This is a genomic window from Marivita sp. NO-S04 (genome assembly GCF_059070475.1).
Genome location: NZ_CM180980.1, coordinates 1277179 through 1332323 on the forward strand (window position 1 = coordinate 1277179; position 55145 = coordinate 1332323).

Consider the following 55145-nt stretch of genomic DNA (forward strand, 5'->3'; position numbering starts at 1 on the left):
CTGGCGCGCGCGACAATCTGGTTGCCACGCCCAAGCTGAACCTTCTGCTCGATACCGAGGGCAGTGTCCGCGTCGCTGAGGCTATCCGGCGGGCGTTCCCGACCGAGCCGGTGGACATCATCTGCATTGATCCGATCCGGAACCTTTTCGACGGCGGTCCTGAGGGCGGTGGTGAAAACGACAACAGCGCGATGATGTTCTTCCTGAAGGATCGAGTCGAGGTTCTGCGTGACCACATCAACCCCGACTGCGGCGTCATTCTCGCCCACCACACCAAGAAGCTTAGCAAGCAGCAGGTCAAGGATGACCCATTTCTGGCCTTGTCAGGTGCCAGTGCGCTGCGGGGCTTCTACACCTCTGGCCTGATCCTGCACCGCCCCGACGAGGACGCGTCAGAGCGCAAGCTGGAGATCGAGTTGCGCAACGGACTGGCATTAGCCGCCAAGCTGATCGACAAGGTCAAGGGCGAATGGGTCGAGATCAACCCGATGAACCAGCGGCTCGTCCGTCAGGAGGTCGGGGCGAAGCACGATGCCGAGCGCGATCGCAAAGGCGATGTGATTTGCAGCCTTCTGCAGGAGGAGGCCCTGCAGGGCCGGATGTATACCATGACCTTGTTTGCCGAGACCTTCGAGAACACCGCAGGGCTGGGCGGGCAATCAATCATTCGCGAGCGGCTAAACGTGCTGACCACGAAAGGCTACGTAAAGTTCGTCCGTGGAGCGGCTGCGACGGCGCTGGATCTCGCCGCCGAACGCAGCAAGTACGGCTATCTCTGCGTCGAGGCCATGCGTCTTGCGACCAGTCGTGAGCATGTCGCTGCCGATACTGGTGAGATCACATCGGAGCTGATTGATGTGCTCCCCAGCCATTACAAATGCCCCCAGTCTGGCGCCGTTCTGCCCGTCGAAAACCCGTCCGTGTGGGTCTATCGCGATACGGAGGAAGCACGATGAAACACGCAGTTCTGCCTTCCAAAATCTGGGGTCCATGTTCCGAAATCTGGCCAGATTTTGCAAAATCTGGCTTCTGCGCAAAATCTGGAATCTGGCTTTTCTTATTATCTTTCAATGGGTTGAGGCGCTGTTGCCAGATTTCGGACGGGGGTTTGCAAAATCTGCTCCGAAATCTGGAAATTCTCAATGAAATCAGTGACCTGTGCCAGATTTCAGATTTCAGAAAAAGTACCCCTAAAGGGGTAGGTGACCTCCCCGCTGTAGGCGGGGAAGGCCACCACCTACCCCTGGGCAATCTTCTCGGGCCGAAGTTTTGGCCTGAAAGCAATCCGACGACGGCGGCCCACACCGCCAAGTACATGACCGCCGTCGTCTTCCACCCGAGCAGCCAACCAGAAGGGGAGACCACTCATGGCTGACACGACTCTCGCCGAGACCAATCTCGGTGCAACCCCGAAAACGCCCATGCCGCCTGCGCAGGGCCATCGCACAATTCTGGCGCTGGACCTCGGCACCATCACCGGCTGGGCGCTGCGCGGCTTTGACGGGCTGATCACCAGCGGCACCGTCAGCTTCAAGCCCGGCCGCTACGACGGTGGCGGCATGCGTTACCTGCGCTTCACCAACTGGCTGTCCGAGATCAACCGGCTGTCTGGGCCAATCGAAGCGATCTATTTCGAAGAAGTCCGCCGGCATGCTGGCACTGACGCGGCTCATGTCCACGGCGGCCTGCTGGCTGTTCTGACCAGCTGGGGCGAATTGCGCGGTGTTCCATACCAGGGCGTCCCGGTCGGCACGATCAAGCGCCACGCCACCGGCCACGGCAATGCGAACAAGCAGGCCATGATCGATGCTGCCCGCAAGCGTGGCTTCAGCCCCGCCGATGACAACGAGGCGGACGCCATCGCGATCCTGCTCTGGGCGATCGAGACGCAGGGAGGGCTGGCGTGATGGGCATGCGGTTCACTCCGAAGGGCTACGGCGGTCATCGCCGTGACCCTGATCAGGTCAAGCGCGATGGCTGGCAAGAGCAGGGTCTGCTCGCGGTCAGCGTGGATGATCACCGACTGACATGGCCCGAGCGCGCATTGGTCGAGCAGCTTGGTACGAAACTCTACGGCAAACGCCCGCAGGGCAGGGAGGTGCGTCATGGACGGTGACTGGACCCGGGCCATGGTGGCCGATCGGTTGGACCTTGCAGCAGACGTGATGCACAGCCTGCCACCGGTGGGCCCGCAGGGCTATGTAAGCGCGTGGCCCGAATACGTCTCGAGCTTCGCCGATCAGGTGGAGCAAGAGCCGCGGATGAAAAAGCCGCTGCCATCGCCGCGGATGATCACGCAGGCCGATGAGGCGATGCTCTGGCTTCGCTGGCTGGACAAGGACATCGGCGAGATCCTGTGGGCGCGGGCCAACCGCAAACCGTGGAAGCGGATCACCTGGCGTCACGGCATCAGCCGGGCGACCGCGCATCGGCGGTACGAGTACGGGCTTGCGGTCATTGTCTGGCGGCTCAATGGCCGTCAGGTGCCGCGCAAGCGCTCGATGGAGTTTGTGATCGGGCAGACGGCTTGATTGTGTCAGGGGCGCGTGCAACCGTTCCCCTGACCTATCCCATTGATTCAAGGGCAGATACATGACGCGCGCAGAGCTGATCGAAAAACTTGTCGTGGATTACCCGGGCCTGACAAAGAAGGACCTCAAGCGCGTCGTCGAGGCCATTTTTGAAGCCATCATGGCTGGTTTGGAGAACGGTGATCGTGTGGAGCTGCGTGGGTTTGGCAGTTTTGAGATTCGTGCGCGGGAGGGACGCATTGGGCGTAACCCGCGCACTGGCGGCATCGTGCCCGTTGCACCAAAGCGGCATGTTCGCTTCCGCGGCAGCAAACAATTGCAGCAGAGGATGACTGCGGCGCGGCTTGAGCAAACGTAGAGCCTGTCAAGTTGTTTTGTTGCGCTGAGACAGTTTTCGGTGAGACACAGCAGGCTGTGACATTCAAAGACCGAGAGGCTAAATAAACGATATGCTCGGTGTCGTGCGCGCCGCCGGTGTTACCCCATCAGCCCTCCCGCAACTTTAGTCGCCACAGGCCCCCCGATGGCCTCCAACACGCCCAGAACGGTCGGGGTCCAGTCAGGGTGCTGACGCGCAATCTGACCGAGCCTGATGACAACATCTTCATTGGCGACAAACGCCAAGGCTTCCAGTCCTTCTTGGTCTGGCTGCTGGCGCATCTCGTAAATCAGCAGGTCCCGCGCTGTCGAATCGCCCGTCGATGCGATTTCGATGGCGGCGGTTCGGCGCACATCGTGGGATGCGTCTGACAAACAAGACAGCAGTTCCGAGCTTTCCACGCCGGACTGCACGGCGATAGTAATCGCAGCGTGCCGAACCTTTGCTGACGGATGCGAGAGGCCGCGCATCACCACGTCTTGCGCGAGGGGCTCTTGACAAGCCGCGGCGGCACAGAGCAGCTCCGCATCTAGGCTTTCGCCAATGGGCCCGCGGGCGACAACCTCTTTGAACAAGGTCCTGCTTTGTGTCTGACAGACCAGGTCCAGAACGGCGATTTGCTCCAGCATGGGTTTCTGAAAGCCAAAGCCGAGGTATCTGACCCACAGCCGTAACGCCGCGCCTTCCCATCCGCGAGGGCGTCTGGCAACAACCTGCGCAGCAATTGCCTGCACATCCTGTAAAGACGCGGCGGCCAAGGCCTCCACCAATCTGGCGTCGTCAAACGAGGCAGGATCAATGGGTCGCGCTTTGACCGGCGCCTGCACGTTATCGCTGGGGGCGGGCATCACGACAGGTGCGTCGAACAGGTCAAGCTGTCGGTCGTCTTTTCTTCGGGAGCCTTTTGCCATTTGCAGTCAGCCTCGGGTCCAGCGTCATGACGAGATGTGTTGCAACGCGGCGCGACGTCCATGCGGACATTCTGCCTCGCGCCTGAAGGTCGGGGAGCGTCGTTGATGTGGCGCACATACAAGCTTGTCACAACAGGCTACGGCAGATGAAGCGCAGGCGACAAAATGAACAAGTATGAGTCTTGTCGAGCAGCAACAAGGAATACCGGTTGGCGACAAGATCAATGGGTTTTTCTGTAGCCTGGCGGGGCCGCTGGGGTGCCATATTGCCAAGCATCCTGAAGCTTCAATGGTTGCGTGTTCCACTGGAATATCGGTGGTCTTGGAAAGCTGTATCTCGGTGGGTGCGCCGTGACCTTGGTGGCGGTGAAGCCGTGTTCCCTGGCGAACTCGCGAGCCTCCTGAACAGTTTTCCACTCGATGGCAGCAAAGAAATAGTCAGTTCCGTCTGTCAACGCGTCGATGCACAGATCGTTCACATCAAGCTGGTCATCTTGTGAGAGGTACGAAATCGCTGATTCCATTGGCGTTTTGGCTTTCTCCCACGATAGGGTCCGAAACATGACGTGCTCTGACGGTACAATAACCGTGGTAAGGTAAGGCTCACTGGAAAGCCGATGCGCCAGTTCACGCAAGCGTGCCATTTTGTCCTGCTCGATCCTGTCGGCGATCGTAACGTCTCCGATGACCGTCGGCGCTCCATGCAAATCGTAGAGCAGGCGAATCGTAGGGTTCGAAAGGTCTAGAGTGAAAGGGGCAACCGGGTGGATATTCTTGCGCATGCCGCAGTCCTTCAGTGCGTGGATCCCAAGTAATCCCTTGGCGCGTTTCGTGGTCAATGGCTTTGTCGGGAAGTGGAAGTGATTTTTGCGATGAATATCATCCTGCGGGATCTCGATCAGACCCGCATGCATTTCGAGGTCGCAGTCCAGAGCGTTGGGGAACAAGATGCCGTGCGGCATTTGTTCGGTCTGAGCCGAGGCACACCATCAACTTTCGCGCGTTTATGGGAATGAATTGCGATAAAGCCATGCCTGTGACATTGCATCGCTTAATCATCCAACATTGGACAAAACAGGACCAAACCCATGAAAATCGTCCACCTTCTTTGCGCAGCTTCCGTTGCGAGCATGAGCCTTGGCGCCGGCACGGGTCTTGCGGAAACTACTGGCCATGCCAGCCACGTCGAAAACGTATCGGACGACGTGATAGCGGCGCAGCGTGCAGCCCTCGCAGCCGCTACGGACGGCGCAGGATACGGCCCCCAGTCACCGCGTGATATCGATTCCGTTGAGGGCTCGAATGACCGCGCCTTTGGGGCTGCTCCCGACCGCAGCGTGATGAACCTGTGCAATATCCACTTTCATGAAAACGCTGAACACCGCGGTGGTGACTTCACGACATATGCCGGAAACGGAGATGGCTATGGCTACGGCACCGGGTTCCGGTATGACGGCGAACTGACCGAGGCAGAACTGGCATCTTTTGGTCAGCCCGTTGGCGTCTCCGAACATGGTGACCTTGTTCCCGGCGACACGATCGAAATCCATTTCGTACACAGCACTGCGCAGGTCGTGCCCGGCCCGACGCTCGCGGCTTGTGTAACCGAGGCAATAGGAAACCCGCAACTCCGGGTGGAAACGGTCGTTGCGGTCCTTGTGAATGACGAAACCGCTACCGACCTGACCGACATTGGCCATATCGAAGAGGTGGACGGTTACTATCAGGTGCCGAACCTGCCGGAAGACCTCGGAGATGCAGTGACTTACGCTGGCTCGACGACGGGACCGAGCTACAACCAAACTGCTTCACCGTTTCAGGTCACCTGGAGCGTACGCCCGGAAGTGCTGAAGCTTGATATCGGGTCTGTTGCGTCATGGCTCGAAAACAACCCCTTCGAGGAGGATCACGCTCACGGGGTGCGCAACCTCATTCTGAACCTCGATCTCCTGTCACCTATCCAGTGAATTCAACGTGTTGCAACACTGTTCCTTGAGACAGCTGCAACAAATCCGTGCTATTTGAAAGACATGATGGGGAGGGTGCGTCGCCGAGCACACTACACGACTCTGGGCCGCGGACGTTTGCGGATGGCGAGTTTGGTGCCGAAGATCGGTATGCCGTCATCGGCTCTGAGGCGGCGGCGAAGCTCGTCGAGGCCGGTCCTGAACCACGACTTGGAACAATAGCCGTGGTTTTTTCGGGCGGGGTATTTTGACCCCATGAGCTTGGATGCCGTGTAGCAGGCCATGGCTATGGCGATTGCCAATACGCCAATGAGTACACTCAACCTTTCGGAGAGTGTCATCCTCGTATCCTCAAGGTTCAAGCCCTTCGTCTTGGCGTCGGAGAACATGCATTCGATGAACCAGCGCCACCGATAGTATCGCAGGATGCGCGATCCACGGAGAGGCTCGGAACAGGCCACGATCAGCAGCTCACCACCCTTGATGCGTCGAGCCCCAAAATGCAGCTCTAGGGCTGGCTGACCAGCCTTGGCGGGTAAAGTGGCGATGAAGCCGCGCTCCCCCTTGCAACGCGACAAGTAGGATCGCAGTGCGTATTCGCGCCCCTCGACGACAATGAGCTGATCTTCCTTCACGCGGATCGCGAACGGAATGTTCTTGTCCTTGAGAAATTTGAACCATTCCTGCCCGATGAACTCCCGGTCAGCCAAGAGCATCCGGACTGTAGATGCATCGAAGCGCGCGAGAAAACGTTCCATCAAGGCGATGCGCTGCCGCGTGGTGCTGTTGCCCGAGTGGTCCAGAAAGGTCCACATCAGCGGAGCGCGGTAGCGCTCGGTCACCACGGCCAGGACGAGAACATTGACGTTGGACTGGCCGATTTTCCAGTTCGTGCGATCGAGGCACAAGTACCATCGATCCGGGTTGCCGATCAGGGACATCACAATGCTGACGCTCCAGTCCTCCGGCAGCGCCACCTGTTGAAAAAACCGCTGCAGGCGGCGGTAAGTCGACGCAACTTTTGCGCGAGTGGGGCGCTCGGCAGCAATGTGTGTCAGGTTGACGGTACGTGCGCTGATCACGCCGAGCACGAGCAAGCAGAGGGTCTCTAGGCGTGACTTGCCCAGTGGCACATGCGGCGCTAGTAGGTTGGACAGGCCGGCGAGAGCGACACGGGTCATGGACGAACTCCTTGGAGGGAAAGAGTCCGTGCTCAGAATCTATGTCGCCGGTCTGCACCAGCCCCAAAATCGCCGTCATCCGCCAGTGTCGTGTAGTGTGGTCGCCGAGACGGCTCTCCCCATTGGCGTTCTGGCTTCGCTATCCATGCTGCGGGGCAAATGCGTGCAGAAGGGCAGGGCCCGTGAACATCATCCTGCGTGACCTCGACCAGACCCGCGTGCATTTCGAGGTCGCAGTCCAGAGCGTTGGGGAACAAGCTGCCGTGCGCGCCTTCAGCCGGGCGCTGAACTCGGAGGGCAACAAGGTCCGCACACAAGTGCGGCGGGCGCTGAGACAGCAGACCGGCGCAAAGGCCGGGCTGATCAACAGCGAGACGCGCACGATCCGATCCAGCTTAGCGAACCTGTCCTACATGATCGAGGCCCGTGGCGACTACCTTGGCTTGTCGCATTTCAGCCCCCGGCAGTTTGGCTACGGTGTGCGCGCCAAGCCCTGGGGGCGGTGGCAGCGGTTCGAGGGTGCGTTCCTCGTTGGGTCGCTGGCGAACAACGCCTTCGTGCGTGAGGGCAGGTCGCGACTGCCGATCAAGAAGATGTTCGGCCCGGCGATCCCGAAGGAGATGGTGCGAGACGCAACCCGCGACGCGTTCGAGGCCGCGCAGCCGGAAGTGTTGGCCGAGGCGACGCGGCAGATTGGGAGGATGCTGAATTTGTGAGTGTGCTGGTGCGCGTGGCGGTTTCCAAAGCGAGGCTTGCGGAGGATCATGTTGCCGGGATAGTTGGAACGCCCTGACGTCCCTGATCCCGCCGAGACCCGTATGATTAATCTGATATGGCGCAACAAAATCGGTCGTGCCACGAAGTTTTACCGGCTGGACATTGTGCCGGGCCTCTTTGGCGATTGGTCTCTGGTCCACGAATGGGGAACGATCGGGGAAGAGGCGCTGACTCGCGTGGATTGGTTTCAAACGGAAGCGGAAGCCAAGGATGCACGGTTTGCCGTCCATATGGAAAAGGCCATGGCGGGGTACGAATAACCACTTTGCTGCGCCACAAATCCGCGCGTGATCAATCGGGTGAAAGAAAAATCACATTGGGCGATTTTTTTGTTGGACAGCGATTCGCGAGGTGTGTAGACATCTTGCAATAGGGCAAATCACCGCATCGAGGCGCCCACGCAGAAACCAACAGGGGACCCCTTGGGTCCCTTCTGATGCGCTGTCTTACGCGGGGCCGCCGCCTCGCAAAATACGCGCGTTTTTTCTTTTCTCAAAAACCCGATAGAGTTGGCTGGGAACGGCTTTTGGCGCTCGGCGCGAAATTGCTGGAAGCCCCCTAAATCACTGTAATTGCGCGATAATCCTGCGTTGCACCAGTCAGTCGATTTGCGCAGAAATACCGCTTCCACTCTATTGGACCCCCATTGGGCTCGATAGAGTGGGGCTGGGCTTGCAGGTCTTGCGGGTCGGCGCGTAACTTCCGCTAAGTCTCTGTGAGTGAACAAAAAACCAACCCACCGGCGTCCAGCCTCATGGTTCAAAATGCCATTTCCACTCCATTGGCCCCCCGCTGGGGTCAATGGAGTGGGGCGGGCCTTGCGGCTCACGCCGCTTGGTTGGGCTGGGGGTGTCATCGTCAGTGCAAACAGCACTTTTTGTACTTTTTGCCACTTCCGCAGGGGCAGGGATCGTTTCGTCCAACTTTTGGTCCATCATTCAAAAAGGGTTCGCCGAAAGAGTCGAGAAATGGGTTATTGGAGGCGCGTTTTGCCTCCCGGCCGTTAAGATAGTCGTCGGAAAAACAGTACCACTGCGAAAGTTCCTCAACAGCACTGTCGATGGGCTTGGTTGTTCGGCTTCTATGGTACCAAGTGGATTGACCGGTTTCGATGGCGCTGGTCAGGTCCCGCTGAAAATGTTCAAACGTGGTGGACATCGGATCGATATAGCCGCGTTCAAATGCCTCGCGCACTTTAGGTTCGAGATGCGCAAGCGCAAGTTCTGCGACCGCAAAGGACCAACTGTCCCAAAGCACATCGGGCTTGTCGAAGTCAGCGTCGAAAAAGCGTTCAAGCCAAGCTTTGACTTGGGTTGAACAATCGGGATATGTCCCGGCGATGGTGACAAGCGCGTCAATCATCTGTGAGCGGGCGAACATATCGGCTTCGGGATCTTCAAGCACCTCGAAGATCGGTTGAAGGTCGCCGTCGAAAACTGCGGCGATGACGCGGGCTGCTCCCTCCGTGACCGCATCACCGATCAAGTAATCCAGTTCCTTTTCGTCGCGGCGAAGCAGGCTGGTGAGAGGCCGATAGGCGCGCTGTTCACGCCATTCCCCGAGCAGGAAAAAGGTAAACAGGAAGGCTGAGACGTCCGTGTCATCGCTGGATGTAATTGGCTTTTGGGAGAGGCGGTCGATTTGCTCGAGGAAGATGGGAACCATTTCCTCGCGGCATTGTTCGGCTGCAATCATGGCCTCACGGGGAAAGCCATCGCGTTGTGACAGAGCAGTGAAGATTTCTTCAGGCGTCATATTTTTGTCTCTCCATGGGGCGTGGGCAACACTCTTCGTCAAGGCTGTTTGGAACGTCAATGCGGTTGTCTTGATACCTGCATCGACGTCCCCAATGCGGTTGGCGAAAAAACTAGAAACGAGAGAGGCAGGTCCCTCATGAAAGCCGCACCAGTCGAAACGCCCCGGGCCTGGCCCGCGGCGCAGGTGGAGATGTGGCAGGCGGCCGATCTTGTGCCGTATGCCAAGAACGCCCGTCAGCACCCGCCGGAGCAGATCGATCAGATTGCCGCGTCGATGCAGCGGTTCGGGTTCACCATCCCGATGCTGGTGGCCGAGGACGGCACGATCATCGCAGGTCACGGCCGGTTGATGGCGGCGATGCAGCTGGGACTGGCCGAGGTCCCGGTGATGGTGGCGCGGGGCTGGTCGGAGGAAGACCGTCGGCTCTACACGCTGGCTGACAACCGTCTGGCGGAAATCGCCGAGTGGGACCCTGAGATGCTGCGCATCGAGATCGGGGAGCTGTGCGAGGATTTCGGGATCGAGGACTTTGACCTGGTTGGGTTTAGCGCCGAGGATCTTTCCGACATTCTGCCCGATGCGCTGATCGATACCACCGGCGGCCTGACGGACCCGGACGATGTACCGGAAGTGCCGGAGACCCCGATCACCCGGCCGGGCGATGTCTGGGTGCTGGGCCCGCACCGTCTGCTCTGTGGCGACAGCACAGTGGCCACGGATGTGGAAAAGGTTCTGAACGGGGTGACGCCACTCTTGATGTGCACGGATCCTCCCTACGGTGTGGACTACGATCCGGGCTGGCGGAACGAGGCAGGCGCGGCCAAGACCAAACGCACCGGCAAGGTGCTGAATGACGACCGGGCCGATTGGCGCGAGGCCTGGGCGCTCTTTCCGGGTGACGTCGCCTATGTCTGGCACGGCGCGCTGCATGCGGCGACCGTTGCAGAAAGCCTGGAGGTCTGCGGGTTCGCGATCCGGTCTCAGATCATCTGGGCCAAGGAGCGCCTGGTGCTGAGCCGGGGTGATTATCACTGGCAGCATGAACCAGCGTGGTACGCGGTCAAGAAGTCGGGCAAGGGCCACTGGGCAGGTGACCGCAAGCAGACCACGCTGTGGCATATTCCGAGCAAGGATCAGGATGCGCAGACGGTACACGGGACCCAAAAGCCTGTGGACTGCATGCGTCGTCCCATTGAGAACAACTCGAGCCCGGGTCAGGCAGTGTACGAGCCTTTCATGGGCTCGGGTACCACGCTGATCGCGGCGGAGATGTCCGGCCGGGTGTGTTACGGGATTGAATTGAACCCGTCTTATGTCGATGTGGCTGTCCAGCGTTGGCAGAACTTCACCGGCAAGACAGCGGTGCTGGAAGCGAGCGGGCAGAGCTTCGATCAGGTTTCTGGGCAGACGTCTTGAATGTTTTTGGCCCTGGGATGTGCGAACCCGCTTCGTCTCCGCCACGCCGCTTGCGAGGGATCAATCTTGACAGGTTGCGGTGCAAGCCAGCAGGATGGAAGGCCGCAGACGGAGCACCTGCAAATGATCAAGGTGCTTGTGACTTTGCCGATGTTCAGCCGCGTGTCTTGAACAGGACGCGGTGATGAAACTTTTTGGGGGGATGAGAATGAATGACGTTGTGCTCGCAATCCTTTTGTTTGTGGGGATGATACCGGTAATGTTTTTTGTGGCCGATATCTCCGAACGTAAAAACGAGATTGAGGCTGAGCGGAAGGAATACGAAAGACAAGAGTTTTTCACTGCTTATCCTGCCACTGCGCGAGACGCCAAACCGGAAGATGATGCCGAGGATTGAGACTATTGCTTGAGTTGAAATCCAGTGGGCCGCGATAACCTTTTGAATTTCTGCTTCGTGCAGTTGGTGCATGGACAGGCCCGTTTGAAAGCGAACCGTAGCTTGGCGTCGTAGCAATCGCCGGTCGATCGAACCGATGTATATTTGGTTCATGTCATCGAACGCGGACCAGCAGGGCGATCTTTGGTCGCGAACAGATCAGCGGGACGCGCCAAAGCGTGATCCTCGCCGGCGGCTGTTGCCGCATGATCTTGATGTCGCGCTCAAACATCTGACGGATGGCGAATTGGCGACGCTGTCAGCTGCGGTCATGAGGGAACAGGCGCGCCGTGGTCACGTCAGTGAGCCGGAAAAGGTGGCAGCATCTGAACCGGCCCAAGCCGCTCGGGCGTATTCGGAGCTTCCGGACGTGGAAGGGCTGACGCGCTCGCAGGTGAGCCTGATCCGCGCGTCAATCAAGGCGGGTGTGAAGCCCGGCGCGCTGTCGCGTCAGTTCGGGATCAATCAGGCGCAAATCCGTGCCGCGTTGAAGTGAAAAAAGGGGCCAGCACAAGGCTGGCCCAAGTGTGAGGCGGTAAGAGCCGACCGGTGGAGCCACTCTTACCGTTGAGGCTCAAAAACAGGCGAAACCTCGCTGATATGGAGATTAAATCGCTGAGATTCTGCAAGGCCGCCCTTCCATATCTTGTGGTTTATTCGGACTTCTTGACTATATTTATTTTTTAATTCGATAAATTCGGCCTCGTTGTATATCTTTTTGCGATGTGATGACGAGCCCGAGACGTTTCTTGAGGGCGCCGGACATGGCCCCTCGGCAGGTGTGGGGTGCCCATTCGAGGGCAGTTGCCAACTCGTCAAGCGTGGCTCCCTCCGGTCTGGACAGCATGTCGATGAGGGCTGCTTGTTTTGTGCCCTCACGCGGCGCACGCGATGTGGGTGCTGCCACCGTCACCGAAGCCTGCCCCGCAGGTTCATCGGTCTGCACGTTTGTTGCGTCCAGAGCTGCGGCGTTTGCGGGTCCTGCTTCGTGCTCAATCCCGATGGCGTCTAGCCCTGCTGCGGTTGCGACCAGTGTGACGCCGTGACCATCGCCGGTCTCGCGCCAGATAAGCTCGCGCTTGCGCAAGTCTGCATCGACCTCTTCAAGCAGGCCTTTGGCGAGCATCGTGCCAACCACCTTGGTGGCGGCACCGCCACGCAGGTTGGTGGGCAAGGGCAGGGCGATGTGGTCCGCCCGTTGGGCGGCTGCGCTGAGAATGATGGATTGTGTGTCGGTCAATGTGGTCATGATGGACCTCCGGTTTTGGCCCCCGCAATGTGCGGCGGCTTCTACCGGGTGAAGCCCGCCAGAAAGGCGGGCCTGCTGTTTGTGATGCCCTCCGATCAGGAGGCGTTGTCTGTTTCTGCCAGAATGGCGTAATGGGTGACCCAGCCATCGAGATGGGGCAGGCCTTCGGGGATGCCGTGGCTGGCCTCGGTCTGGGCGGAGATGCCGCGGCGCTGCCATTTGTCGATCGTGGTCTTGAGGGCCGACTTGGTGTTGGTCTCGCCAGAGCGCAGGGCGTCGATGACCTCATCGGCGAAGTGACGTCCCATCTTGCTGTCGAGGAAGTCGCGGATGCCGATCGTCTCGGCCTCGCCTTGGGCGTTGATCGCCTCGGCGATCAGGGTGCTGGCAAGTGTCCAGAGGGTGTCGCTGGTGCAATCGCGCAGCGGGCAGGTCGTGACGGTGCCGTAAAACCCGTAGGCGGTGTTCTGGCTGGGCAGAATGGTGCGGTTGGTCATTTGGGTGATCCCTTGTTTATGGCACGCGCGACAGCGCGGCCTTCTACCGCCGCAAGCCCGGACCAGCCGGGCAGGGGGGGCAGGCTGCGCGATTAGGACCATGCAAACTCGATGCTGGCGAAGTCCTCTTTCTCGAACCCGTCTGTCGCGAAGTCGTCAAAGATGTCCTGCGGGGTGCGTTCGGTGTCGAAGTAAAAGCCCCCGATCAAGCGGTTAGCGGTCTTGGCTTCGGTCTCCAGAAGGATGCTGCCAAGGGCACGCTCGATGCTGTCGTGTGCCGTGCGCGGGTTTGCAAAGCGGATGGTGACTTGCATGTCGGTGTCTCCTGTGTGGCTGCCGCGCGGGTTGCGGCGTGTCTCACTCCTTGAGCCCGGAGGTCCCGGGCTGTTGGGGTGTGTTAGGCTGCAGCGCGGTCCCGCAGATCGGTGACCCGCTTGTTTGCGGCCTCCGTGTTGTCGGCGATCTCGATGGTGCCCTGCGCGTCGCCGATGGCGATAAAGGTGCCGCCCCAGCGGTCGGTGCGCTCTGTCAAGGTCAGCGTGCCGTGCGCGTCGGCGAGGGCAATCGCGAGGCAGGTCGCGGAAAGTGTGTGGGCCATGTCTGCTCCTCCTGTTCGTGTGCCGTGTTGGGCGGGTGCCCGGTTTGGCTGTCAGGAGGTAGAATCGCTTAAAATTGGAAGAAAGCGTAGGAAAATCAGCGTCATTAGATTGCTCTTTTTGATGCTGATCTGTTCATTTATTGGACGTCAAACCAGTGGATTGCGGTTTGCAGCAGGTGGTCGTAATCGCCCGATGTGGCCTCCTCGATGAAGGCGTCGACCTCGGTCTTTTCGAGCCCGTATTCCTGAGCGGCTTGCTTGCAAAGGCCAAGGATGACAAAGGCGTTTCCGTTCTGGCCGGTCAGCACGACTGTGACGTTCGGGTGTTTGGGGGTCATGTTCGTGTCTCCTTGTCGCTGGGCCCGCGGTGCCGAGGCCTTCTATCACCGCGAGCCCGGACGAGCCGGGCTGTCGGTGGACCCGGAGGTCCCTTTACTGCGCCTCGTTTTTCCACATCGGGCTGTGGCCGCGGGCTTTCGCATGGGCGATGGCCGCCTCCACTGTCTCGAAGCTGGGGGCTTTCCACATCATGGGCTCGTTTGTTTCAGGGTCGCTGAATGCCCGCTGGCCGAGGATGGCAGCGCGGTCTGCGGGGACCTGTTCGCAGATGTCTGTAGGGATCGACCCGACATAGCCAAAGCGACTGGACGGGAATTGAATGATGTGCAGGCTGACGTTTGCGCCGCTGATGCCAAGCATGGGCATGGTAAACCTCCTGGTTCCTTTTTCGGTCCACAGGATTGATCGTTCAGCGGTGCTTATCCACTGAATTCCGAGCAATTCCATTGCTTTATGGGGTGCCCATGGCGCAATCAAAACGTCTGTCATTGATCGAGGCGATCACCAACACGGTGGTGGGGTATGTGCTGGCTGTTGCCACGCAGTTTGCGGTGTTCCCACATTTTGGCCTGCAGGTCGGCATCCTGGAAAACCTCTGGCTTGGCCTGATTTTCACCGGCGTCTCGGTGCTGCGGGGTTATGCGCTGCGGCGCGTGTTTGACCGGCTGACATCGAAGAGGTGAGACATGTCCGACGGGACGCAGAGAGGGACCAATACGCTGACGGTCAACCAGGTGGCGGCTCTGTGTGGACGCAGCACACAATGGGTGCATCAACTGGCCAAGGCCGGGTTTGTGCAGAAACAGGGCAAGAATGAATACGCGCTGGTTGCGGTGATCCGGGGTGTGATCGCCTATTACGAAGACCTGCAGTCGAAAAACAGCAAAACCGCGGCTGCAAGCCGGGCGACGGAAGCCCGCACCCGCGAGATCGAGTTGCGCATTCAGGAACGCATGCGGGACTTGATCCCGTTGGAGGACGCGCGGGCGGTTGTGAGCGAGATGGCGGCGCTGGTGCGGGCGGAGTTCCAGGGTCTGCCTGCCCGCTTTATCCGGGACATGCAGGACCGCCGCAAGCTTGAGCAGGAAATCGATGGCGCATTCGATCGATTATCGAGACGCGCAGAAGAAGCGGCGCGGTCTCTGGAGACTGGCCGGCCTGATCTGGAGGCCGAGCGAGAAGCGTGACCCTGCAGCCTGGGCGGCAGCCCACCGGGTGTATCCCGAGACGGCGGGTATTCCCGGACCGCGGGACCCGGGACTGACGCCCTACATGATCCCTTGGTCCTCGGCGGTGCATCGCGGCGGCTACCGCCGGGTGGTGGCGGTGACCTCGGCGCAGTCGGGCAAGACCGACAGCATGCTGGACATCATCGGGGCGCGGCTCGATCAGAAGCCGGCACCGATCTTGTATGTCGGGCCGACGAAAGAGTTCCTGACCGACCAGTTCGAGCCACGGCTGATGGCGCTGCTGGACGAGGCGGAGACGCTGGCGGGCAAGGTGGTGCGCGGCCGGCGGATGAAGAAGACGCTGAAGCATGTGGCCGGTGTGCGGCTGCGCCTTGCGCATGCGGGCTCGTCCACGGCGCTGAAGTCGGACCCGGCGGCGCTGGCGCTGATCGATGAATACGACGAGATGATGGCCAATGTGAAAGGCCAAGGGGATGTGCTGGGTCTGGTGGAAGCGCGGGGCGAGACCTACGCCGATTTTGTCACCGCGATCACCAGCACACCGGCGCGCGGCCTTGTGGAGATCGAACCGGATGATGCCAGCGGTCTGGAGTTCTGGGCGCGGTCCAGCCCGGAGGATCTGGAAAGCCCGATCTGGAAGCTCTGGCAGGAGGGCACGCGGCACCATTGGGCCTGGCCCTGCCGGTCCTGCGCGGACTACTTCATCCCGCGCTTCAAGCAGCTGCGCTGGCCGAAGACGGCCAGCCCCGCACAGGCCAAGCAGGCCGCAACGCTGGAATGTCCGCGCTGCGGCGCGCAGCACGTGGAGACCGACAAGGTCTGGATGAATGCCCGGGGCGCGATGGTCGCACCCGGTCAGCAGGTGGCGCTCAAGGACGACGCAGCGCATGTCACGGGCGCGCCGGCCGACAGCGCCACGCTGTCGATGTGGACCTCCGGGCTCTGCTCGCCCTTCGTGACCTGGGGCCAACGGGCGGAGACCTATCTCACGGCGCTGCAGTCCGGCGATCATGGCCGCATCCAGACGGCGATGAACGCAGGCTTTGGCGAATGCCATGCCATGACCGCCTCGGGGGATGTGCCGGACTGGCAGGAGATCCTGGAGCGACGCCAGCCCTACCGGCCCGGGGATGTGCCCGCGGGTGGGCTGCGGCTGGTGATGGGTGTGGATGTGCAGAAGTTCAGCCTCGTCTATGTGATCCGGGCCTTTGGCGCGCGGGGAACATCCTGGCTGATCGACAATGGCGAGCTCTACGGTCCGACGGAGGACGATGACGTCTGGTCGGCCCTGGCCGATCTGATGCTGACACAGGTGGGTGGGCTGCAGATCGAGAAGGTGTTCATCGATTCAGGCTTCCGGCCGGACAAGCCGGAGCTGGGCAATGAGCACAAGGTCTACGAGTTCTGCCGCCGCTATAGCTGGCTCTGTTCGCCCACCAAGGGGCGGGATCAGCAGAGCCCGCCCTACCGGGTCTCGAAGATCGAGGTGAAGCCGGACGGAAAAAAGGCGCTCTATTCGATCGATCTGGTGACGCTGTCGACCGACTTCTTCAAGTCGCTGGTGATGTCGCGCATCCGCACGCCGGCGGATCAGCCGGGGGCGTTTCATGTGCATGAGGCGATCACGGAGGAGTATTGCAAGCAGCTGACCTCGGAGGCCCGGGTGGTGATTGAGGGCAAGCCGGTCTGGGTGAAACGCTCGCGGCATAACCACTATCTCGACTGCGAGGCGCTCTGTGCCGCGATCGGCTACACGATGAATGTGCAGCGCATCCCGGAGGGCGTTGAGCGGGCCCCGAAGCGCGAGGCGGCGGTGCCGGAGGGACATGACGGAACGCAGGTTGAGGGCAAAGGTCCCGAAACGCCGCCGCCAACATCGCGTGGTACCGCAGTCCGCGGAGGCGGCGGCGCGCTGCGGGCGCGATTTGCGCGCCACGGCAGCAGGTTAAACAGATAGCGCCAGAACCGGCTCAAGAGAAGCCGGTGCACAGAGCGCAGCGCGGCAGGCCACCGCGCAAGATGGCAGCGCCCTCCAACGAGGTGAGCGAACGACTGAAAGGAGGGCGCTGCCGTTACCCCTGTTGATGCGCGTGCCTTCGAACTTCACAGCAACCGGGGCGGATGCAGCTCGGTTACGTCACGAATCCCCCGCTGCGGGAAGGTTTAGAGCGGGAAAAAACATCAAAGGACAAGTATTTTGTGCGTCTGGATGCGCTGCCACCATTCCACATATCGCCCAAGAAAGTGGTGGTGGCAGCGCACTGCGCGCGCGGATAATCGCGCGTCAGCATGCGGTAGAATGTAAGGCTGCAGGACATTTTTGCAAATCTGCACTCGGATCACGTGGAAGAGGGTGGCAGCGTCCCAAGTGGTGGCAAAGACCATTGATAAGATGGTTCGGGACGCTGCCTGTACTTTCAATCAGCGACGATGTCCGTGGATCGCGGTGACTGATCGTACACACGGTCTTTTGTCACGAGGCAAAAGATCGCCCTGTATTTAGAGGTTTATGACCACAGGCGTGCAAGTGCCCATCATGTCGCAATGACCTCAATTTTCGGCAAACGCGCCATAGCAATCCTGACGAATAGGTAAAGGCGGCACTCTCAAGGGGGCGTGACGGAACAGTCACAGTTGGGGCGAGAGCGCCGCCGATGCCTCAAGCGACGCACGGTTTTCCGGGGTGTGCATCGCCACAGGCATACGCAGCCTCTGACTGCTGAGACCCAAGGCTGCGCAATGCAGTTAAAAAATGAATTCAATCAAACACAAGAAGAAATTAATTTTTTTGCATCGCTTCCATCAGCGGCGTTGTCAGAGCGAATGTGGAGGCAGCGCCCTCTGTCTGTTTCAACGAAACCAACTTGGAGAGCATTTGAGGGCGCTGCCCATGCTTTCTGTCGTGTGCTGGGAACACCCGACGTGCAGCATATGCAGCATCTCATCGCAAAAATCTGAGGCTGCCAAAGCATTAAAAAATCGAACATCCGGAAATACAAGAAAAACTGTGTTGAAGCCGCTGCCATCAACGCATCTGGAAAGCGGAGGCAGCGGCGGGCGGCTGGAGCAGAACAGGTGCAGGCCAGCCGCAGTATTCCGATAAGGTCAATTGCTCATGATTCAAAGGCTCAAATCTCTCCTTGCAGAGGCGATACCGCTAGCCGTGCCACAAGGCCCCACCTCTCCGTCCCGCCCCTCGGGCAAATACATGCGCGGCGGCCGGGGTGTAACCTTTGCAGGGTGGAAGCCTGCGCTTCGGGAGGCGCAGGACGATATCGGCGAGGCCTGGGATGATGCGGCAGCCCGGGTCAAGGACCTGCTGCACAACAGCGGCTGGCTGGCCGGCGCCATGGAGCAATGTGTGGCCAATACCGTGGGTATGGGGCTGCAGCTGAAGGCCCTGCCGGAAAACGAGACCTTCGGCATGACGCCTGCGGAGGCGTCCGATTGGGCGAAGACGGTGGAGCGGCGGTTCGAGCTCTGGGCCCGGAGTGCTCAGGAATGCGATATTCAGGGCCTGCGCACGTTCGGCCAGATGCAGGCGGCGGCGTTTCGGTCCTGGTTGGTGACCGGGGAAATCCTCGCGGAACTGCCCTGGCGCAAACGCCCATGGAACCGCTACGGCACGAAAGTACGCCTGCTGCCGCCGCAGCGGCTGTCGCGCAAGACCGAAAGCCTGCGACGGCTGATCAACGGGGTCTACACGGATGCTGACGGCATGCCGGTGGGCTATCGGGCGATCCGCAAGGACCTGTTTCGTCATGATGTGGAATATGACGTGCGGGCGCGGGACCGGGCGGGACGCCCGCGGGTGATCCATGTCTTCGAGGGTGCGCCGGGTACGCATCGGGGCATCTCGCCGCTGGTTCCAGCGCTGCAGGTGGCGCGGCAGTTCGACCAGTTGGCGGATGCCACGCTGATGGCGGCGATCGTACAGACGCTCTTTGCGGTGACGATCACCTCGGACGAGCCGACCGAGCAGGTGCTGGCGGGTCTGCTGACGCCGCAGGAGCAGGCGCAGATGCTGGCGCAGGGTGTGTCGCCGATGGAGGCGTATATCGAGATGGTGGCGGGGTACTATGACGACAGCACGCTGGATGTCGGGATCAATGGCCGGCTGGCACATCTGTTCCCGGGTCAGGAGCTTAAGTTCCACACGGCCAACCAGCCGTCTTCGGAATACGCCGCCTTCTCGATGCATCTGCTGCGGGAACTCGCGCGGTGCCTTGGGCTGACCTATGAAAGCGCCACGGGCGACAATGTGGGGGCGACCTATTCCTCGCTGCAGGCGGCGACGACGGAGATCTTCGCGATCACGAAGGCGCGCCGGCGCAACATCATGGCGCCATTCTGCCAGCCGATCTACGAGGCCTGGCTCGAGGAAGAGATCGAAGCGGGCGGCGTGCCGTTTCCGGGGGGTGTTGCAGGGTTCATGGCCAACCGCACGGCGGCGTGCCGGGCGGAGTGGCGCGGCGATCCGAGGCCGCAGGCGGATGATCTGAAGAAAGCCAAGGCGCATGATGTCTGGAAGCGGCTCGGCGTGATGTCGGATGCGATGATCTGCACCGATCTCGGGGCCGATGTGGACGATGTTTACCAGCAGCTGGCGCAGGAACGGGCCTTGCGGGCCGAATACGGTCTGCCGGAGCCGCAGATGATGGGGGCGCAGGGCGGTGGTCCGGGCGCGCCAGACGACACAGATGATGAGACTGAGACATGACGATCGACATTGATGAGGCTGACCCCTGCGCGGCGGCGGCCAGCTTGCGGCAGGTCTATGTCCAGCTTGTTGCGGGTGAAGGCGCCATGGAGGTGCGGTTTCGGGCGGGATCGAACGGGGTGGAACGCTCGGTGCGGTATCACAGTGCGCATCCCGACCGGCTCCTGGCGGTCATTCGGGGTTTTGAACAGGAGTGTGCCCGACACCAGAGCCTTCGGCCGATGCGGTTTGCGCTGGGAACAGGAGGGATGCGATGAGCGATCTTCCAGGGGATATGTTGGAGCCTGATCTTCAACGGAGCGCGGGACCGTCGCTTGCCCAGATCGCGAGCCGGGTTCTGAACCGGCCGCTGCTGCTGCATCCGGACAAGGTCGATCTGATCCTGCATGTGCTGCAGGGGCGGATCGGCATCGCGCCTTTGGCGGCGCCAGACCCACAGTCGAACCGCTTCGTTGGCACATACCGCCGCGACAATGGCAGCGTGGGGTCCATGCGCGTGGAAAACGGCGTGGCGATCCTGCCGATCGTGGGCAGCCTGGTGAACCGCGGCGCGTGGATCGGGGCCAGTTCGGGGCTCGTGTCTTACGAGGGCATTGCGGCGCAGCTGAGGGAGGCGCGAGCTGACCCGGAAGTTCGGGTGATCCTGCTCGACATCGACAGCCCCGGCGGTGAGGCGACGGGGATGTTTGCGACAGCCAGACTGGTGAGCGCGATCAACCAGACCAAACCGGTCGTGGCCTTCGTCAATGATGTCGCGGCCTCCGCCGCCTATGGCATTGCCAGCGCGGCCAGTGAGATCGTCGTCTCGCCGACCTCAATGGTCGGATCGATCGGCGTGGTGCTGACCCATTTTGATCGCTCGGGGGAACTTGAGGACCGCGGCGTCAAGCCGACGCTCATTCACGCGGGCGCGCACAAGGTGGATGGCCATCCGTTTGGACCGCTGTCGGACGCCGTGCGCGCGGACCTGCAGGCGGAGGTCATGAAGATCTACGACCAATTCGTCGGTCTCGTGGCCGAAGGGCGTGCAGGCCAGATCAGCGCCGACGCGATCCGGGCGACGGAAGCCCGCACCTATCTCGGCACCGATGCCATTGCCCAACGCCTCGCCGACCGTGTGGCGAGCCTGGACGAGGTGATCGCCACCTTTGCGCAACCGCCCTCCGGGGCAAGCCCCCAGAGAAAGGGAGGACCCATGACCAAAATCATCCAAACCGAGGCGCCACAGGGCGAAGCCTCGGCCTTCAGCCCCGCTGATCTGCAGGCTGCTGTCGATGTGGCCCGGACGGAAGCCCATGCCGCTGGTGTCACCGCCGGCAAGGCCGAGGCCACAGCGCGGATCAAATCCATCCTGACGGCCCCAGAAAGTGAAGGTCGAGAGGCCCAGGCGCTGGTGCTTGCACTCGAGACCGAGATGACGGCGGAAGATGCAGCGAAAGTTCTGACGGCGTCACCCAAGGCATCGGTCGCCACAACGATTGCGGAAAGGGCGGCGCAAGAAACCGAACTAGGAGCCGAAACCCCAGCGGATCACCACAATCGCGCCGAACGCAGCATCGCCGGCTGGGCCAAAGCCGTCACCAATGCCAATGCGCGGTTCGGCTGACATGCACTCCATGCAATCCAAGGACATCCCCTCATGACAGTTCTGACTGAAGGCCGGCATCCCGGCGAATTCCTGATGACCGAGGCCAATGGCCAGCGCTCGCGGGATAGCATCACCATCGCAAGTGGCGCGGGCGTTATCGCCCCGGGCACGGTGCTGGGCAAAATCACGGCAAGCGGCAAATACCTCGCCAGCGCGGTCGGCGCCACCGATGGTAGTCAGACGGCCGTCGCCATCGCGCTCTATGGCTGTGATGCCACCACACGTGATGTTGCGATTGCCGCCATCACTCGGGATGCCGAGGTGAACGGTAAAATCCTGACTTGGCACCCCGACCGTGATCAGGCCGCCGAAAAGGCTGCTGCCCAAGCTGACCTCGCCTCGGTCGGCATCATCCTGCGCTGAGCGCGGATGACTGTCGCCATAGGCTAACGCCAGCCCCGAGTTCCTCACAGTTCAAATCTGATCCCCTGCCGCCACAGGCTGCGAGCCGTTCCCGCGTGCCCAATCCACCGGCGTGTCGACGCAACAAAGGACCCCCCATGTCGATCCTCAACATCTTCAGTTAAGACGCCTTCAGCGTCATGCGCCTCACGGACGCGCTTCGTGAGATCAAGTACACTCCGTCCCGCATCGGACAGATGGGGCTGTTCCAGACCACCAGCATCGACACGCTGGATATCGCCATCGAGAAGGACAAGGAACAGAACCGCATGCTGGTCTCCGCCAGCCCAAGGGGCGGTCCCGGTCAGACCTTCGACAAATCAAAGCGCGCCATGCGCATGCTGAAAGTGCCCCACTTCCAGGTGGACGATGCCATCTATGCCGACGAGGTCCAGCAGGTGCGCGCCTTTGGTCAGGATGAACCGCCCCGGGTTTACCGGAGAGTTTCTGGTTCAATAGTTAGGCTGCTTTTTCGTCAGCGTTCAAGCTTGCGTAGAATGCCTCCTCTGCTTCTTGTGGCGTGATGTAACCGACGGCGCTGTGAAGGCGGGTGTTGTTATACCAGTCGACCCATTTCAGAGTTTCCCATTCGACCTGACCGACCGACTTCCAGGGGCCGAGGAACTTGATGACCTCGGTCTTGAACAGGCCGATGATGCTTTCGGCGAGGGCATTATCATAGGAATCGCCGACGCTTCCGACCGAGGTATCGATGCCGGCCTCTGCGAGCCGCTCGGTGTATCGGATCGACAGGTATTGGCTGCCACGATCACTGTGATGGATCAATTTGTCAGCCTCAGACGGCGCCCTCTGGCAGATGGCCTGGTTCAGGGCATCCAAGACGAAACCAGTCGTCATCGAGGTCGAGACCCGCCAGCCAACGATCTTGCGGGCGAAGACGTCGATGATGAAAGCCACGTAGACCATTCCTTGCCAGCTGGAAACATAGGTGAAGTCGCTGACCCAAAGCTGGTTTGGCATGTCCGCCACGAAGGCTCGGTTTACCTTATCGTGCGGGCAAGGTTGTGCCGTATCGGGGTTGGTGGTGATCACCTTCTTGCCCCGCACAACGCCTTGTAATCCCATGACCTGCATCAACCTCTCCACCGTGCAGCGGGCGATATCATGGCCACTGCGGCGTAGCTGGTGCCAGACCTTGCGCGCGCCATATCGGCCCCGGCTGCCCTCGAAGGCCTGCTTGATCGCAGCCATGTCCAGCTGATCCTGCCTGGCCCGGTCCGATGCCAGATCCGGATCACGCTCCACGGCCTTGAAGGCGTAATAAGTCGATGGTGCGATCCCCAGAACCCGGCAGATCGGCCCGACACCATGGACACAACGGTGATCATCAATGAACGCGATCATTTGCGGAATGGGCGGTCGAGCTCCGCCGCTGCGAAATATGCGCTGGCCTTCTTCAGGATCTCGTTGGCCTGGCGCAGTTCACGGACCTCACGCTCAAGTTCCTTGATCCGATCCTTCTCGGCACTTGTCAGACCGGCCCGCTGCCCGGCATCGCGTTCGGCCTGCTGACACCAGACCCGCAGACTGTCCGGCGAACAGCCAAGCTTCGGCGCGATGGCCTTATAGGCGGCCGTATCGCTGGAATAATCGGTACGGTTCTCTCGAAACATCCGAACACCGCGTTCGCGAAGCTCGGCCGGATAGGCGGGGGTGAATCTCTGCTTTGTCATAGGGCTCATCCTTTGAGTGTTTTACTCTCCGGTAAACCCGGGGCGGTTCAGTCCCGCAGCTACTTCGAGATGCGCGACGAGAGCTTCGCCGCCATGGGTGAGCGCTTGGCACGCGAGATCGGGGCCAACTTCCGCATCGTCGACGACACGGTCATTCTCTCCCGGCGCAACGCCGACTACACCGCGGCCGTCCGTGCTTCCTGGGGTGACAACCTGCACAGCTGGGACATTGCCCCGCAGCTTGGGCGGCCGCAGTTCAGCGGCGTCCGGGCGCGCTGGTATGATGTCGAGAAGACCGGCTGGCAGGTGGTGGAGCGGGCCACAGGGCTGGATGTTCGGGCGGTCCATTCCGGGCGCCTGTCTCTGGCGGGGCCAACCGAGGCAACGCAGCAGACGGACAGCGATGCGGCGACAGCCGAGCGCGATGCGGGCGAAGGCTCTGTCGTGATCGAGGGCAATACCGCCGCCATCCCCGATGGGCTCTGCATCGTCTCGGGCACCCGGCCGGGCGTTGACGGGGCGTACCGGATCGAGGCCGTGACCCATACGCTCAGCCGCGCAGGTGGCTTTGTCACCGTACTTGACCTCAAGCAGCCGCGCAGCGGCGCAGGGGCTGACCCGCGCGAGGCCACGACCCCGCCGGTGGCGAGGGCCGAGGTCGCGCCAAGCACCCCACCCGCATTCGACCCGGATGTCTCCGGGCCGCAGTAACAGGACAGGACAGCACATGGCGCAGGAATGGGTCGCGGGGATCCCCACACTGGTTTACTTCATCATCGGCATTGGCGGTGTTGCGGGCGCCATGCTCGCCATCATCAAGCTCTGGCACACCATCCGGCCCCGGCCGGACACCACCGAGCGCGACATCGAAATGATCCGCGACGACGTGCACGACATTCGCGCCCGGGTCGCCGCCCTGGAGATCGAGATCGCCAAGATCGACCAGCCCTCCATCGCAAAGCGCTTTGACGGCCTCGAGGGCAAGATCGACCGGCTCTACGAGTTCCTCCTCGACCGTTTCTCGGACGGAGCACCCGACCGCAGGCGGTGACGGGGAGGCGCACGCTCAACGACCAACGCATCACATCACACAGCCGTCCTTTGGGGCGGCTTTTTTTATCGGAGACCGAAATGACCCCCTACGAGATTGCCAAAACCTATATCGGGACCACCGAAGGCGCCGGACCGCAGAACAATCCGGTGATCGTGCAGATGTACGCCACCGTAGGCCAGGATTGGGTCGAGCATGACAGCGTGGCCTGGTGCGCCGCCTTTGTCGGTCATTGCGTCGAACGCGCCGGCCTGCGCTCCACCCGCAAGCTCAACGCCCGATCTTATCTGAATTGGGGCGTGCCGGTCGATCTGGCAGACGCACAGGAAGGCGACATCGCGGTCTTTACCCGTGGCGACCCGAGTGGCTGGCAAGGTCATGTCGGCTTCTTTGTGCGCAAGACCGCCGCCTCGATCGAGGTGCTCGGCGGCAATCAGGCCGATGCGGTCAACATCAAGCGCTATGCAAAGACCCGGCTCCTCGGCATCCGCCGGGCGGGCAGCGTCGCACCCGCTGTGACCCTCTCGGTGCGCGACGTGCAGCAGCGGTTGCGCGCGCTCGGCTATCATGAGGTCGGGACTGCCGATGGCATCATGGGGCCGCGCACAAGAGGTGCAATTCTGGCCTTCCGGGATGATAACCAACTATCGCTGGTACCCATCATCGATGTTGCGCTCACCGAGGCGCTGGCATCGACCTTGCCGAAACCGATTGCGGATGAACGCGGGGCAGGGGTCCCAAGCGAAAGTCGGATCGTCACGGCTGCAAACGCTCAGATCGGTCTCGGAACGCTTGGAGCAATTGGCACTGTCGGCGCGCAGTTGGGTCCGGCTGTTACCGAGGCAGAAGGCGCCCAGGCACTGGCGGATCGGGTGTTTGCCATTCTTGGGCTGGATGGCTGGCTTTCGACAGCCCTGCCATGGGTGGGCGCTGCCGTGTTCGTCGGCGTCATCATCTACGCTGTGAAGGTGCGAAATGCCCGGATCGAGGACCACCGCACAGGGAAAACGCCGTGATGGGTGTGTTCATCACCGCGGCGCTCTCTGGGCTAGGTCGACGCATCGCTTTCTTGGGTGCGATAGCAGCCGCAGTTGGTTTTGCGATCTGGGCCCTGATCCGACACGGTCGCCATCAAGCCGAGGCCGATCTTGCAATACGGAAGGCGGATGCGAGGGTGCGGGCGATGCAGATATCAAAGGAGACTCGTCATGAAGTTGGCAACGCCGACCGCGCTGATCTTGACCGCCGTGCTGAGCGCTGGATGCGGGATTGATCCGCGGGATTTGCAGGACAATTGCTATTGGGCGGAACCAATCCGCCTGTCGCGCGCGGACGTCCTGGCAGATGAGACCTTGAAGCAGATTGTTGCCCATAACGAAATCGGCGCACGGCTCTGCGGGTGGCAGCCATGGTTGCAACCTTGAGCGAAAGTCCTTCGATTCTCAAAGGCTACGCTTGTTGGCTTCATTGTCACCAACATGCCCGTGAAACCCGACTGGGTCGCGCGGTTCTAGAACCAGTAAGGCACCGCCAAGCAGCACATCAAGGAAGACAAGGAACGTCTGATTTACCGCTTCGGCTGCGCCGATTTCGGGGCAATTGGACGTGGATCATGCGGGCGCGCGCGATTTTGCATTGATGGCGCCAGAATTGGCAGCCCTGCGGCGCCCACCCCCTGATTTCGGGCAGACTCCACCTCATGCCATCAGTCTCCGGCGGACGAGGAACAGGTTGCCGGGTGCGAACAGCGTGAAGAGCTCGGCGCGGTTCTTGGCAAGGCCGCGATAGCGGGTCTTGATGTAACCGAACTGTCGCTTGAGGAGCCGAAACGGATGCTCAACCCGGGCCCGCACCTTGGCGATGATCCGATTGATGTCTTCGTCGATGGGGTGCAGCGCGCCGCCTGCCGGCGCCTTGCGCATCACGCCCCAGAACGTGTCGGGCCCGGAGAACGCGGCCTCCCGCGCAGCGCTGACATAGCCCTTATCCGCCCAGATCGACGTTTCATCACCGTGCAGTAGTTCGTCCCAGACCTGGCTATCGTGTGTCTTGGCGGTCGTGGTGTCCAGGCTATGCACGATCCCGCTCTGTGCATCGACGCCGACATGCGCCTTCATGCCAAAGAACCACTCGTTGCCCTTCTTCGTGGACGACATCTCGGGATCGCGCGCCTTGGCTGCGTTCTTGGTCGAGGATGGCGCGTCGATGGTCGTCGCATCGACCAGCGTGCCCGAGCATAGCGTGATCCCGTGATCGGCCAGTTGACCGTTCACCTCGACGAACAGCTTTTCGATCAGCTGATGCTTTTCCAGCAGGTGGCGGAAGTTCAGGATCGTCGTCTCGTCGGGGATGCGATCGTCGCCGAGTTCGATGCCCGCGAAGCGGCGCATGGCGTCGCTATCATACAGCATCTCCTCTGCCATCGGATCGCTGAGCGCATACCAGTTCTGGAGGAAATATATGCGCAGCATCCTCTCTAGCGGCATGGGCGGCCGTCCATCCTTCGGTCCCACCTTCGGGTAATGCGACTCGATCAAAGCCAGCATACCCGGCCAAGGCACAACCGCATCCATCTCGGAAAGAAATTTCTCACGCCGGGTCTGCTTCTTCTTCATCGCGTGGCGGAGACCGGGAAAGGCGGGCTGCTTGGGCATCGGCGAGGCTCCATTATCGTCCCCCACAGTGTATCTCAAACCGCTCAGCACGCGAGGTTTTTCAGACGTTTCTTAATCTTAGTATTTTATTTAGTACCTAAAATTTTAGGTAAAAACTTTAGGGTTTGCGTTGCATCGCGCAGTCATTTTTTCATTTATGAATAAGCGCTTAATGTAAAATTGCACATGGTATATAAAACGCTGTATATTTCGCTTGTCGCACAGATTTTGATCAATATATTTATCAGCGCAGGTGATTCTTTCTCCTAAATGCCATGAATGGCATTTTCGCATGGTGTGCTCTTTGAGCATGAATGGGGAGATACACGAAATCGTTATTACGGGGTGACTTCATGACCCTGAATCAAAAGGAAAAAGAACCATGGCGTTCAACCTAAGTGCACTGACCGCACAACAACAAGCCGCTGCGATCTACATCGGGTATTACGATCGTGCACCAGATCCGTATGGTATGGATTTCTGGGAAGCAGCAGTCAGAAATCCCCTTGTATCACTTGTAGAAATTGCGACATACTTCTCAGCCCAAGAAGAAACCTATGCAGTACACCCGTTTTTTGTCACTCCATCGGCCAGCGCTGCGAACGTATTTATTTCCGAACTGTACCTGAATCTCTTCAACCGTTCGCCTGATATGGCAGGCCTGACATTCTGGAGCGGTGTTCTTCAGCAATCCATCGATGGCACAGGCCCACTATCAGTGGGTGAGATCATCCTTGCGATCATCGAGGGCGCACAAAATTCCGCTGAAGGTCAGGACATCACGACGCTTCTGAACAAGATCGAAGTCGCAAATGCCTGGACAGATGGAGCGGAAGCTGCTGGCCTGACGGCGCCAAACTCGTATGGTGACAGCGAAATCGCTCAGGCCAGCGCAAAATCGATCATTAACGATGTGACATTCGCATCATCCTCCGTGGACACAGCCAAAGCAGAAATCACATCGACTTTTGAAAACTTTGTGGATGGCTCCAAATTCACACTCACTGCAGATGCTCCTTCGATCCTCGAAGGTGACAACGGTACGAAAGTGCTGGTGTTCAAGGCCACGTTGGACGAAGCGCCAAACCAGGCGATTTCGGTGAACTACGAAACCCTGTCCAGCGGCACCGCTGCTTCGGGTGATGACTTTACTGCTGTCGCTGGAGCGGTCACTTTTGCCCCAGGTCAAACCGTCGCGACTGTATCTGTGACGGTTCTTGGAGATGCGACGTTTGAAGCTGATGAAACAATTGAGGTTAAATTCTCTGGTGCGCGGCTCACAGGCGACGTTACCGCCACCGGCACCATCACCAACGATGACATTGATCCGCAAGTTGCCCTCGGCGCTGCATACACCGCCGCAAAGGCCACTTATGATGCAGCCGTCGCTGCAGCTGCGACCTCAAGTGCTGCCGCAACGGCCGCTCAAACCGCTGCTGATCTTGCGGAAACAGCCGTCAACAGCTTGGCAACAGCCAACGCCTACAGCACAGCCGCGCAGGCTGCACAAACAGCCGCTGTGGCTGCACAGGCTGATGCCGCTGCCGTAGTTACGGCTGCCGCCGCTGTCCAAGCAGCCGCCGCAGCGACACTGTCTATCGCTGATGATGCGGACGTTGCTGGGGTCAGTGCAACAGCCCTCGCGGCGAAGGCTGCCGCAGATACGGTAAAATCGGTGGCAGATGCCGAGGTTGCAAACGCTGTAGCTCAGATCGCCAATTATACGGGTCAAACATATACCCTCTCTACAAGTTCGCCCTCGATCACCGAAGGCGACACTGGCACGAAAAACCTGACCTTCACTCTGACGCTCGATGAAGCGCCAACTAAAGCAATCACCATTAACTACCAGACGCTGAATTCTGGCACCGCAACTGCAGGCGACGACTTTAACGTTGCCGCTGGTTCTGTGGAATTTGCCGCTGGCCAGACTGTGGCCACTGTCTCCGTCATCATAAATGCCGACACTGACTTTGAGGGTGATGAAACCGTTCAGGTTCAGTTTTCGGGTGATGCACTTGACGCCGCTGTAACCGCAACCGGTACGATCACCGAAAACGATGTCGATCCGGACACTGTTTCGCAAACCTTTACGCTCACTACAGGTTCGGATGTTCTCACGCCAAGTGTCGCTGCAGTGGCAAACCGGACGTCCACAGGCAATGACTCGATCTTCGGCCTGACCTCAGGCTCACTGTCGTCAGCGGACATCATTGATGGTGGAGCAGGTACAGACGCCCTGATAGCAGACTATAATTTGGCCGCAGACAACGCGACCACAACAGTTTCGCCTTTTCTTTCCAACGTCGAAAGCCTGACGATCCGAAACAGCGGTGTTACTGCTGACGGCGGTGAGACGCTTGTGTACAACGCGTCGCAGACAACCGGCTTAACCTCGTTGACGTTTGACGATTTCACCGGAAATACAGCGGCACTCACTGCTACGGCGTCCAATCTCTCCATAGACGTGGCTATGCTGGGCGTAAGCAATAACGACGTTTCGAATCACGCATACAACTTTAACTATTCGGCGGCTACCGGCACGGCGGATGCTGTTACGCTGAACTTGGCGAATAACGCCACGGCAACGGGTATTGTCACAATCAGCGACGCCACGGCGACCGCTACTGCGGATACCGGTTTTGAAACCGTGACAATCAACATCACGGGCGGCACATCTACCATCACCGACGTTGTCGTTTCTGACGCAGGCGGAGATAGCGTGAATACCTTCAAGTTCACCGGCGACAAGAGCCTGACAATTATCAACTCGCTCGGCTTTGAAGGTACCACCGCTGGTACTATCGATGCATCGGGCTTTACGGCAGGCACGCTTACCATTTCAGCGACCGATGGCGAGGCAATCACTTTCACCGGTGGCGCTGGTGATGTAAGTTTGACCACTGGTGTTGGCAATGACAAACTAACTGGAGGTTTGGGGAATGAAACTTTCATCGTTGGTACAGGTGATGACGTGGTCGTCGGCGGTGCGGGTGACGATGTTCTTGTGATCGCGAATGCCGCGCTTACCAACGCGGATAGCATTACGCTCGGCGTCGGCACCCGTGACGAGATCCGTTTCACTGACGTGACCCAGATTTCGGCTACTGGCGTCATCAATGACTCGCTTCTCGCCGGTTTCGCCGACGTGGAAGTGATTGGTTCGTCCGCTGCCGTAACTTCGGTTGACGCAAACGCCTTCACTCAGAATATTTTCAACCTGAGCGGCAACCTGACGGCGGCTGTGACGGTTTCTGATGCAGGAACTGGTGATATCGTTGTCCTCAGTGGTGCAGGTATCGATCTCGGAACAGGCAACACCGCTGGTGATGCGCTGACGCTTTCGGGGGCGCTGCCAGGTCAAAGCGTTACGCTAGAGCTGAGTGATGCAGACATCCTCGGTGACGATGGGAATGACGGTGACACTGCAATTACAGTGGCATCGGCAATCTCGACTGTGAACATCGTTTCGACGAAATCGGGCACAGCGGCAGTTACAAACACGATTTCGGTTGACGGAGCCGGGGGGGTAGCGGCAACGGCAGATCACGTGATTGACAACGTGTCGGCTCAGAATTTCGTTGTCAGTGGTGACCAAGCTCTGACGATCTCGTCGGGCGAACTTGCAGGCTTCTCAAATGCGGTTAACTTTGATGCATCTGCAGCAACTGGTGTGATCAACGTTGTAGGCTCGGCGGTGGCAGACATCATCAAGGGCGGTTCCGCAGCAGACGTAATTGATGGCGAAGCGGGCAATGACGTCCTGACGGGCGGCGGCGGTGCGGACACCTTCGTGTTTCTCTCAACCGAAAGCGGCACACCTTCGGCAACGAGCTTTGAGCAGATCACCGACTTCAACACCGGTGGTTCAGATATTATCGACTGGGATGCATCACTGACGATCGAAGTGGCGGCTACTGCTGCGGTCGCCGGTACTGCACAAGTAAACGCTGAAGGTGTCGCAATCTTCAACGCAGCTGACGATACGCTGGCCGAAAAGCTCGCGGCGGTCGTCGCCACGGTGAACTCCGATGGTGACTTCGTGATTTTCCAGCATGCCAACGACAGCTTCGTGTTCATCAGTGGTGATGCGAATTCGTCGCTCGATGCTGCTGACAGCCTGATCCAGCTGGTCGGCGTTACGGGTCTGACCGACAGCACCATCACTGGCGGCGGCGATCTGACCATCGCCTAATCCGACCTGACGGAACGAACATTGAGCCGGCCCTTCGGGGCCAGTTCTTCTGTTTAGAGCTTGTTCACCTCAATCGGAGTCATAGCCGGCCGCTACGAAGAAGTTGTAACATTCGTCTGGTGTGAAGAGCGAGCAAACGTTCCGTAAGGCGCGCCAGAGATCTTCATATGTTCGAGCAGCGACCATTCGTATGAGTGCTTTGAGCTTCGAGAATGCCATCTCAATGGGGTTCAGGTGAGCTATGCTGGAAACTGGGTGACGCGGCCTGATCAAGCGGCGCGGTTTGCAGTGCCGTTTGCGGCGACACCGTCGGTGAATATGACGCCTTCGATGACCAAAGGCAACTGATTGGCGCCCTTCAGGCGCCGCCATGTTTTCGCGGCGGCCTGAACGAGCTTGAAGACCATGAGCTTCGCCGTCTTCTGCGACAGCGCGCCCTTGGTTCGCACGGTCCGATGCCGAACGGTGGCGAAGACGCTTTCGATCGGGTTGCCCGTTCGCAAGTGATCCCAGTGGTCACCTGGGAAGTCGTAGAAGGTGAGCAACGCTTCCTTGTCCTTCGTCAGACAGGTGACCGCCTTCTCGTATTTGGCCCCGTATTTCGCGGAGAAGGTGTCCATGGCGGTTTCCGCTGCGACGCGGGTGTCGGCCTGCCAGATCTCGCGAAGGTCACCCTTCACCGTCGGCTGCATGGACTTCGGGAACTTGTTCAGGATGTTGGCGATTTTGTGGACCCAACACCGCTGATGCCGCGTGCCCGGGAAGACCTCGTCGAGCGCCTTCCAGAACCCCATCGCCCCATCGCCAACCGCGACTTCCGGCGGGACGGCAAGGCCGCGGGCCTTGATATCGATGAGCAGCTCGCGCCAGCTCTGCGTGCTCTCACGCACACCGACCTGGAAGCCGACGACCTCCTTCTTTCCTTCAGGTGGGCGTTGTTGCATTACCCCGGCCTGAGGCGTGACGTCCCCTTACCCCGCTGACGTTATGCCACGCGGACGATCTCGGCGGTGCCGAGGGCGTTGAAGCGGTTCATGAGGGCGATGCGGATGTGGATTTCGGCGGTCTGTCGGTCGGGGTCTCTTGCCATGATACGCTCGCCGAAGGATTTCAGGCAGCGCATCTTCGCCTCGATCCGGTTGCGGGCGTGGTATCCGGTCCAGCGTTTCCAGAACGCCCGCCCGTAGTATCGCGTCGCGCGCAGGGTGTCGTTGCGGGCGCGTGCAGCCGGGCAGTCTTCTTTCCAGAGACGTCCGTTCTTTCGGATCGGGATGATCGGAACGGCGTCGCGTTCGATGATGGCCTTGTGGCAGCGGCGTGTGTCGTAGGCGCCGTCGGCGGTGACCGTGCCTATCTGCTCACCTGCCGGGATCTGGCCGAGCAGGTCGGGCAGCACGGGGCTGTCGCCGTCGCGGCTGGGGGTGAACTCGACTGCCCGGATGTCCGAGGTGGTGGTGTCCATGGCCAGATGGACTTTGCGCCATTGGCGTCGGCCTTGCACCCCGTGCTTGCGGGCCTGCCATTCGCCATCGCCGAGGAACTTGATCCCGGTGCTGTCGACCAGCAGGTTCAGCGGGCCGTCCGCACGGCGATACGGGACCTGGACGGCCAAGGTCTTTTGCCTGCGGCACAGCGTGGAAAAGTCCGGCACGGGCCAGTCCAGGCCGGCCAGTCGCAGCAGGCTGGCCACCATTCCGGCGGTCTGGCGCAACGGCAACTTGAACAGGACTTTGATCGATAAGCAGAACTGTATGGCCGCATCGGAAAACACCGCCGGACGTCCGGGTCGACTGTCACGCGGCGCGCGCCAGGTCATGTCCTTGTCGACCCAGATGAGCAGAGACCCCCGCTTCCTGAGTGACGCGTTGTAGCTGGACCAGTTCGTCGTGCGATAGCGGGCGGGAGATGGCTTGCTCATGCACCGCGTCTAACGCCATGGATTCGCGAAGTGAATCCTTCGTCGTCAGACTTTTGCAACAATGCCGCGTCACCCCAAAATGCTGAGCCAGCCCTTCGACCGTGACCTTCCCATCCTTGCGCGCAATGTCGAGGATGTCGCGATGACGAAAGGCGTGGGGCATAGGGGATCTCGGTCTTGTCAAGTTTCGATAGAGGGGCGGCGATGATTCCGTAGCGTCACATCGTCTGATTGCCGGTTTTTCGATCTTAACGGGCTTAGGTCGCAAATCCCTAATGTCAAATTTCGTTTGCTTTCAGGGGGATAGTAAAAAACGAACATAAACGAAAAAAATCGCCTTGCGTGGACGCGACTCAATCCGCATACATTGCACCGAACATACGTGACATTGGGAGGTGGCGCGCGGTGATCGACCAAAACGTCGAACCAACAGATCTTTTCATTATCGGTGGTGGCATCAACGGTTGCGGGATCGCACGGGATGCAGCTGGCCGAGGGCTTTCTGTGACGCTTGCAGAAATGAATGATCTGGCCTCTGCGACCTCGTCGGCGTCGACCAAACTGTTCCACGGCGGTTTGCGCTATCTTGAATATTTCGAATTCCGTCTGGTCCGCGAGGCGCTGGTCGAGCGTGAAGTGCTGCTGAAGGCGATGCCACATATCAGTTGGCCGATGAGATTTGTTCTTCCTTATCATGAGGATATGAGGTTCGAATCCGACACGCCCACGTCGCGACTGCTAAGCTTTATCATGCCTTGGATGAAGGGGCGTCGCCCCGCGTGGCTGATCCGCTTGGGGCTTTTCCTTTATGACAATCTGGGCGGACGCAAAATTCTGCCCGGCACCAAGACACTTGAGCTTGAAAACGCACCCGAAGGCGTCCCTTTGGACGATCGGTTTGCGAAAGCTTATGAATACTCTGATTGCTGGATCGAAGACTCGCGCCTTGTCGTTTTGAACGCCCGCGATGCCGAGGCGCGCGGCGCCACCATCCTGCCGCGTACCAAGGTGCTGTCAGCGGCGCGCGATGGTGATCTCTGGCGCATCGAAACGCAAAATACCAAAAATGGTGAGACCCGCACTCATTATGCGAAAATGCTGGTCAACGCAGGTGGGCCGTGGGTCGGTGACATCATCCAGACCAAGGTTCGGCTGAATTCGCGTGAAGGCGTCCGCCTTGTGCGCGGCTCTCACATCGTGACGCGCAAGCTTTATGATCACGACAAATGCTACTTCTTCCAAGGCACTGATGGCCGGATCATCTTCGCCATTCCCTATGAGACTGATTTCACCCTGATCGGCACCACTGATGCCGAACATGACGACCCATCAAACAAGCCCGTCTGCACCCCGCAAGAGCAGGCCTATCTGCTGAATTTCGCGAACCAGTACTTTAAACAAGACCTGAGCGATGATGATGTGGTATGGACGTATTCCGGCGTCCGTCCGCTTTACGACGACGGTGCATCCAGCGCCACGGCGGCGACCCGCGACTACACCCTCAAGGTCGATGCCAATGGCGGCGCACCTGTGCTGAACATTTTTGGCGGCAAGATCACGACCTATCGCCGCCTTGCCGAAAGCGCGCTTGAGAAGATCGCAGAGCAATTGCCGAACGTCAAAGGCCCGTGGACAGCGGGCGTCACGCTGCCCGGTGGTGATTTCCCGGTCGACGGCTTCGATGCGCAAGTGGCCAAGCTGCAGGACGCGTTCCCGTTCCTTGATGCCTTCTGGGCCCGCCGCCTGGTGCGCGCGTATGGGACAGAGGCTGCGTCGATCCTCGGAACCGCCAAGGAGGCAGGCGATCTGGGCCGCGATTTTGGCGCGACCCTGACCGAGGCCGAAGTGCATTGGCTGATGACCCATGAATACGCCCACACCGCCGAAGATGTGGTGTGGCGCCGCAACAAGCTTGGTCTGCGACTGAGCGCTGAACAGATTACCGCGTTGGACATATGGATGGCGGATCACCGTCAATCCCTGTCCAAGGCCGCAGAATAGGGAGCTGGACATGACACTCGAGCTTAAGGGCGTGTCCAAAGTGGTCGAGGGGCAGACACATATCTACCCCGCGGACCTGACGCTGGAAAAAGGCACGATGAACGTGCTGCTTGGGCCGACCTTGTCGGGCAAGACGTCGCTGATGCGTTTGATGGCGGGGTTGGATGTGCCCGCGACCGGCCAGATCATCTGGCAGGGCAAGGATGTGACGGGCATGCGCGTGCAGGATCGTAAGGTCGCGATGGTGTACCAGCAGTTCATCAACTACCCGTCAATGACCGTCTACGACAATATCGCCTCGCCAATGAAGCTGATGGGCGTCGACAAAGCCGAGATTGACCGCCGCGTGCGCGAAACTGCGGAATTGATGAAGCTGACCCCGATGCTGAACCGCAAGCCGCTGGAACTCTCGGGCGGTCAGCAACAGCGCTGCGCTTTGGCACGGGCGCTGGTCAAAAACGCGGGGCTGGTGCTTCTGGACGAACCGCTTGCCAACCTCGACTATAAGCTACGCGAAGAGCTTCGGATCGAGATCCCCAAGATTTTCGAAGAATCCGGATCCATCTTCGTCTACGCGACCACCGAACCTGAAGAGGCGCTGCTTTTGGGCGGGAATACCGCCACCCTTTGGGAAGGCCGCGTCACGCAATTCGGTCTCACACCCAATGTTTACCGCCAGCCTGTCGATGCGACCACGGCGCGGGTGTTCAGTGATCCGCCGATGAACTTCCTGGCTGTAACCAAGGCAGGCAACCAACTGACCTTTGGCAACAATCAATCCACGCAGGCGATGGGTCGTTTGGCTGATTTGCCCGATGGCAAATACACCGCTGGGTTTCGTCCCAACCACCTTGAAATCGGTCAGCATGCGGCGGACGCCATGGCGTTCACCACGCAACTGACCGTGACCGAACTCACCGGGTCGGAAACCTTTGTGCATCTGGATCACCATGGCCAACGGTGGGTCGGACTGATCCACGGGGTGCATGACCTGAAACTGGGCGAAGACCTGACCGTGTGGCTTGATCCACGGCATGTCTATGTCTTCGACGAACAGGGCAAAATGATCGCCCCCGCGTCTTACGCGCTGGCGGCCTGAGGAAACGGACCATGGCAAAGATCACACTTGATAATCTGGCACATTCCTACCTGCCCAATCCGACCTCCGAGGACGACTTCGCCCTCAAGGAATTGAATCACGATTGGGACGATGGCGCGGCCTATGCGTTGCTGGGTGCGTCTGGATGTGGAAAATCCACACTTCTCAATATTATATCGGGCCTTCTTCACCCATCAAAGGGGCGCATTCTGTTCGACGGACAAGATGTGACCCACGCCCCCACGGCCGAACGCAACATCGCGCAGGTGTTTCAGTTTCCGGTCGTCTACGACACCATGACGGTGCAAGACAATCTGGCCTTCCCGCTGCGCAATCGCGGCCGGGACGAGGCTTATGTCGCGGAACGCGTGCAGGAAATCGCCCGCATGATTGGCATGGAAGACATGCTCAAGAAAAAGGCCCGTGGCCTGACGGCGGATGCCAAGCAGAAGATCAGTCTTGGTCGCGGCATGGTCCGCAAGGATGTGAACGCGCTCTTGTTTGACGAACCGCTGACCGTCATCGACCCGCACATGAAGTGGGAGCTCCGCACGCAGTTGAAAAAGCTGCACCACGATTTCGGCCACACCATGATCTATGTGACCCACGACCAGACCGAGGCGCTGACGTTCGCGGATAAGGTGGTGGTCATGTATGACGGCCGCGTTGTGCAGATCGGCACGCCGGAAGAATTGTTTGAACGGCCTGAACATACCTTTGTCGGCTATTTCATCGGCTCTCCGGGTATGAACGTGCTGCCTGCCGAAGTAGATGGCACCACGGCCAAGGTCGGTTCACAGACGGTCCAGTTGGCAGGCGGCTACAAGCCAACAAGCGGCAAGGTCGAAATCGGCGTCCGCCCGGAATTTGCAAAACTCAGCCAGTCCGAAGGTCTGCCCGTCACCGTTCGCCGGATCGAAGATGTGGGCCGACACAAGATCATCCGCGCCAGTTTCGAAGGCCATGACATCAACATCATCGCCGGTGAAGACGACCGCGTCAGCGCCGACATGAACCATGTCAGTTTCGATCCAGCGCAAGTGAATGTCTACGTCAACGATTGGCGCGTGGCACCCGACGGTGCGCAATCCGTGGGGGAGGCCGCGTAATGGATAAGACAGTCAACCAAAAGGCATGGTTCCTTGTCCTGCCGGTTTTGATCCTCGTGGCGTTCTCGGCGGTGATCCCGCTGATGACCGTGGTCAACTATTCTGTGCAGGACACGTTCGGGAACAACCAGTTCTTCTGGGCGGGGCTCGAATGGTTCGAAGAAATGCTCAACGACGACCGCCTTTGGGGCGCCCTTGGGCGACAGTTGATGTTCTCGGGCATCATCCTGCTGATCCAGATTCCTCTAGGTGTGTTCGTGGCGCTCAACATGCCGAAAAAGGGATTTTGGGCCAGCTTCTGCCTTGTCTTCATGTCCCTGCCGCTGTTGATCCCGTGGAATGTCGTGGGCACCATCTGGCAGGTGTTTGGCCGTGTCGATATCGGCCTTCTGGGCTACACGCTGGACGCGATCGGCATCGACTACAACTACACCAGCGATCCGTTTGCGGCCTGGGTTACGATCATCGTGATGGACGTATGGCACTGGACGTCGCTGGTGGCGCTGCTGGCCTATGCCGGTCTGCAATCCATCCCGGACGCCTACTATCAGGCGGCCAAGATTGATCAGGCATCGCGCTGGAAAGTGTTCCGCTTTATCGAACTGCCCAAGATGATGGGCGTTCTGATGATCGCCATTCTGCTGCGTTTCATGGACAGCTTCATGATCTATACCGAACCGTTCGTCGTCACCGGCGGTGGCCCGGGCAGTACCACCACGCTTTTGTCCATCGACCTTGTGAAGATGGCATTGGGTCAGTTCGACCTTGGACCGGCCGCTGCGTTCTCGTTGATGTATTTCCTCGTGATCCTGTTGATTTCATGGGTGTTCTACACGGTGATGGTCAACCTTGATAAGCGGGAGGGCTAAGACATGGCTGACGCAACAACCACCAGCATTCCCGGCGATCTGACCGCAGGCGGCACCAAGAAGCGCGTCAAGGTCAACGGGTCGGCCATCGTGATGGGGCTTTATCTGCTGTTCCTGATGCTGCCGATCTATTGGCTGCTGAACATGAGCCTGAAGACGAATACCGAGATCCTGAATTCGTTCACGCTTTGGCCGAATGATGTGACGTTCGAGAATTACCGCACGATCCTGACCGATCCCAGCTGGTACATGGGGTACGTGAACTCGCTCATCTACGTGGTGATGAACACGGTGATTTCCTTGGCTGTGGCTTTGCCCGCCGCCTATGCGTTCAGCCGCTATCACTTCATGGGTGACAAGCACCTATTCTTCTGGCTGCTGACCAACCGCATGGCGCCGCCCGCCGTGTTCGCGTTGCCGTTCTTCCAGCTTTATTCGTCGGTGGGCCTGTTCGACACCCATATCGCGGTGGCCTTGGCGCATTGCCTGTTCAACGTGCCGCTGGCGGTGTGGATTTTGGAAGGCTTCATGCGCGGTGTGCCGAAAGAGATCGATGAGACAGCGTATCTGGATGGCTACAGCTTTGGCCGCTTCTTCACGCGTATCTTCATGCCCCTGATCTCAAGCGGCATCGGCGTGGCAGCGTTCTTCTGCTTCATGTTTTCATGGGTGGAACTGCTGCTCTCGCGGACCCTGACAACTGTGGACGCGAAACCCATCGCCGCCATCATGACCCGCACCCAAGGCGCGTCGGGCATCGACTGGGGCGTGCTGGCCGCGGCTGGCATCCTGACCATCGTGCCGGGCGCTTTGGTGATCTACTTCGTGCGCAACTACATCGCCAAGGGCTTTGCCCTGGGGAGGGTGTGATGCGCGGAGTTGTTAACCATCCCCACGGCACCTTCGAGCGCAATACGAACAGGAGGACCGTCTAATGGATCTTTCATGGATGGCATGGACATGGCCGACCGCGATTTTCTTCATGGTGATCGCGAGCCTGCTGATCGTCTTCACATTCCTTGCAATCAAATTTCCCGAGACGCCCCGTGTGGGTATCTTGAGGATCGAAACGACGCGCGGTGACCGGTTGTTCATCACGCTTCTGGGTAGCGCGTTCATCAATCTCGCGTGGCTTGGACTGGTCGGAGAAAACCAGCCCTGGGCTATGGCGGTTTGCGCGCTCTACGCTGCAGCGGTGTTCCGCTGGGTGTAACCCGATACGCTTGTGATTTCCCGGCGACGGGGGATCACATTACTTCATCCAAGTTCTCAATAACCGGGAGGAACCTAATGAACTTGAACCTTAAATCCTCAACAGCGGCGCTGCTGATCCTTGCGGGTCCGGCATTCGCCGACATGGACGCCGCCCGTGCGTTCCTTGATGCAGAGATCGGCGAGCTGTCGTCGATCGACCGTGCCGCGCAAGAAGCCGAGATGCAGTTCTTTGTGGATGCCGCGGCCCCGTTCCAGGGAATGGAAATCAAGGTCGTGTCCGAAACGATCACCACGCATGAATACGAAAGCCAGGTTCTTGCCCCGGCGTTCGAGCGTATCACCGGCATCAAGGTCACCCATGACCTGATCGGCGAAGGCGACGTGGTTGAAAAGCTCCAGACTCAGATGCAGTCGGGTGAAAACATCTACGACGGCTACATCAACGACTCCGACCTGATCGGCACCCACTGGCGTTACCAGCAGGTGCGCAACCTGACCGACTGGATGGCGGGCGAGGGCGCAGACGTGACCCTGCCGACTCTGGACCTGTCCGACTTCATCGGCCTCAGCTTCACAACTGGCCCGGATGGTAAGGTTTACCAGCTGCCGACACAGCAGTTCGCGAACCTCTACTGGTTCCGCTACGACTGGTTCAACGACGAAAAGAACAAGGCCGATTTCGAAGCGCAGTTCGGCTACGAGCTGGGTGTTCCGGTCAACTGGTCTGCCTACGAAGACATCGCCGAGTTCTTCACTGGTCGTGACCTGAGCCATATGGGCGTTGAAGGCGACGTCTTTGGCAACATGGACTACGGCAAGAAAGACCCGTCGCTCGGCTGGCGTTACACCGACGCGTGGATGTCCATGGCTGGCATGGGCGACGTGGGTGAACCCAACGGCCTTCCGGTCGACGAATGGGGCATCCGTGTTAACGAGAACTCGCAGCCGGTTGGCTCGTGCGTTGCTCGTGGTGGTGCCACCAACGCACCTGCGGCGGTTTACGCTGTGACCAAGGCGATCGAATGGCTGGAAAAGTACACACCGCCCGCAGCGGCCGGTATGACCTTCTCCGAAGCAGGCCCGATCCCCGCACAGGGCAACATCGCACAGCAGATGTTCTGGTACACCGCGTTTACGGCCGACACCGTGAAGCCCGGCCTGCCGGTGATGAACGAAGACGGCACACCCAAGTGGCGCATGGCACCCAGCCCGCATGGCGTTTACTGGAAAGAAGGCCAAAAGGTCGGCTACCAGGACGCAGGCAGCTGGACACTCATGGAATCCACCCCGGTGGACCGTGCAAAGGCTGCATGGCTCTATGCGCAGTTCGTGACGTCCAAGACCGTCGACGTGAAGAAGTCCCATGTGGGTCTGACCTTCATCCGCGAGTCCACAGTGCAGCATGACAGCTTCACCGAACGTGCGGACAAATTGGGTGGTCTTGTGGAATTCTATCGTTCCCCGGCACGTGTCGCATGGTCGCCCACCGGCACCAACGTTCCGGATTACCCGAAGCTGGCTCAGCTGTGGTGGCAGAACATCGGCGACGCAATGTCCGGTGCGAAAACTCCGCAGGAAGCACTTGACGCCCTCTGTGCCGATCAGGAACGCGTACTCGAGCGTCTTGAGCGTGCAGGCGTCCAGGGCGATCTTGGCCCGGTCATGAACGAAGAGCGTGACGCGCAGTACTGGTTCGACCAGCCGGGTGCGCCTTATGCCAAGCTCGACAACGAGGACGAAGAGCCTCAGACCGTCTCTTATGACGAGCTGATCAAGTCCTGGCAGTAAGCTGCCTTAGGATCGGGGCGCGTTTGATCGCGCCCCGATTTTCGTTTGTCCCTTTCCCATTTGATCCTTTTCCGCCGTCCTGAAACAGTGGGCGGACCAAACACGTCACCACAGGAGGCCCGCCGCACATGACCCACATTCTTGCCATCGACCAAGGCACGACATCGACGCGCGCCATTCTGTTCGACGAAACCCTGACCGTCGTCGCCTCGGCGCAGGAAGAATTCACCCAGCATTATCCGCAAAGCGGATGGGTCGAACAGGACCCGTCGGACCTGTGGTCCACCACCGCCGCCACCTGCCGCGCTGCCATCGAAAAAGCCGGCGGCGGCACCGCAGATATCGCGGCCATCGGCATCACCAACCAGCGCGAAACCACGCTGGTCTGGGACCGTGCCACCGGCAAGCCAGTGTTCAACGCCATCGTCTGGCAGGACCGCCGCACGTCGGAGTTCTGCAAGGGGTTAAAGGCCGAAGGGTTTGAAGAGGTCGTGACAGACCGCACCGGGCTTTTGCTGGACCCGTATTTCAGTGGCACGAAACTGGCTTGGATTCTCGACAATGTGGACGGTGTCCGCGCGCGTGCCGAGGCTGGAGAACTGGCCTTTGGCACTGTGGACACATGGATTGTCTGGAACCTGACGGGAGGCAAGGTCCATGTCACGGACGCAACCAATGCGGCGCGCACCATGCTCTACGACATCCGCAAAGGCCGCTGGTCGAAGACCATCTGCGACAAGCTGGGCATTCCCATGTCGATGCTGCCCGAGGTCAAGGATTGCGCCGCCGATTTTGGCGAAACCCGCGCCGACCTTTTCGGCCGTGCCATCCCAATTTGCGGCATTGCGGGCGACCAGCAGGCCGCGACCGTGGGGCAGGCGTGTTTCAAGCCGGGGATGCTGAAGTCGACCTACGGCACGGGGTGTTTCGCGCTGCTCAACACAGGCGACACGCCTGTGACCTCGACCAACCGTTTGCTGACGACCATTGCCTACCAGTTGGACGGCAAGCCGACCTACGCGCTCGAAGGTTCGATCTTCATCGCAGGCGCGGTGGTGCAATGGCTGCGCGACGGGCTCAAGATCATCCGCGAGGCGAAAGAAACCCAGCCGCTGGCGGAAAAGGCCGACGACACGCAGGAAGTGATGCTGGTGCCGGCCTTCACGGGCCTTGGCGCACCGTATTGGAACGCTGAATGCCGGGGGGCAATTTTCGGCCTGACCCGCAATTCGGGGCCAGAGGAGTTTGCCCGTGCGGCATTGGAAAGCGTCGGATACCAGACCCGCGATTTGCTCGAAGCGATGAAAGCCGATTGGTCTGGCACGTCCGAAACCGCACTCCGGGTCGATGGCGGGATGAGCGCGTCGGATTGGACGATGCAGTTCCTGTCCGACATCATCGACGCGCCGGTGGAGCGCCCCAAGGTGCTGGAGACCACGGCGATGGGGGCGGCGTGGCTGGCGGGCTACAAAGCTGGCGTGCTGCCCGATATGGAGGCCTTTGCCGCGCAATGGGCGGTCGATGGCCGGTTCGAGCCGGACATGGCGGCGGATGTGCGCGATCGGAAATACGGCGCTTGGAAGCGGGCCATCGATGCAACGATTGGATTTGCGGGGTAAAAGCCGCGTCGACGCGGCTTGAAGGGCTTTCGAAAGCCCTTCGCACCTCACCCCACCTTCAGCACGATCTTCCCGATATGGGTCGATCCTTCCATCCGCGCATGGGCCTTGGATGCGTCTGCGAGGGCAAATTCGCTGTCCATCACCGGCGCGATGCGGCCCGCCGCCAGATGCGGCCAGACTTCGGCCTCCAGATCCCGGGCGATGGCAGCTTTGGCGGCGACGGACTGTGGGCGCAGGGTCGATCCGGTCAGCGTCAGCCGCCGGGTCATCATCTGGGTGAAGTTCATCTCGGCCTTAGGGCCTTGCAGAAAGGCGATCTGCACCAGCCGCCCGTCATCCGCCAGTGCCTTGACGTTGCGGGGGATGTAGTCGCCACCGACCATGTCGAGGATCACATCAGCACCGCCCATCGCGCGCATCGCGTCGACGAAATCCACCTCGCGGTAGTTCCACGCCGCTTCGGCACCCAAGCCGATACAGGCGTTGCACTTGTCCTCTGATCCGGCGGTGGTGAATACGCGCGCACCGCGCAGGGCGGCAAGTTGGATCGCAGTCGTGCCGATGCCACTTGATCCGCCATGCACAAGGAACCGCTCGCCCGCCTGCAACCCGCCGCGCCGGAACACATTTGACCAAACGGTAAAAAATGTCTCGCACAGTGCCGCTGCCTGATCCATCGGCATGCCCTTGGGCACCGGAAGCGCATGATCGGCATAGGTGGTGACATATTCCGCATAGCCGCCACCGGGCAGCAGGGCCGTCACCGCATCGCCGACCGACCAGCGCGACACGCCGGGTCCAACCGCTGCTACCGTACCTGCGGCTTCGAGACCGGGCAGGGGCGAAGCATCTGGCGGCGGATTGTAGAGACCCGCGCGTTGCAGCGCGTCAGGGCGGTTGACGCCTGCATAAGCGACTTTGATCAGGATCTCTCCTGCTTTGGGTATTGGCACCGGGACTGTCACGGGCTGCAAGACGTCTGGTCCGCCATGCGTGGCGATTTCGATGGCTGTCATATTCGTGGGAAGGGTCATGGCGGTGCAGAGTCCTGTCTTGTGTCTCCTCCTTGTGTCGCAGATTCCGGGCGCTCCGCAAGGCTGCGGGACAGTGTTTTGAATGACGAAGAGAAATCGAAACCCTGTTCCGGGAAGCCATGGCCAGCACGGCGCGACTGTTCTTTCGCGCACGCCAACAGTTGTGAGCCACCCCGCGATGCCCTAATCCTGTGCGCAACCAACCAGTTCCAAGGGGAGAGAACCATGACAGACGGACCGAGCTACGGTTTCGACACGCTTCAAATCCACGCCGGTGCCCGGCCTGACCCGGCCACGGGCGCGCGGCAGGTGCCGATCTATCAGACCACCGCCTATGTGTTCCGCGATGCCGATCATGCGGCGGCTTTGTTCAACCTGCAGGAAGTGGGCTACATCTATTCCCGTCTGACCAACCCGACCGTTGCCGCGCTGCAAGAGCGTATGGCGACGCTTGAAGGTGGTGTCGGCGCGGTTTGCTGTTCCTCGGGCCATGCGGCGCAGATCATGGCGCTGTTCCCGCTGATGGGGCCGGGCAAGAACGTGGTTGCGTCGACACGCCTCTACGGTGGCACGATCACCCAGTTCAGCCAGACGATCAAACGCTTCGGCTGGTCCGCGACCTTTGTCGATTTCGACGATCTGGACGCGGTGAAAGCGGCGATCAACGACGACACCCGCGCGGTGTTTTGCGAATCCATCGCCAACCCGGGTGGCTACATCACCGATCTGGATGCGATCTCGGCGATCTCGGACGCTGCGGGCATACCGCTCATCGTCGACAACACCTCGGCCACGCCGTATCTGTGCCGTCCCATTGAGCATGGTGCGACGCTGGTGGTGCATTCGATGACCAAGTACCTCACTGGCAACGGCACCGTGACAGGCGGCGTTGTGGTGGACAGCGGGAAATTCGACTGGTCCGCCAATGACAAGTTTCCGTCGCTCAGCGAACCGGAACCCGCCTATCACGGCCTCAAATTTCACGAGACCTTCGGCCCTCTGGCCTTCACCTTTCACGGCATTGCCATTGGTCTGCGCGATCTGGGCATGACGCTGAACCCGCAGGCCGCGCATTACACGCTGATGGGGATCGAAACCCTGAGCTTGCGGATGCAGAAGCATGTCGAGAACGCGATGGAAGTGGCCAGTTGGCTTGAGACCCATGACGCGGTCGAGGCGGTGACCTATGCAGGCCTTCCGTCCTCGCCTTACAATCACCGTGTGGCCAGCATCTGCCCGAATGGCGCGGGCGGGTTGTTCACGGTCAAGCTCAAGGGCGGCTATGATGCCTGTGTGAAATTCGTCGACTCGCTCGAGATCTTCAGCCACGTGGCGAACCTTGGCGACACGCGCAGCCTGGTGATCCACTCGGCCTCGACCACCCACCGTCAGCTGACACCGGAACAGCAGGAGGCGGCAGGCGCGGGGCCCAGCGTCGTGCGAATTTCGATCGGGATCGAAGATCCTGCAGACCTGATTGCCGATCTGAACCAGGCGCTGAACGCAACCAAGTGACGTGGAAGGCCCTTCAAAGGGCCTTTCCCGCAGTTTCGAAACTGCGGCAAGCCCGTTCGAACGGGCTTGCCCCCTAGACAGTGATTGCCTGCATCACCTGCGGCTCGATCACGTCCACGTCAGGCAGTGCGCGCACCAGCCCTTCGGCGGATTGCTCCAGTGCCGGGAACGTCCGGTAGTGGCAGGGGATCAGCGTCTTGAAGTCGAAATACCGTTTCGCGGCATAGGCCACACCCGCCATGTCCATGGTGTAATACCCGCCCGCTGACAGGATGCCTATATCGGGTTTGTAGTAGTCCCCGATCCAGTCCATGTCGGCCATGATCGACGTATCCCCCGAGAAATAGAGCGTCTTGCCGTCGCCGCGCAGGATGAAGCCGGTTTCCATCCCCATGTAGCGCGGCGTGTCCCCAACCTGCATGGTCGACGAATGCGAGGCGGGCACCAGCGTCGCCGCCGTATTGCCCAGCGTGATCGTGCCACCTTTGTTGAAAGCGTGGCCTTCCTTAGCGCCAAGACCGTGCAGGTGTTTGGCCAGTTCCACCATCCCAGACACCGGCGCGCCGGTTTTGCCTGAGATCTCGACAACATCCGCCGTGTGATCACCGTGCCCGTGTGTCACAAGAATATGCGTCGCCCCCGCGATGGCCGCGTCTTTGTCGTGACCCTCCATCATCGGATTGCCGTTCAGCCACGGGTCGATAAGCAGCACCTGATCGCCGATTTCGATGCGGAACGATCCGTGTCCAAGCCAAATGATATCCATCTGAGAACTCCCCTTATGTTTGCCTTGAGGCTAACACAGCGCGCGCGCTGTGAAAGGCCTGATGCGGCTTTGATCCATGTCAATCAAAACGGACATGCAATGTGTCAGGATAAGTTTACAACACGGGGAGAGTCGCCATGCGCATTTTGTTTGTCCATCCGAATTACCGCTCTGGCGGGGCCGAGATTGCTGGAACGTGGCCGCCCGCTTGGGTGGCGTATCTGTCAGGGCATCTGCGGCAGGCAGGGTTCGATGACATCCATTTCATCGACGCGATGACGGACAATGTGTCGGACGCCGATCTGGCCAAGCGCATGGAAGAGATCAAGCCCGATGTGGTCGGTGTCACCGCCATCACCCCGTCGATTTACCGCGCCGAAGATGTGCTCAAGGTCGCCAGCGAAGTGGTGCCGAACGCCGTGCGGATGCTGGGCGGGGTGCACGCGACCTTCATGTATAAGCAGGTTTTCTCTGAAGCTCCTTGGGTTGACGTGATCGTGCGCGGCGAGGGCGAAGAGATCTGCACCGAGTTGATGCTTGCCATCGAAGATGGGCGCTGGCCCGCCGACAAGCACAAGATCAAGGGTCTGGCCTTCCTGGACGGCGACCAGATCGTCGCGACCCCGGCGGCGAGCACGGTCAAAGACCTATCCAAGATCAAACCCGATTGGACCGTTCTGGAATGGTCGAAATATATCTACATCCCGCTGGGCACCCGCGTCGCGATCCCCAACCTTGCACGGGGTTGCCCGTTCACCTGTTCCTTCTGTTCCCAGTGGAAGTTCTGGCGTGACTACCGCGTGCGCGATCCCAAGGATGTCGTGGACGAGATCGAGGATCTGGTGGAGAACCACGGTGTCGGCTTTTTCATCCTTGCTGACGAAGAACCCACCATCAACAAGAAGAAATTTGTCGCCTTCTGTCAGGAACTGATTGACCGGGGCCTGCCGGACCGCGTCAAGTGGGGCATCAACACCCGCGTCACCGACATCTACCGCGACCGCGATCTGCTCAAGTTCTACCGCAAGGCGGGTCTGGTCCATGTGTCCTTGGGCACCGAGGCCGCGGCACAGATGAAGCTCGACATCTTCAACAAGGAAACCAAGGTCGACGAGAACAAGACCGCCATTCGCCTGCTGCGCGAGGCCGACATTCTTGTCGAGGCGCAGTTCATCGTGGGGTTGGACAACGAAACGCCGGAAACACTGGAAGAGACCTACCAGATGGCGTGGGACTGGCAGCCTGATCTGGCGAACTGGTCGATGTACACGCCGTGGCCCTTCACGCCCTTATTCCAGGAGTTGAAGGACCAAGTCGAAGTCTTTGATTTCAGTCGCTATAACTTCGTCACCCCCATCATGAAACCCGCCGCGATGGAGCGAGGGGAATTGCTCGATGGTGTGATGAACAACTACCGCCGGTTCTACATGAAAAAGGCGCTGTTCCACTATCCGTGGCGTGGCACGGGCTTCCGGCGGAGGTATTTGCTGGGCTGCCTTTATGCCTTCCTCAAAGCCGGTGTGGGGCGCACGTTCTACGATCTGGGCAAGGTCGGCTATACCGGGCCGCAATCGAAGAACAAGCTCGACTTCCAGTTCGACGACAGCCGCACCATTGCCGAGGCGCAGATGGAGGATTGGGTGTCCTCTGCTGACAAGGCCGCTGCGGCCAAGGAACGCCGCGAAGCGGTGAAGGCGCAAATGAAAGAACGCTCTGCCGAACGCACGCAGGACTTCAAGATGCCGAACGGAGCCGAGGTCAAAGCGTGTGGAGGCGGATCGCAGCAAATGGAGGACGTCTGAGGATGCCCGCCCCAGTGGCCCGACCGGTGCGCTGATCGGGCCCAACGCCATCCTGCAACTTTTGCCGCAGATTGAGCGGGCTTTTGGCGAGGCACGGGCGGTACAGTTGCTGGCCAAAGCCCACGTGTTTGACGTGCCGGACGGCAGCCAGATGATCCCGGAAGGCGATGCGGCGCGGTTGCATCAGGTGCTGCGCCGGGATGAACCTGCCATGGCCCCAATATTGGCGTCAGAGGCGGGCAGGGCGACGGCGGACTACATTTTGGCGCATCGTATCCCGAAATTTGCCCAGCGGGTTCTGCAGGCGTTGCCGTCACCTCTGGCGGCACGTAGCCTGTCGAAAGCAATCACCAAACACGCATGGACCTTCGCGGGCTCCGGGGCCTTTGTTGCGCACGGGCCGTGGCGGTTCGAGATCGCGGACAATCCCATTGTTCTGGGGGAAATCAGCGATGTGCCGCTGTGCCATTGGCACGCGGCGGTGTTCCAACACCTGTACCGAACCTTGGTACACCCGCGCGCCCTTTGCCGCGAAACCACGTGCTGTGCGATGCACGGGCACCGCGCCTGTCAGTTTGAAATGACAATCGGAACAGTTTGAAAACGCAGGGTTTCCTGTGTGGTCTGACATTCCTGCTTTGCCTGCTTCAGATTGGGCGTTATGATTTGTCTTCGACACGGCTGTAGGGTGCGCTCCGTGCTCTTGGCCGGTAAAGATTGTCCGTGCTCGGGGGGGAGTGCGGGCATTTTTGTGGAATAGTTGATCGAAGGTCGCGTCACCTTGGGGGCAACGCGGATGAATATGCATAAACCAAGCAGCGCCGCGCCTTTTCCATCAAAGCCTTTGCCGGATCATGAAGATCGCCTGTCTGATCCCGCCCGCTTGAACGCCTTGGCCGACGCAAAGGTGATGGACACACCGCCTGACGAAATGTTCGACCGCGCCGCACGTCTGGCCACCACATTTCTGGGCGTGCCGGTCGGGCTTGCTTCCTTCGTCGATGTGGACCGCCAATTCTTCAAGGCCCAATGCGGCTTGCCCGGCGGTGCGGATGCCGAGCGCGAAACACCGTTGAGCCACTCTTTTTGCCAGTATGTTGTGGCCCATGACCGGCCGCTTGCCGTGTCCGACGCGCTTGAACATGCGCTGTTGGCTGCCAATGGTGCCGTATCCGACTTGGGGGTGGTCGCTTATCTGGGCGTTCCCATTCATGCCCCGAACGGTGCTCCGATCGGGTCGTTTTGCGCCATTGATGATGCCCCGCGCATCTGGCGCGACAGCGATGTCGAGGTGCTGACCGATCTAGCCGCGATGATCGAAACCGAACTGCATTTGCGGTACGAACGCGACGCCATGCAAACCTTGGCGCGCGAGATGAACCACAGGGTCAAAAATCTGTTTTCCGTGGTTGGCGGGATGATTGCCCTGACTGCGCGTTCTGCCGACAGCCCGGCTGATATGGCCCGCGACCTCAAGGGACGATTGTCGGCGCTGGATCTCGCGCATTCGATGGTCAGCCCCGCTTTGGCGAACGGACGGGTTAATCCGCAAGGTCTGGACCTGCACGACCTGATCACCCGTTTGGTGCAGCCGCACCAGATGCCCGGTCGGGCACAGGTCTCGCTGGATGTGCCGGCGCTGCGATTGTCGGGTCGTGCGGTCACCGATCTGGCCTTGGTGATCCACGAATTGGCCACCAATGCCGCCAAGTACGGCGCGCTGTCCGACCCGCAGGGCACCGTGTCGATCACGGGCGAACGGGATGGCGACACCGTCAGGCTCACATGGAGCGAAGCGGGCGGGCCGAAGATCATCGCCGCGCCCGCAACCAAGGGCTTTGGCAGCAAGTTGATCGAAGCGACGGTAACACGCCAGATGAACGGGTCGCTCGACACAGATTGGGGCGAAGGCGGTGTCTCTCATTCCTTGACCTTGCCTTTGTCTGTCTTCGACGCCGATGCGCAGCCTGCAGCATCCCCACCGGGCTGACAGCTAGGGCACAGGGTTACGTCGGGTTGAAGCGGCAGTTGCGGCACTTGAACCCATCCCCGGCTACGGCTAAACGCTGCGAAAGATCCGCAGTTCGCAGAAACCGAGGGGACCTCGCCTCATGTCCATTGATATCGAAACCGCCGCCCGCGTGGCCAAGCTCGCGCGCATCCGCGTCGAAGACGACGCGCTGCCTGCATTGGCGCAAGAATTCAGCAACATCCTCGGCTTTATCGAGCAGCTGAACGAGGTCGATGTAGAAGGCGTAGAGCCGATGGTCAGTGTGGAGCCGATGCGCCTCAAGCGCCGTCAGGATGGCGTCACCGATGGCGGCATGCAGGACAAGGTTCTCGCCAACGCCCCCGACGCCCGCGAGGGCTTTTTCGCCGTGCCGAAGGTGGTGGAATAATGACCGATCTGACCAAGCTCAAAATCGCCGAGGCCCGTGACGCGCTGCGCAAGGGTGACGTAACCTCTGTGGAACTGACCGAAGCGTGCCTTTCGGCCATCGACAAAGCCGACGCACTGGGTGCCTTTGTGCACAAGACGCCCGAGGTGGCGATGGGGCAGGCGAAATCCGCCGATGACCGGATCAAGGCCGGGGGTGCGCCCGACCTTTGCGGAATCCCGCTGGGCATCAAGGACCTGTTCTGCACCAAAGGCGTGCCGTCTCAGGCCGCCAGCGCAATCCTCAACGGGTTCAAGCCGGAATACGAAAGCACCGTCACCAGCCAGCTGTTTGATGCGGGCGCGGTCATGCTGGGCAAACTCAACATGGACGAGTTCGCCATGGGCTCATCGAACGAGACCTCGACCTATGGCAATGCGATCAATCCGTGGCGTCGCGGCAACGACGACACGGCTCTGACACCGGGCGGCTCGTCCGGTGGGTCGGCCTCTGCCGTCGCCGCCGACCTCTGCCTTGCGGCAACCGGCACCGACACTGGCGGCTCGATCCGCCAACCCGCCGCCTTCACCGGCATCACCGGCATCAAGCCCACCTACGGGCGTTGCTCGCGCTGGGGCATCGTCGCTTTCGCCTCCTCGCTTGATCAGGCCGGTCCGATGACCAAGGATGTGCGCGACGCCGCCATCATGCTCGAAGCGATGTGCGGTCACGACCCCAAAGACAGCACAAGCGCCGATCTGGCCGTGCCGAACTTCGAGGCGATGCTCACCGGCGACATCAAGGGCAAGACCATCGGTATCCCCCGCGAATACCGCATGGACGGCATGCCGGACGAGATCGAAACGCTCTGGTCCGAAGGCCGCCGCATGCTCGAAGACGCAGGCGCGGTGATCAAGGATATCTCGCTCCCGCACACCAAATACGCGCTGCCCGCCTATTATGTGATTGCCCCGGCCGAAGCATCGTCGAACCTCGCACGCTATGACGGCGTGCGCTACGGCCACCGTGCGAAACTGGCGCAGGGCGACGGCATCACCGACATGTACGAGAAAACCCGCGCCGAGGGCTTCGGGCCCGAGGTGCAGCGCCGCGTTATGGTCGGCACCTATGTGCTCTCGGCGGGCTTCTACGACGCCTACTACAACCGCGCGCGTAAGGTCCGCACCTTGATCAAGAAAGACTTCGAAGATGTCTTTGCTCAGGGTGTCGATGCGATCCTCACACCGGCCACTCCGTCTTCGGCGTTCGAACTGGGCAAGCAACACACCGATCCGGTGGAAATGTATCTCAACGACGTCTTCACCGTGACCGTCAACCTTGCCGGATTGCCGAGCATTTCGGTGCCGACCGGGCTGGACAGCCAAGGCCTGCCGCTGGGTCTGCAACTGATTGGCCGCCCATGGGAGGAAGGCGATTTGCTGAATACCGCCTACGCCTTGGAACAGGCAGCAGGCTTTGTGGCAAAGCCCACCCAATGGTGGTAACTTTACGCCGAATGAGGCAGGACATGATCCAGACACACGGCATTATCCGCGCATTGGCCGGGGGCGCAGCCCTGTTGGCCTTGACCGCGTGCAGCCCCAGCATTCCCGACAGTGCTGTGGGTTTTGACCGCATTGACGGCTACAACCAGCAACGTGATGCGGTGCTCGAAGGGCGTGCGGCCCCAACCACCATCGGCGCGCCACCCACCGTCACCGGCGCACCGCTCTCGGCCACCGGTCCGCTGGATGCCGCCGCACTCGAAGCGCGCCGCGCCAATTCAGGCGTCGATCCGGTACAGGCCTCCCCGGGCAATCCCGCACCGCAGATCGTGGCCAACGCAGCCGGGATATCCGAGGAAAATAACTTTGACGCGGTCGCCAACACCCGCAGCATCGAAGGTGATGCGGCCCTGATCGCACAGAACCGCGCGCGCTACCAGATCATCGCCCCCGAAGCGCTGCCGACGCGGCCCGGTACGAACGCGCCGAATATCGTGGCCTACGCACTTCAAACCACAAACCCCAAAGGCGCGCCGATCTATCGTCGCTCATCCTTTGCCTCGGAAAACCGCCACCTGCGCAATTGCGCGGCCTTCGCGTCTTCTGATCTGGCGCAAGAGGAGTTCCTCGCCAATGGCGGGCCGGAGCGGGATCGTCAGAACCTTGATCCCGATGGTGACGGCTTTGCATGCGCTTGGGATCCGGCACCGTTTCGCGCGGTGCGCAACTGACGCCGCTCTGGCATCCCTCCCCAAATTGCGGGCCGCGACGCGACGGCGCGCGGCCTGATCTGATTGTCCTGCATTACACCGCCATGACCTGCGCTGAAAAAGCGCGGGACTGGTTGTGCCATACCGATGCACAGGTCTCGGCCCATTACGTGCTGGGGCCGGATGGCAAAGTGTGGCAACTGGTGGACGAGGCGGATCGCGCTTGGCATGCCGGGGCAGGGGCCTGGGGCCCGGTCACGGATGTAAATTCCCGCTCCATTGGGATCGAGATATCCAACACCGGCAGCACGCCCTTTGCCGCAAAGCAGATGGACGCGCTCGACACGCTGGTCGCAGGCATCATGCAGCGCCACGCCATTCCACCGGAACGGGTGATCGGTCACTCCGATATGGCGCCGGGACGCAAGATTGACCCGGGCGCACGGTTCGACTGGCTGCGGCTTGCACGGCAAGGGCTGGCGGTCTGGCCCGAAGCGCAAGGCGATGGCGATTTCACACAAAACGCCCGCCGCTTCGGCTATACCTCCGATGTGCCGCTCGACACCCTGCTGCATAGCTTTCGCCTGCGGTTCCGCCCTTATGCGGCTGGTTCGCTCGATGATACCGACCGCGCGATCATGGCCAATCTCGCACAGCGCTGGCCTGTCGCCGAAATCTAGGTTTCTTTGGGCTCAAAATACCTCGGGGTCTGGGGCGTCGTCCATTGGGCTTGAACCAATGGCGCGCCAATGGACGACCCAAGTGTTTCCGTCAACGGAAACACGCGATGCGTTGACGCATCGCCCTGCGCTCAATTCAACTCGTAAGGCAAGATCCCGCGCCGATGCGTCTGGATCGTCAGTTTGCGCTCCAACGGCGGGACCGAGCGTTGATGACAGTTCGACCGCTCGCAAATCCGGCAGGAAATCCCAATGGGCTCGAACGCCCCGTCGCGGTTCAGGTCCAGACCATCCGCATAGACCAACGCGCCCGCATGCTTGACCTCACAGCCCAAAGCAATCGCATAGCGGCGCACGGGCGCTCCGAAATGACCACCTGTCTTGGACACATCCCGCGCAAGCGAGATATACCGCACGCCGTCTGGCGTTTCCGCCAATTGCCGCAGGAACCGCCCCGGTGTCTCGAACGCGCGATGCACGTTCCACAAAGGACAGGCTCCACCAAAGCGCGCGAATTGCAACCGCGTGGCCGAGTGGCGCTTGGTGATCGTGCCCGCCTGATCGACGCGCACGAAAAAGAACGGAATACCCTTTGCGCCGGGTCGTTGCAGCGTCGACAGACGATGCGCCACCTGCTCGATAGAGGCGCCAAAGCGGCGGGCCATCAGCTCCAGATCGTGGCGCGTGTCATGGGCAGCCTGCAGGAATTGGCCGTAGGGCATCACCGCTGCCCCGGCAAAGTAATTCGCAAGCCCCAGCCGCGCGATGTCGCGGGCGGCGTCGGATTGGAAGCGGCCCAGATCAAGCGTTGCATCCAGCAGTTTGCCATGCCGTGTCAGCGCCAGCTGCAGCATCATTTGAAAAGTTTGCGTTTCCGGGGTGGCGAGCGAGGACAGGGTCAGTTCCTGACGCAACTCGTCAAAGCGGCGCAGGTCTGGGACGTTGGCAAAGCGCACATGCAAGCCTTCCGCCTCCAACCCGCGAATGGCGGCGCGGACCCGGTCGGTTCCGGTCAGCTTGGTGGCCACGCGTTCGGCGGCCTTATCCACCGCGTCGATGTAGTTGTCACAATAGTGGAAGAAGTCGCGTACCTCTTCCCAAGGGCTGGGTTGGAGTTGTGCCCCTTCACGGCCCAAAGCCTCGTCCAAAGATGCGAGCCGTTCATGGGTTTGTCGATAGGCGCGGTGCAGTTCGAGGAATGCGCGCGCCAGACCCGGCGCGTTGGACGCGGTCAGGCGCAGGTCGGCAATTGGCGGGGCTGCATCGGCGAAGACCGGATCGGCCAGTGCTTCGCGCATGTCTGAAATCATCCGTTCCGCATCGCCTTGACCCAGTTCGGTGACATCGACCCCGAACTCCTGCGCCAATGCCAGCACGACTGTCGTGGACAGCGGGCGCTTGTTGTTCTCCATCTGGTTTAGATAGGGCAAGGACACGCCCAGCTTGGCCGAGAAATCGCGTTGGGTGATGCCAAGCCGGGTGCGGATTTCGCGCAGTTTGGCCCCTGCATAGAGTTTCTGGGTTGGCATGGCGTCCTCGGG

General features: G+C 60.2%; 57 protein-coding genes, 3 pseudogenes and 1 other annotated feature (1 of these 61 running past the window's edge). Of the genes and pseudogenes, 42 read left to right on the plus strand and 18 right to left on the minus strand.

Annotated elements, in window-relative coordinates; all coding sequences use genetic code 11:
* From ACK3EW_RS06780 to ACK3EW_RS06805, 6 genes are all read left to right on the plus strand, one after another.
* A protein-coding gene (locus ACK3EW_RS06780) for an AAA family ATPase (RefSeq protein WP_493808977.1) crosses the window boundary here: on the plus strand, window positions 1-956 show its 3' portion. Its footprint begins 1453 nt before the window's first position; only the last 956 of its 2409 coding nucleotides appear in the window; the start codon falls outside the window, past its left edge; the stop codon is at window positions 954-956.
* Window positions 953-1375 carry a hypothetical protein gene (locus ACK3EW_RS06785; protein ID WP_493808978.1) on the plus strand — a complete coding sequence of 141 codons (423 nt, stop codon included), beginning with the start codon at window positions 953-955 and terminating at the stop codon, window positions 1373-1375. Before ACK3EW_RS06780 ends, ACK3EW_RS06785 begins: the two co-directional genes overlap by 4 nt.
* Window positions 1368-1907 carry a crossover junction endodeoxyribonuclease RuvC gene (locus ACK3EW_RS06790; RefSeq protein ID WP_493808979.1) on the plus strand — a complete coding sequence of 180 codons (540 nt, stop codon included), beginning with the start codon at window positions 1368-1370 and terminating at the stop codon, window positions 1905-1907. Before ACK3EW_RS06785 ends, ACK3EW_RS06790 begins: the two co-directional genes overlap by 8 nt.
* Window positions 1907-2116: a hypothetical protein gene (locus ACK3EW_RS06795; RefSeq protein ID WP_493809697.1), complete on the plus strand. Its 210-nt coding sequence runs from the start codon at window positions 1907-1909 to the stop codon at window positions 2114-2116. The genes ACK3EW_RS06790 and ACK3EW_RS06795 overlap by 1 nt, the downstream gene beginning before the upstream one ends.
* Window positions 2106-2531 carry a DUF6362 family protein gene (locus ACK3EW_RS06800; protein WP_300585369.1) on the plus strand — a complete coding sequence of 142 codons (426 nt, stop codon included), beginning with the start codon at window positions 2106-2108 and terminating at the stop codon, window positions 2529-2531. Before ACK3EW_RS06795 ends, ACK3EW_RS06800 begins: the two co-directional genes overlap by 11 nt.
* Before the next feature lie 61 nt (window positions 2532-2592).
* Window positions 2593-2889 carry an HU family DNA-binding protein gene (locus ACK3EW_RS06805; protein ID WP_493808980.1) on the plus strand — a complete coding sequence of 99 codons (297 nt, stop codon included), beginning with the start codon at window positions 2593-2595 and terminating at the stop codon, window positions 2887-2889.
* Between the two features lie 119 nt (window positions 2890-3008).
* On the opposite strand, the gene ACK3EW_RS06810 is transcribed toward ACK3EW_RS06805, so the two are convergent.
* Window positions 3009-3821, minus strand: a complete 813-nt coding sequence (locus ACK3EW_RS06810) for a HEAT repeat domain-containing protein (protein ID WP_493808981.1) — start codon at window positions 3819-3821, stop codon at window positions 3009-3011.
* A gap of 221 nt (window positions 3822-4042) precedes the next feature.
* Window positions 4043-4783: a hypothetical protein gene (locus ACK3EW_RS06815; protein ID WP_493808982.1), complete on the minus strand. Its 741-nt coding sequence runs from the start codon at window positions 4781-4783 to the stop codon at window positions 4043-4045.
* Window positions 4784-4909: 126 nt separating this feature from the next.
* Here ACK3EW_RS06815 and ACK3EW_RS06820 point away from each other — a divergent pair, with 126 nt between their 5' ends.
* Window positions 4910-5788, plus strand: a complete 879-nt coding sequence (locus ACK3EW_RS06820; protein WP_493808983.1) for a delta-class carbonic anhydrase — start codon at window positions 4910-4912, stop codon at window positions 5786-5788.
* 92 nt (window positions 5789-5880) lie between these two features.
* Here the strand turns inward: ACK3EW_RS06820 and ACK3EW_RS06825 are convergent, their stop codons facing one another.
* Entirely contained in the window at window positions 5881-6969 is a 1089-nt protein-coding gene (locus ACK3EW_RS06825) for an IS4 family transposase (protein ID WP_493808707.1), read from the minus strand.
* 182 nt (window positions 6970-7151) lie between these two features.
* On the opposite strand from ACK3EW_RS06825, the gene ACK3EW_RS06830 reads away from it, so the two are divergent.
* Both ACK3EW_RS06830 and ACK3EW_RS06835 read left to right on the plus strand, forming a co-directional pair.
* Entirely contained in the window at window positions 7152-7685 is a 534-nt protein-coding gene (locus ACK3EW_RS06830) for a hypothetical protein (protein ID WP_493808984.1), read from the plus strand.
* A gap of 102 nt (window positions 7686-7787) precedes the next feature.
* Window positions 7788-8006: a WGR domain-containing protein gene (locus ACK3EW_RS06835; RefSeq protein WP_493808985.1), complete on the plus strand. Its 219-nt coding sequence runs from the start codon at window positions 7788-7790 to the stop codon at window positions 8004-8006.
* Between the two features lie 598 nt (window positions 8007-8604).
* Here the strand turns inward: ACK3EW_RS06835 and ACK3EW_RS06840 are convergent.
* Window positions 8605-9501 (minus strand): DUF1186 domain-containing protein, encoded by an 897-nt coding sequence (locus tag ACK3EW_RS06840; RefSeq protein WP_493808986.1) that lies wholly within the window; start codon window positions 9499-9501, stop codon window positions 8605-8607.
* 138 nt (window positions 9502-9639) lie between these two features.
* Between ACK3EW_RS06840 and ACK3EW_RS06845 the strand changes: the two genes are divergently transcribed.
* The 3 genes from ACK3EW_RS06845 to ACK3EW_RS06855 all read left to right on the plus strand — a co-directional run bounded on the left by ACK3EW_RS06845 (window position 9640) and on the right by ACK3EW_RS06855 (window position 11852).
* Complete coding sequence (locus tag ACK3EW_RS06845) at window positions 9640-10920, plus strand: site-specific DNA-methyltransferase (RefSeq protein WP_493808987.1); 1281 nt, start codon at window positions 9640-9642, stop codon at window positions 10918-10920.
* Window positions 10921-11104: 184 nt separating this feature from the next.
* The gene (locus tag ACK3EW_RS06850) at window positions 11105-11317 is read left to right on the plus strand and encodes a hypothetical protein (RefSeq protein WP_493808988.1); all 213 of its coding nucleotides are present in this window, start codon (window positions 11105-11107) and stop codon (window positions 11315-11317) included.
* A 136-nt stretch (window positions 11318-11453) separates the two neighbouring features.
* Entirely contained in the window at window positions 11454-11852 is a 399-nt protein-coding gene (locus ACK3EW_RS06855) for a hypothetical protein (RefSeq protein WP_493808989.1), read from the plus strand.
* A 180-nt stretch (window positions 11853-12032) separates the two neighbouring features.
* Here ACK3EW_RS06855 and ACK3EW_RS06860 read toward each other — a convergent pair whose 3' ends face one another.
* From ACK3EW_RS06860 to ACK3EW_RS06885, 6 genes are all read right to left on the minus strand, one after another.
* Complete coding sequence (locus tag ACK3EW_RS06860; protein ID WP_493808990.1) at window positions 12033-12605, minus strand: DUF3489 domain-containing protein; 573 nt, start codon at window positions 12603-12605, stop codon at window positions 12033-12035.
* Between the two features lie 95 nt (window positions 12606-12700).
* Window positions 12701-13102, minus strand: coding sequence for a hypothetical protein (locus ACK3EW_RS06865; protein WP_493808991.1), 402 nt, complete (start codon window positions 13100-13102; stop codon window positions 12701-12703).
* Between the two features lie 92 nt (window positions 13103-13194).
* On the minus strand, window positions 13195-13416 hold the full coding sequence (locus ACK3EW_RS06870; protein ID WP_493808921.1) for a hypothetical protein: 222 nt from the start codon (window positions 13414-13416) through the stop codon (window positions 13195-13197).
* 83 nt (window positions 13417-13499) lie between these two features.
* Window positions 13500-13700, minus strand: coding sequence for a hypothetical protein (locus ACK3EW_RS06875; protein WP_493808992.1), 201 nt, complete (start codon window positions 13698-13700; stop codon window positions 13500-13502).
* Window positions 13701-13837: 137 nt separating this feature from the next.
* Entirely contained in the window at window positions 13838-14038 is a 201-nt protein-coding gene (locus tag ACK3EW_RS06880) for a hypothetical protein (RefSeq protein ID WP_300581589.1), read from the minus strand.
* Between the two features lie 94 nt (window positions 14039-14132).
* Window positions 14133-14405: a hypothetical protein gene (locus ACK3EW_RS06885; protein ID WP_493808993.1), complete on the minus strand. Its 273-nt coding sequence runs from the start codon at window positions 14403-14405 to the stop codon at window positions 14133-14135.
* A gap of 98 nt (window positions 14406-14503) precedes the next feature.
* Here ACK3EW_RS06885 and ACK3EW_RS06890 point away from each other — a divergent pair, with 98 nt between their 5' ends.
* The 8 genes from ACK3EW_RS06890 (at window position 14504) to ACK3EW_RS06925 (ending at window position 22523) form a co-directional block, all read left to right on the plus strand.
* Window positions 14504-14722 carry a DUF7220 family protein gene (locus tag ACK3EW_RS06890; protein WP_493808994.1) on the plus strand — a complete coding sequence of 73 codons (219 nt, stop codon included), beginning with the start codon at window positions 14504-14506 and terminating at the stop codon, window positions 14720-14722.
* A 3-nt stretch (window positions 14723-14725) separates the two neighbouring features.
* Entirely contained in the window at window positions 14726-15226 is a 501-nt protein-coding gene (locus ACK3EW_RS06895; RefSeq protein ID WP_493808995.1) for a hypothetical protein, read from the plus strand.
* The gene (locus ACK3EW_RS06900; RefSeq protein WP_493808996.1) at window positions 15132-17186 is read left to right on the plus strand and encodes a terminase gpA endonuclease subunit; all 2055 of its coding nucleotides are present in this window, start codon (window positions 15132-15134) and stop codon (window positions 17184-17186) included. Before ACK3EW_RS06895 ends, ACK3EW_RS06900 begins: the two co-directional genes overlap by 95 nt.
* 1206 nt (window positions 17187-18392) lie before the next feature.
* Entirely contained in the window at window positions 18393-19949 is a 1557-nt protein-coding gene (locus ACK3EW_RS06905; protein ID WP_493808997.1) for a phage portal protein, read from the plus strand.
* Window positions 19946-20206, plus strand: a complete 261-nt coding sequence (locus ACK3EW_RS06910) for a hypothetical protein (protein ID WP_493808998.1) — start codon at window positions 19946-19948, stop codon at window positions 20204-20206. The genes ACK3EW_RS06905 and ACK3EW_RS06910 overlap by 4 nt, the downstream gene beginning before the upstream one ends.
* Window positions 20203-21555 (plus strand): S49 family peptidase, encoded by a 1353-nt coding sequence (locus ACK3EW_RS06915; protein ID WP_493808999.1) that lies wholly within the window; start codon window positions 20203-20205, stop codon window positions 21553-21555. The genes ACK3EW_RS06910 and ACK3EW_RS06915 overlap by 4 nt, the downstream gene beginning before the upstream one ends.
* A 33-nt stretch (window positions 21556-21588) precedes the next feature.
* Window positions 21589-21960 carry a head decoration protein gene (locus ACK3EW_RS06920; RefSeq protein ID WP_493809000.1) on the plus strand — a complete coding sequence of 124 codons (372 nt, stop codon included), beginning with the start codon at window positions 21589-21591 and terminating at the stop codon, window positions 21958-21960.
* 179 nt (window positions 21961-22139) lie between these two features.
* On the plus strand, window positions 22140-22523 hold the full coding sequence (locus ACK3EW_RS06925; protein ID WP_493809001.1) for a major capsid protein: 384 nt from the start codon (window positions 22140-22142) through the stop codon (window positions 22521-22523).
* Here the strand turns inward: ACK3EW_RS06925 and ACK3EW_RS06930 are convergent.
* Window positions 22459-23693 (minus strand): IS3 family transposase gene (locus ACK3EW_RS06930; protein WP_493808251.1). Its coding sequence is split into 2 segments (ribosomal slippage): window positions 22459-23393 and window positions 23393-23693, totalling 1236 coding nucleotides; the frame shifts between segments, so codons are not numbered across the junction. The two genes, ACK3EW_RS06925 and ACK3EW_RS06930, sit on opposite strands and share 65 nt — an antisense overlap.
* Window positions 23290-23406: a sequence feature (AL1L pseudoknot), on the minus strand. (Overlaps the previous gene by 117 nt.)
* 12 nt (window positions 23694-23705) lie before the next feature.
* Between ACK3EW_RS06930 and ACK3EW_RS06935 the strand changes: the two genes are divergently transcribed.
* From ACK3EW_RS06935 to ACK3EW_RS06955, 5 genes and pseudogenes are all read left to right on the plus strand, one after another.
* Complete coding sequence (locus ACK3EW_RS06935) at window positions 23706-24404, plus strand: hypothetical protein (protein WP_493809002.1); 699 nt, start codon at window positions 23706-23708, stop codon at window positions 24402-24404.
* Window positions 24405-24420: 16 nt separating this feature from the next.
* A complete protein-coding gene (locus tag ACK3EW_RS06940; protein WP_493809003.1) occupies window positions 24421-24744 on the plus strand; it encodes a hypothetical protein in 324 nt (107 codons plus the stop codon).
* Window positions 24745-24824: 80 nt separating this feature from the next.
* Complete coding sequence (locus ACK3EW_RS06945) at window positions 24825-25760, plus strand: C40 family peptidase (protein ID WP_493809004.1); 936 nt, start codon at window positions 24825-24827, stop codon at window positions 25758-25760.
* 192 nt (window positions 25761-25952) lie between these two features.
* The gene (locus tag ACK3EW_RS06950) at window positions 25953-26168 is read left to right on the plus strand and encodes a hypothetical protein (protein WP_493809005.1); all 216 of its coding nucleotides are present in this window, start codon (window positions 25953-25955) and stop codon (window positions 26166-26168) included.
* A 33-nt stretch (window positions 26169-26201) separates the two neighbouring features.
* Window positions 26202-26336: pseudogene (locus ACK3EW_RS06955) on the plus strand (IS1380 family transposase); the annotation flags it as partial.
* Between the two features lie 105 nt (window positions 26337-26441).
* On the opposite strand, the gene ACK3EW_RS06960 reads toward ACK3EW_RS06955, so the two are convergent.
* Window positions 26442-27398 (minus strand): IS5 family transposase, encoded by a 957-nt coding sequence (locus tag ACK3EW_RS06960; RefSeq protein ID WP_493809006.1) that lies wholly within the window; start codon window positions 27396-27398, stop codon window positions 26442-26444.
* A gap of 382 nt (window positions 27399-27780) precedes the next feature.
* On the opposite strand from ACK3EW_RS06960, the gene ACK3EW_RS06965 reads away from it, so the two are divergent.
* Complete coding sequence (locus ACK3EW_RS06965; RefSeq protein WP_493809007.1) at window positions 27781-31593, plus strand: Calx-beta domain-containing protein; 3813 nt, start codon at window positions 27781-27783, stop codon at window positions 31591-31593.
* Between the two features lie 69 nt (window positions 31594-31662).
* On the opposite strand, the pseudogene ACK3EW_RS06970 reads toward ACK3EW_RS06965, so the two are convergent.
* From ACK3EW_RS06970 to ACK3EW_RS06980, 3 genes and pseudogenes are all read right to left on the minus strand, one after another.
* Window positions 31663-31824 (minus strand): annotated as a pseudogene (locus ACK3EW_RS06970) (IS630 family transposase); the annotation flags it as partial.
* Between the two features lie 38 nt (window positions 31825-31862).
* A pseudogene (locus ACK3EW_RS06975) lies at window positions 31863-32522 on the minus strand (IS256 family transposase); the annotation flags it as partial.
* Window positions 32523-32578: 56 nt separating this feature from the next.
* A complete protein-coding gene (locus ACK3EW_RS06980; RefSeq protein WP_493806415.1) occupies window positions 32579-33511 on the minus strand; it encodes an IS5 family transposase in 933 nt (310 codons plus the stop codon).
* A gap of 405 nt (window positions 33512-33916) precedes the next feature.
* Here ACK3EW_RS06980 and glpD point away from each other — a divergent pair, with 405 nt between their 5' ends.
* The 8 genes from glpD to glpK all read left to right on the plus strand — a co-directional run bounded on the left by glpD (window position 33917) and on the right by glpK (window position 43211).
* Window positions 33917-35512, plus strand: a complete 1596-nt coding sequence (gene glpD / locus ACK3EW_RS06985; protein ID WP_493809008.1) for a glycerol-3-phosphate dehydrogenase — start codon at window positions 33917-33919, stop codon at window positions 35510-35512.
* A 10-nt stretch (window positions 35513-35522) separates the two neighbouring features.
* Window positions 35523-36611: an ABC transporter ATP-binding protein gene (locus ACK3EW_RS06990; RefSeq protein ID WP_493809009.1), complete on the plus strand. Its 1089-nt coding sequence runs from the start codon at window positions 35523-35525 to the stop codon at window positions 36609-36611.
* Between the two features lie 11 nt (window positions 36612-36622).
* Complete coding sequence (locus ACK3EW_RS06995; RefSeq protein WP_493809010.1) at window positions 36623-37720, plus strand: ABC transporter ATP-binding protein; 1098 nt, start codon at window positions 36623-36625, stop codon at window positions 37718-37720.
* Window positions 37720-38589: a carbohydrate ABC transporter permease gene (locus ACK3EW_RS07000; RefSeq protein WP_493809011.1), complete on the plus strand. Its 870-nt coding sequence runs from the start codon at window positions 37720-37722 to the stop codon at window positions 38587-38589. Before ACK3EW_RS06995 ends, ACK3EW_RS07000 begins: the two co-directional genes overlap by 1 nt.
* A gap of 3 nt (window positions 38590-38592) precedes the next feature.
* Window positions 38593-39459: a carbohydrate ABC transporter permease gene (locus tag ACK3EW_RS07005; RefSeq protein WP_493809012.1), complete on the plus strand. Its 867-nt coding sequence runs from the start codon at window positions 38593-38595 to the stop codon at window positions 39457-39459.
* 64 nt (window positions 39460-39523) lie between these two features.
* Complete coding sequence (locus tag ACK3EW_RS07010; protein ID WP_085629770.1) at window positions 39524-39802, plus strand: DUF2160 domain-containing protein; 279 nt, start codon at window positions 39524-39526, stop codon at window positions 39800-39802.
* Window positions 39803-39879: 77 nt separating this feature from the next.
* The gene (locus ACK3EW_RS07015; protein WP_439121203.1) at window positions 39880-41592 is read left to right on the plus strand and encodes an ABC transporter substrate-binding protein; all 1713 of its coding nucleotides are present in this window, start codon (window positions 39880-39882) and stop codon (window positions 41590-41592) included.
* Between the two features lie 128 nt (window positions 41593-41720).
* Window positions 41721-43211: a glycerol kinase GlpK gene (gene glpK, locus ACK3EW_RS07020; protein WP_493809013.1), complete on the plus strand. Its 1491-nt coding sequence runs from the start codon at window positions 41721-41723 to the stop codon at window positions 43209-43211.
* A 47-nt stretch (window positions 43212-43258) separates the two neighbouring features.
* Here glpK and ACK3EW_RS07025 read toward each other — a convergent pair whose 3' ends face one another.
* Entirely contained in the window at window positions 43259-44248 is a 990-nt protein-coding gene (locus ACK3EW_RS07025) for an NAD(P)H-quinone oxidoreductase (RefSeq protein ID WP_493809014.1), read from the minus strand.
* Between the two features lie 225 nt (window positions 44249-44473).
* Between ACK3EW_RS07025 and ACK3EW_RS07030 the strand changes: the two genes are divergently transcribed.
* The gene (locus ACK3EW_RS07030; RefSeq protein ID WP_493809015.1) at window positions 44474-45763 is read left to right on the plus strand and encodes an O-acetylhomoserine aminocarboxypropyltransferase/cysteine synthase family protein; all 1290 of its coding nucleotides are present in this window, start codon (window positions 44474-44476) and stop codon (window positions 45761-45763) included.
* Window positions 45764-45836: 73 nt separating this feature from the next.
* On the opposite strand, the gene ACK3EW_RS07035 is transcribed toward ACK3EW_RS07030, so the two are convergent.
* The gene (locus tag ACK3EW_RS07035) at window positions 45837-46529 is read right to left on the minus strand and encodes a metal-dependent hydrolase (protein ID WP_493809016.1); all 693 of its coding nucleotides are present in this window, start codon (window positions 46527-46529) and stop codon (window positions 45837-45839) included.
* Between the two features lie 137 nt (window positions 46530-46666).
* Between ACK3EW_RS07035 and bchE the strand changes: the two genes are divergently transcribed.
* From bchE to ACK3EW_RS07070, 7 genes are all read left to right on the plus strand, one after another.
* Window positions 46667-48331 carry a magnesium-protoporphyrin IX monomethyl ester anaerobic oxidative cyclase gene (bchE, locus tag ACK3EW_RS07040; RefSeq protein ID WP_493809017.1) on the plus strand — a complete coding sequence of 555 codons (1665 nt, stop codon included), beginning with the start codon at window positions 46667-46669 and terminating at the stop codon, window positions 48329-48331.
* Window positions 48297-48932 (plus strand): bacteriochlorophyll 4-vinyl reductase, encoded by a 636-nt coding sequence (gene bchJ, locus ACK3EW_RS07045; protein WP_493809018.1) that lies wholly within the window; start codon window positions 48297-48299, stop codon window positions 48930-48932. Before bchE ends, bchJ begins: the two co-directional genes overlap by 35 nt.
* Before the next feature lie 195 nt (window positions 48933-49127).
* Window positions 49128-50321, plus strand: coding sequence for a sensor histidine kinase (locus ACK3EW_RS07050; protein ID WP_493809019.1), 1194 nt, complete (start codon window positions 49128-49130; stop codon window positions 50319-50321).
* Between the two features lie 121 nt (window positions 50322-50442).
* Window positions 50443-50730: an Asp-tRNA(Asn)/Glu-tRNA(Gln) amidotransferase subunit GatC gene (gatC, locus tag ACK3EW_RS07055; protein WP_085629752.1), complete on the plus strand. Its 288-nt coding sequence runs from the start codon at window positions 50443-50445 to the stop codon at window positions 50728-50730.
* Window positions 50730-52214, plus strand: a complete 1485-nt coding sequence (gene gatA / locus ACK3EW_RS07060) for an Asp-tRNA(Asn)/Glu-tRNA(Gln) amidotransferase subunit GatA (RefSeq protein WP_493809020.1) — start codon at window positions 50730-50732, stop codon at window positions 52212-52214. The genes gatC and gatA overlap by 1 nt, the downstream gene beginning before the upstream one ends.
* 23 nt (window positions 52215-52237) lie before the next feature.
* On the plus strand, window positions 52238-52945 hold the full coding sequence (locus tag ACK3EW_RS07065; protein ID WP_493809021.1) for a hypothetical protein: 708 nt from the start codon (window positions 52238-52240) through the stop codon (window positions 52943-52945).
* On the plus strand, window positions 52903-53604 hold the full coding sequence (locus ACK3EW_RS07070; protein ID WP_493809022.1) for an N-acetylmuramoyl-L-alanine amidase: 702 nt from the start codon (window positions 52903-52905) through the stop codon (window positions 53602-53604). The genes ACK3EW_RS07065 and ACK3EW_RS07070 overlap by 43 nt, the downstream gene beginning before the upstream one ends.
* Before the next feature lie 131 nt (window positions 53605-53735).
* Here ACK3EW_RS07070 and ACK3EW_RS07075 read toward each other — a convergent pair whose 3' ends face one another.
* Complete coding sequence (locus tag ACK3EW_RS07075; RefSeq protein WP_493809023.1) at window positions 53736-55133, minus strand: helix-turn-helix domain-containing protein; 1398 nt, start codon at window positions 55131-55133, stop codon at window positions 53736-53738.
* Window positions 55134-55145: the final 12 nt, after the last annotated feature.

Excerpts from the sequence above, each read along its gene's own strand:
- ACK3EW_RS06835 (WP_493808985.1), top strand. The coding sequence starts at position 7,788 with ATGATTAATCTGATATGGCGCAACAAAATCGGTCGTGCCACGAAGTTT.
- gatA (WP_493809020.1), top strand. The coding sequence starts at position 50,730 with ATGACCGATCTGACCAAGCTCAAAATCGCCGAGGCCCGTGACGCGCTG.
- ACK3EW_RS07070 (WP_493809022.1), top strand. The coding sequence starts at position 52,903 with ATGCGCTTGGGATCCGGCACCGTTTCGCGCGGTGCGCAACTGACGCCG.
- ACK3EW_RS06790 (WP_493808979.1), top strand. The coding sequence starts at position 1,368 with ATGGCTGACACGACTCTCGCCGAGACCAATCTCGGTGCAACCCCGAAA.
- ACK3EW_RS06785 (WP_493808978.1), top strand. The coding sequence starts at position 953 with ATGAAACACGCAGTTCTGCCTTCCAAAATCTGGGGTCCATGTTCCGAA.
- ACK3EW_RS06795 (WP_493809697.1), top strand. The coding sequence starts at position 1,907 with ATGGGCATGCGGTTCACTCCGAAGGGCTACGGCGGTCATCGCCGTGAC.
- ACK3EW_RS06900 (WP_493808996.1), top strand. The coding sequence starts at position 15,132 with ATGGCGCATTCGATCGATTATCGAGACGCGCAGAAGAAGCGGCGCGGT.
- ACK3EW_RS06890 (WP_493808994.1), top strand. The coding sequence starts at position 14,504 with ATGGCGCAATCAAAACGTCTGTCATTGATCGAGGCGATCACCAACACG.
- ACK3EW_RS06940 (WP_493809003.1), top strand. The coding sequence starts at position 24,421 with ATGGCGCAGGAATGGGTCGCGGGGATCCCCACACTGGTTTACTTCATC.
- ACK3EW_RS06805 (WP_493808980.1), top strand. The coding sequence starts at position 2,593 with ATGACGCGCGCAGAGCTGATCGAAAAACTTGTCGTGGATTACCCGGGC.
- ACK3EW_RS06810 (WP_493808981.1), bottom strand. The coding sequence starts at position 3,821 with ATGGCAAAAGGCTCCCGAAGAAAAGACGACCGACAGCTTGACCTGTTC.
- ACK3EW_RS06950 (WP_493809005.1), top strand. The coding sequence starts at position 25,953 with ATGAAGTTGGCAACGCCGACCGCGCTGATCTTGACCGCCGTGCTGAGC.
- ACK3EW_RS06980 (WP_493806415.1), bottom strand. The coding sequence starts at position 33,511 with ATGAGCAAGCCATCTCCCGCCCGCTATCGCACGACGAACTGGTCCAGC.
- ACK3EW_RS07030 (WP_493809015.1), top strand. The coding sequence starts at position 44,474 with ATGACAGACGGACCGAGCTACGGTTTCGACACGCTTCAAATCCACGCC.
- ACK3EW_RS06825 (WP_493808707.1), bottom strand. The coding sequence starts at position 6,969 with ATGACCCGTGTCGCTCTCGCCGGCCTGTCCAACCTACTAGCGCCGCAT.
- glpK (WP_493809013.1), top strand. The coding sequence starts at position 41,721 with ATGACCCACATTCTTGCCATCGACCAAGGCACGACATCGACGCGCGCC.
- ACK3EW_RS06870 (WP_493808921.1), bottom strand. The coding sequence starts at position 13,416 with ATGCAAGTCACCATCCGCTTTGCAAACCCGCGCACGGCACACGACAGC.
- ACK3EW_RS07075 (WP_493809023.1), bottom strand. The coding sequence starts at position 55,133 with ATGCCAACCCAGAAACTCTATGCAGGGGCCAAACTGCGCGAAATCCGC.
- ACK3EW_RS06875 (WP_493808992.1), bottom strand. The coding sequence starts at position 13,700 with ATGGCCCACACACTTTCCGCGACCTGCCTCGCGATTGCCCTCGCCGAC.
- ACK3EW_RS06855 (WP_493808989.1), top strand. The coding sequence starts at position 11,454 with ATGTATATTTGGTTCATGTCATCGAACGCGGACCAGCAGGGCGATCTT.
- ACK3EW_RS07005 (WP_493809012.1), top strand. The coding sequence starts at position 38,593 with ATGGCTGACGCAACAACCACCAGCATTCCCGGCGATCTGACCGCAGGC.
- ACK3EW_RS06945 (WP_493809004.1), top strand. The coding sequence starts at position 24,825 with ATGACCCCCTACGAGATTGCCAAAACCTATATCGGGACCACCGAAGGC.
- ACK3EW_RS06990 (WP_493809009.1), top strand. The coding sequence starts at position 35,523 with ATGACACTCGAGCTTAAGGGCGTGTCCAAAGTGGTCGAGGGGCAGACA.
- ACK3EW_RS06910 (WP_493808998.1), top strand. The coding sequence starts at position 19,946 with ATGACGATCGACATTGATGAGGCTGACCCCTGCGCGGCGGCGGCCAGC.
- ACK3EW_RS06925 (WP_493809001.1), top strand. The coding sequence starts at position 22,140 with ATGCGCCTCACGGACGCGCTTCGTGAGATCAAGTACACTCCGTCCCGC.
- ACK3EW_RS07015 (WP_439121203.1), top strand. The coding sequence starts at position 39,880 with ATGAACTTGAACCTTAAATCCTCAACAGCGGCGCTGCTGATCCTTGCG.
- ACK3EW_RS07065 (WP_493809021.1), top strand. The coding sequence starts at position 52,238 with ATGATCCAGACACACGGCATTATCCGCGCATTGGCCGGGGGCGCAGCC.
- ACK3EW_RS06850 (WP_493808988.1), top strand. The coding sequence starts at position 11,105 with ATGAAACTTTTTGGGGGGATGAGAATGAATGACGTTGTGCTCGCAATC.
- ACK3EW_RS06845 (WP_493808987.1), top strand. The coding sequence starts at position 9,640 with ATGAAAGCCGCACCAGTCGAAACGCCCCGGGCCTGGCCCGCGGCGCAG.
- ACK3EW_RS06915 (WP_493808999.1), top strand. The coding sequence starts at position 20,203 with ATGAGCGATCTTCCAGGGGATATGTTGGAGCCTGATCTTCAACGGAGC.
- ACK3EW_RS06885 (WP_493808993.1), bottom strand. The coding sequence starts at position 14,405 with ATGCCCATGCTTGGCATCAGCGGCGCAAACGTCAGCCTGCACATCATT.
- ACK3EW_RS06815 (WP_493808982.1), bottom strand. The coding sequence starts at position 4,783 with ATGCCGCACGGCATCTTGTTCCCCAACGCTCTGGACTGCGACCTCGAA.
- ACK3EW_RS06965 (WP_493809007.1), top strand. The coding sequence starts at position 27,781 with ATGGCGTTCAACCTAAGTGCACTGACCGCACAACAACAAGCCGCTGCG.
- ACK3EW_RS06840 (WP_493808986.1), bottom strand. The coding sequence starts at position 9,501 with ATGACGCCTGAAGAAATCTTCACTGCTCTGTCACAACGCGATGGCTTT.
- ACK3EW_RS07025 (WP_493809014.1), bottom strand. The coding sequence starts at position 44,248 with ATGACCCTTCCCACGAATATGACAGCCATCGAAATCGCCACGCATGGC.
- ACK3EW_RS07010 (WP_085629770.1), top strand. The coding sequence starts at position 39,524 with ATGGATCTTTCATGGATGGCATGGACATGGCCGACCGCGATTTTCTTC.
- ACK3EW_RS06995 (WP_493809010.1), top strand. The coding sequence starts at position 36,623 with ATGGCAAAGATCACACTTGATAATCTGGCACATTCCTACCTGCCCAAT.
- ACK3EW_RS07000 (WP_493809011.1), top strand. The coding sequence starts at position 37,720 with ATGGATAAGACAGTCAACCAAAAGGCATGGTTCCTTGTCCTGCCGGTT.
- gatC (WP_085629752.1), top strand. The coding sequence starts at position 50,443 with ATGTCCATTGATATCGAAACCGCCGCCCGCGTGGCCAAGCTCGCGCGC.
- ACK3EW_RS06880 (WP_300581589.1), bottom strand. The coding sequence starts at position 14,038 with ATGACCCCCAAACACCCGAACGTCACAGTCGTGCTGACCGGCCAGAAC.
- ACK3EW_RS07050 (WP_493809019.1), top strand. The coding sequence starts at position 49,128 with ATGAATATGCATAAACCAAGCAGCGCCGCGCCTTTTCCATCAAAGCCT.
- ACK3EW_RS07035 (WP_493809016.1), bottom strand. The coding sequence starts at position 46,529 with ATGGATATCATTTGGCTTGGACACGGATCGTTCCGCATCGAAATCGGC.
- bchE (WP_493809017.1), top strand. The coding sequence starts at position 46,667 with ATGCGCATTTTGTTTGTCCATCCGAATTACCGCTCTGGCGGGGCCGAG.
- ACK3EW_RS06800 (WP_300585369.1), top strand. The coding sequence starts at position 2,106 with ATGGACGGTGACTGGACCCGGGCCATGGTGGCCGATCGGTTGGACCTT.
- ACK3EW_RS06960 (WP_493809006.1), bottom strand. The coding sequence starts at position 27,398 with ATGCCCAAGCAGCCCGCCTTTCCCGGTCTCCGCCACGCGATGAAGAAG.
- ACK3EW_RS06820 (WP_493808983.1), top strand. The coding sequence starts at position 4,910 with ATGAAAATCGTCCACCTTCTTTGCGCAGCTTCCGTTGCGAGCATGAGC.
- ACK3EW_RS06860 (WP_493808990.1), bottom strand. The coding sequence starts at position 12,605 with ATGACCACATTGACCGACACACAATCCATCATTCTCAGCGCAGCCGCC.
- ACK3EW_RS06920 (WP_493809000.1), top strand. The coding sequence starts at position 21,589 with ATGACAGTTCTGACTGAAGGCCGGCATCCCGGCGAATTCCTGATGACC.
- ACK3EW_RS06895 (WP_493808995.1), top strand. The coding sequence starts at position 14,726 with ATGTCCGACGGGACGCAGAGAGGGACCAATACGCTGACGGTCAACCAG.
- ACK3EW_RS06865 (WP_493808991.1), bottom strand. The coding sequence starts at position 13,102 with ATGACCAACCGCACCATTCTGCCCAGCCAGAACACCGCCTACGGGTTT.